Source organism: Vibrio sp. 1557, assembly GCF_033340175.1.
In the GTDB taxonomy this organism is placed as follows: domain Bacteria; phylum Pseudomonadota; class Gammaproteobacteria; order Enterobacterales; family Vibrionaceae; genus Vibrio; species Vibrio alginolyticus.
The window spans coordinates 34452-92122 of the sequence record NZ_JAWOVZ010000018.1 but is presented as its reverse complement, the minus strand read 5'-3'; the positions used below and the strand labels follow the sequence as shown (position 1 = coordinate 92122).

Genomic DNA, 57671 nt, shown 5'->3' with positions numbered 1-57671 from the left:
AACTTTCTCTACTTGGAAAATACGTAGCGCAGCAAGCGTACCGAATTCAAAGAGGCTAAGGCTAACATCACCACGCTGCTTTTCTACATAATCGAATGCTTCACAGTGCTTGGCATCTACAACGTCAACGCCATTAATGCGTACACGCTCGTTGTAACGAATCAGGTGCGGAGAACTATAAACACCGACTGAATAGCCAGCATCAAGTAAAATGGCTTCCATTAACGCACACGTTGAGCCTTTGCCATTGGTTCCGGCAACGGTGATTACGGTTGGAGCTGGTTTGGTAAGATTGGCTTTGTTTGCTACCGCTTGGACACGGTCTAAGCCTAGATCAATTGCTGAGGAATGAATATTTGCTAAATAATCAAGCCACATCTCTAATGAAGATGTGGCTTGAGGAATTGGGTTTTGGGTCATCTAACTTTAACCATTAAATTCTTTGGTTTTTATGTTAGTTGATACTTTACCCTTTTTCGTCCGCTTCTGGTACAGAATATGGCTCTTCATTTGGAGATTCGTTAACCAAAACCACCAAAGGAGACTTGTGGTTAGTCATCTTAGCGATAAGACCACCCACACGCTGACGCATTTCACGACGGTCAACGATCATATCAATAGCACCGTGATCAAGTAGGAACTCACTACGCTGGAAACCTTCAGGAAGATCTTCACGTACAGTTTGCTCGATTACACGACGACCAGCAAAGCCAATGAGGGCCTTAGGTTCACCGATGTTGATATCACCTAACATAGCCAAACTTGCTGATACACCACCCATTGTAGGGTCAGTTAGAACAGAAATAAACGGCAGACCTTTTTCTGATAAACGCTCAAGCGCAGCACTGGTTTTTGCCATTTGCATAAGAGACATTAAAGCCTCTTGCATACGAGCACCACCACTTGCTGAGAAACAAACAAGCGCACAGTTATTTTCAATGGCTGCATCCACTGCTTTCACAAAGCGAGCACCAACGACTGAACCCATTGAACCACCCATAAAGGAGAATTCAAACGCACACGCCACAAGCGGCAGACCAAGCAATTCACCCTGCATCACAACTAGCGCATCTTTCTCACCGCTATTTTTTTGTGCAGCAGAGATACGCTCTTTGTATCGCTTAGAATCTTTAAATTTCAGTTTATCCTGTGGCTCAAGTTCGGAACCTAATTCAACTCGATTACCTTCATCTAAAAATGTTTCCAAACGACGACGCGCTTTCATACGCATGTGATGGTTACACTTTGGACAAACTTCTAAGTTACGCTCTAGTTCAGCATGGTATAAAACCTGTTCACAAGAGGTACATTTAGTCCACACACCTTCTGGGATAGAAGCTTTGCGTGAACTTACTAGATTGCTTTTCTCTAAAATCTTTTCAAGCCAACTCATGGAAGACCTTTTCTCTCAACTCTTCCGCTTCATTGCGAAAGATATAAATTCGACATAATACCGACGGATTAAACCATATCTTGCAGCTACTGTAGATAAAAAACTGGTTGTACCTATTTTTGATATCGTAAATAGCGTATGTTTTCCGTTCACATTCAATATAAACACTACCGATATTTTGAAATAAGTTTGTAAAATTAGTTCAAATTATCTGGTAAAAACAGTGGACCGATCGGCACTTCAGGTAACCCAAACTCTTCTGGGTAGTCTACATCTACCAGGTACAGACCTTCCGCTTTCGCTGTCGCACCCGCTACTTTGCGATCTTTGGCGTCTAATAACCACTTGATCCATTCAGGACTCTCTTCGCCACGTCCAACTTTTATCAAGCTACCCGTGATATTACGAACCATATGATGCACGAACGCATTGGCTTTAATATCAATAACCACATAGTTTCCATGGCGCGTAACGTTCAGATGCATCAAGTTTCGAAATGGACTGCGAGACTGACAATGCGCCGCGCGAAACGACGTAAAATCATTTTCGCCGAGTAGGAACTGCCCTGCTTCATGCATTTTTTTCTCGTCGAGCTCACCATGATAGTGACTAACCCCCGAGTTTAAGATGCCTGGACGTAAAGCATGATTGAAAATAATGTAACGATAACGGCGCGCTGTCGCTGAGAATCTTGCATGGAAATCATCTGAAACTTCTTGAGCCCAACGAACCGCTATATCGCTCGGCATGTTCGCGTTTGCGCCCATGGTCCAAGCTACCATTTTTCGAGTAACGTTGGTATCAAAGTGCACAACTTGTCCCGTGCCATGCACGCCTGCGTCTGTCCGACCAGCACACTGAACTTCAACTGGGTGATTAGCGACGACGGACAATGCTTTCTCTAGCTCTTCTTGGACACTTTTCACTTCTCTTTGGCGCTGCCAACCAAAGTAGTTTGTACCGTTGTACTCGATACCTAATGCGATTCTCATCTTAACCTTCGAACTCTAAAATGGGGCGGGAAGTATATACTCAAGTCACCTCAAGTTGCCAGTTTCACCAAGGGTGACATAAAGGTAGCATCCTACTAACGGGACACAAAAAGGGTAGCAAACGCTACCCTTTTGTTTCGGTTTATCGGCCATTAATGGCGTCAATCAGGCTTTTTGCTTCGCGGCGAATATCATCCTCACCGTAAACAATCGCCTCTTCTAGTAGTTTAATCGCCCCTTGAGAATCGTTCATCTCGAGATAGATTTTAGCCAAATCCAGTTTCCCAGCCGCTTCAGCATTGCTATCTACGTCAATATCGCCGATCTCACCGATAACATCTGGAAACTCGTTCAATCCGACATCGAGCTTAAGGTCTTCTTCTTCGAACTCACCACCTTCTCTGTCGACCTGAGCCATCAATTCATCAATCGTCATAAATTGATTTTTCTTCGGGTCGAAGTCATCCAAGTCGCTTTGCTCTGCCCAGTTTTCTTGCGCGATCTCTGGCTGACTTAGTGCATCACTCGAATTCCAAACATCACGCTGGTCCTCAGGCACTTCTTCAGTAGAACTTACGTTATCAGCAGCGGGTTTAAAGCCATCCCAATCATCTCCAACATCAAGCATGGTTTCAAAATCCATACCTGCACTTGCGATGGTGTCACTGTCTAGTTTACCTTCAAATACTTCTGAGTTTGCGTCTTCCGCAAGAAGGTTAGCCATTGATGATTCATCATCCAAATTACTGAGCGGCTCACCCTCTGTCGCTGTTGGCTGCACTTCTGGGTCAGTATCAAAGCCGTTTTGCTGCGCAAATACTTCAAACAAAGCATCATGATCGTTATCGGCTTGAATAGCTGGTCTCGATGTCTCTGCTTCAACCTTAGGGCTCCCTGAAGCACCCTCGTTCATTGACGCGAGAACATCTTCCTCATTGAACTCTGGAAGATCTTGGTCGTCAAAACTTAACTCTTCATCCTCACCGGAGATTGGTTCTATATCTGCAGTCTCAGAGCTCGGTAATTCTGGCTCTTCTTCCATCGACGCCAAGGCATCTTCTTCGCTGAACTCTGGCAAATCGAGCTCATCAAAATTGAACTCTTCTTCGGACTCAGTTGGCAAGTCGGCTTCAACTTGTTCTAGTTCAATGGACTCGGACGTTTCTAACTCCGGCTCATCCACCATAGACGCCAATGCGTCTTCTTCACTAAACTCAGGAAGATCCAGCTCATCAAAATTGAATTCATCTTCTGATTCAGCTGGTAAGTCTGCTTCAACCTGTTCTGGCTCAACGGACTCGGACGTTTCTAACTCCGGCTCATCCGCCATAGACGCCAATGCGTCTTCTTCACTAAACTCAGGAAGATCTAGCTCATCAAAATTGAATTCATCTTCTGATTCAGTTGGCAAGTCGGCTTCAACTTGTTCTGGTTCAACGGACTCGGACGTTTCTAACGCAGGTTCGCCAGCCATAGACGCCAGTGCATCTTCTTCACTGAACTCTGGCAAATCGAGCTCATCAAAATTGAACTCTTCTTCGGACTCAGTTGGCAAGTCGGCTTCAACTTGTTCTGGCTCAACGGACTCGGACGTTTCTAACGTAGGTTCGCCAGCCATAGACGCCAGTGCATCTTCTTCACTGAACTCTGGCAAATCGAGCTCATCAAAATTGAATTCATCTTCTGATTCAGCTGGCAAGTCTGCTTCAACCTGTTCTGGCTCAACGGACTCGGGCGTTTCTAACGCAGGTTCGCCAGCCATGGACGCCAATGCGTCTTCTTCACTAAACTCAGGAAGATCCAGCTCGTCAAAATTGAACTCTTCTTCGGACTCAGCTGGCAAGTCGGCTTCAATTTGTTCTGGTTCAACGGACTCGGACGTTTCTAACGCAGGTTCGCCAGCCATAGATGCTAGAGCATCTTCTTCGCTGAATTCTGGAAGATCTAGCTCATCAAAATTGAATTCTTCTTCTGAATCGTTGGTCGACTCAGTTTCCGGCTCCAATTCAGGCTCATCCAGTAGCCAATCTTCTTCTTGTGGAACACCGAATTCATTTTCTATTGTATTTGGTGTCGGCGTGAAGGCTGGAATGTCTTCCTCTTGCTCAACGTGAGGCTGTACCTCAGCATCGGACTCCACGGATGGTTCTTGTGTTGAATCAGTATCGGTAGCCTCTTGTTGTAGTGATGAAGCTTCCTCTATCTCCGTTTGTGTTTTTTCAACTTGCTGCGGTAAATCGTCTTCACTATCAAATAGAGCGTCAAGTTCAGCAGAAAAATCCGCTTTTTCTTGTTCTGTTGGCAGAAGTTCTTCACTGTCTGACTCAAATAGGTCGTCTAGCTCGCTCATTAAAGGATCATTCTCTGGTGAGAGGTCCTCTAAATCACCAAGAAATTCATCGCTGCTAAATGGCTCTGAGGCAGCCTCTGGCTCGGTTAATGGTTGATCTTCTACAGCTTGTTGCGTGTCTGGCTGGCTTTCACTTAATAAAGCGTCGATGTCCAACCCAGACTCAATGTCCTGATCTTCATGAGTTTGTTCTGACCCAACTACGGGAGATGGCTTTTCGTCGGCGTCTGGCTCACCAAAACCAAGTGATTTCAGTAACTCTTCCTCTTCCGATTTATTCTGCTCTGGGCTCTCGTCCTCTCGAATCAGATCATCAAACGGATCTAAATCAGCTTCAGTCTCTTCATCAAGTTCAGAGGTAACATCATCAATGAGTTCGTCCAGTAAGTCTGTGCTATCTGCGTCTAACTCTTCGATCGAGTCATCACCTTCAAAACCAGAGATTGCTTCTAGCTCGTTTAGTGGATCAAACTCGTCTGTGTCATCTTCATCAAAATCAATGAGTTCATCGAGTAGCTCTGTACTGTTTTCATCTAGAACAGGACCTTCATTGGCGTCAGCTTCTCGAACTTCCGATTCACTAGCCGGTTGTTCATACTGGGCCAATAGCTTATCGATATCGTCGTCAGATGCCTCTCCTACACTAAAGTCATCATCCGAAACGGGCTGTTTTAACTCAGGCTCATCAGTATCTAAATCGAAGTCATCGTTGCCAAGTTCAGCAAACAAGTCATCAAGCATATCCTGGTCGACAGTGTCACTTGGTAACTCTTCTGACGGCTCATCGGCTGCAAGTAACTCGGCAAATGCGTCGTCTGAAAGCGAGTCTGATTTCTCATTCGCATCATCCGAAAGATCGAAGCCAGACTCATCGTCATCGAGCACTTCTAGTTCTGGAGCAACCTCATCTAAGGCTCGCTCCATTTCTTCTAAACCAAGCGCCTTTTCTTCGCCGTTGACTTGGATACCATTGTTCGATGACTCAAACTCATCCAGACCAACATCTAGGTCACCGTCATCGCCAATATCTGCAAATGGGTCATCGTCCCCTTCCAGATTGAAATCAAGTTCTTCATCGTCGAGGTTAGCAAAGACGTCTTCTTCTAAATCTGACTTCTCTTCTTGTAAAGACTGTGCGTTGATATCTTCATCTGCAAACAATTCATCATCAAGCGTGAGCTCTTCATCCAGCTCATCCGCCGCCGCTAAACCGATTGGCGCCGCAAGAGGATCAACGTTTTGCTGTTCCTGCGCAGCCGCTTCTTCCTCTTTCGCTTTAGAGCGTCGGCCAAGAAGCATAACAACTAGCAACGCAATCAAAGCACCAGGAATTAATGCCGCAAGACCAACGAGCCAACCATTAGACAAAATTTTGTCCATGGTGCTTGGTTGCATGCGCTGTTGTTCAGCAAGGCGTTGGCGCTCTTCAGCAAGCAGCTTCTCGACTTCTGAGCGAATGCGTTCTTCGTCATTCAACTCGCTTTTCAAAGTTTCGACTTCGCTTTGCACTTCTGACAGCATCAATCGAAGACGATGGTTCTTCTCTTCTAATGACTCTAATTCACTTTGTGAGCCTTGAAGTTTGTCCTTCAGCGCACTGACCTGCTTTTCACCCTGCGGAGAGGTGGTTACTGGTGGCGCAGGGATGACGGGTATTGTTTTCGGAGTTGGTTTTGGCTCCTTTGCTGCCACTGTCTCTGGCTTAGTCGCAGGCTTGGGTTCTACTTTAATTTGTGGCTTTGGTTGCTCGGTGACTCGTTGTGCTGGCGTCGCTCTATTTGTCGGCTTCGGCTGTTTTAACTTAGCTTCATGCGCCTTCATAATCGCAACAGCTTGCGCTGTGGTCGCGCTTTGCACTTGCTCTAGAGAAGGTACTCGTAGCCGACTCCCTGGGATCAATTCATGAATGTTTTGGTTCTCAAACGCTTGAGGGTTAATTCGGTAAATGGCAAGAAGCGTTTGTTGAACGGTAACACCGCGTGAAGGTCGTAATTCTGAAGCGATCGACCATAGTGTTTGATTTTCACCAGTCGGACCAAAGAAACGTGACGGTTGAGTATTCGCAGGAGGAGCAGGTAATGCTCGCTCAATATCTTCAGCATAGCTCGGAGATGATTGCACTTCACCAGACGGTCCAACAAGACGAATTCCTTCGGCTTGAACCACTGATGATGTCTGAGTCGCGCTCATCAACACAAGGGCTGCTAACAAACGCTTATAATTTTGACGCATAGAAGGCTCAGTTTTGTGCTAAATACAATTTGAAATAGTGATCGGTTAAATATATCGGATATCGCATGCAAAACTATAGCGTTGAGAATAAAAAATGTGTGGCTCTCGCCATATTCGTACTAATCTCACACTATTTTGTTTCGTTCGTACAAAAAAGCCTCGCACTGTGCGAGGCTTTGAAATGAACTGTAAGCGACTTAGTAGTAATCGCGGATCAGAACTTCTGCGATTTGCACCGCGTTAGTTGCCGCGCCTTTACGCACGTTATCAGCAACAACCCACAGGTTTACGCCGCTATGATGGCTGATATCGTTACGGATACGGCCAACCATTACATGGTCTTTACCGCCCGCATCGCGGACTTGTGTAGGGAAGTCTTCACCGTGGAACACTTCGATACCGTCAGTTTGCTCAAGCAAGTTAACGACTTCTTGTGCATCGATAGGTGAACGAGTCTCAATGTGAAGTGCTTCTGCGTGACCGTAGAATACAGGAACACGTACACACGTTGGATTGACTGTGATTGATGGATCGTTAAAGATCTTCTGTGTTTCCCACACCATTTTCATTTCTTCTTTGGTGTAGCCGTTTTCCATCATTTGATCGATTTGTGGAATACAGTTAAACGCGATCTGTTGAGAGAATTGCTTCTTGTCTGCAGGCAGACCGTTTAGCAGCTTCGCCGTTTGACCTGCTAGCTCATCGATACCCGCTTTGCCTGCACCAGACACCGATTGGTAAGTTGATACGTTAATACGCTCAATGCCCACCGCATCGTGAATTGGTTTTAGTGCCACCAGCATTTGGATGGTTGAACAGTTCGGGTTCGCGATGATGTTACGGTTACGAAACTCTGCAATCGCTTCTGGGTTTACTTCTGGCACAACAAGAGGAATGTCGTACTCGTAACGGAAGTGTGATGTATTGTCGATAACAATCACGCCTTCATCAGCGGCAATTGGAGCCCACTTGGCTGATAGCTCACCACCAGCAGAAAACAGTGCGATATGCGCTTGAGACCAATCGAACTCTTCTACGTTTTGAACGCGTACCGTTTTACCATTGAAGCGATAAGTCTTGCCTTCGCTGCGCTCACTCGCGAGTAGGAAGATTTCGCCTACTGGGAATTTGCGCTCTTGAAGCACATCCAAAATTGTTTCACCGACCGCACCGGTCGCACCTAAAATGGCAACATTATATTGCTGGCTCATTGACTTACCTCAATCTGAAAACCTAGTTCTGCTAATGGAGCAAGGTTACATGTTTTGTTACCCACTAGCGTGACAGCGCTGTATTCACGGCGATCCCAGTAGTTTTTACGCATCAGGTCAAAAGCGCCTGGCTTACTGATTTCACGGCGGAAAAGAGCGTCATCTCTACGCACATCATAGATTAACTGCGTGATGTTATGCAGTGTTGCTTCGTCCCAAGCTCTGTCCAATACCATAGTAGGAACAGGCGCGGTTGGCAGTAAATCGCTGGCATGCGCACGTAATTCGTTATTTAAGAACTCACAGTAGCTGTTGAAAATCATCGTTGTACCGCGAGCTTTCCCTTCCAAGCCGTAGCCTGCAACGTGAGGGGTTGCGAATGCTAGCAGAGGCAGAAGCTCCATATCAACCTCTGGTTCAAATTCAAATACGTCGAGTGCCGCTGTAAAGCCATCATTTTTCAAAAGACGTTGCTTCAAAGCAGCGTTGTCAACGATGGGACCTCGAGCCGCGTTAATCAAAATTTGATCGCTGCGGAGACCATTTAATACCTTCTCATCAATCAAATGATGCGTTGGGTATGGGCCATCTTTGGTGATTGGCGTATGTAGTGTAATGATGTCTGAGCTTTCAATCAGTTCTGTCAACGGAGTAAAGCTACGAGGATCACCAGACTCTTGTTTGAATGGGTCATTGATGAGAACTTTCATACCCATGCCTTTCAAACATTTCTCTAGGTAGCTACCTACTTGGCCTGCACCAATAATACCTACCGTCTTGTCAAATACCGAGAAACCTTGTTGCTGAGCGAGCACCATCATCACGCTGAACGCGTATTCCGCCACACCCACTTTGTTACACCCTGGCGCCGCAGTGAAGAAAATGCCTTTCTCTTTTAAGAGTGCTTGGTCAACATGATCCATGCCTGCCGTGGCCGTACCAACAAACTTCAGCTTGTTTGCTTTGCTGATCAGGTCAGCATTAACTTTGGTGACTGAGCGAATCATTAGGGCATCAACATCCACTAAATCATCGGCGGTCAGTGTACGACCTGGTTTTAGAATTACGTTACCGAGTTGGCTGAATAGCTCTTCAGCATACGGCATATTTTCATCAACAATAATTTTCATAGCGCCAGCGTTCTAACATCCATTTGTAAGAGTTCGTTTATTCGCAAGATGCGAAACTAAAGCGATTGTGCCCTTTTCCCGAAAAATCTCAAGATATAACACCAATAAACCTCAAGGAGGTAACTCCTATAGAATCGATTGACGGGAAGCCTAGAGAAAAGCAGAAACAGAGAAAAGAAAAAGCCCGGCTAAATAGCCGGGCAAAGTTCCAGAACAAAAGGATCCTATCCCGCTCTCCATGGGATAGAGTCTGCGTCTGTTCGATCAGTGTGACTGATCAAGCTCTGGAAACTGGATTGTTGGCGTTTACAGTACTCTCGCAAGGCGCCAACAAATTCAGTTAACCTTGGTACTTTTTAATAACCAAAGTTGCGTTTGTGCCGCCAAAGCCAAAGCTGTTTGACATTACGGTCGTTAGCTCTGCATCACGTGCTTCTGTCACGATGTCCAGACCTTGTGCTGCTTCGTCCAAGTTTGAAATATTGATGCTTGGAGCAATGAAGTTTTTGTCTAGCATAAGTGTTGAGTAAATCGCTTCGTGCACGCCCGCTGCGCCGAGTGCGTGGCCAGTCATTGCTTTTGTTGCAGAGATTGCAGGGCTGTTCTCACCAAACAATTGTTGGATAGCACCAAGCTCTTTCACGTCACCAACTGGTGTCGATGTGCCGTGCGTGTTGATGTAATCCACACCATCAACGTCTTGCATCGCCATCTTCATACAACGAATTGCGCCTTCACCTGATGGCGCTACCATGTCGTAGCCATCTGATGTCGCACCGTAACCTACGATTTCACCGTAGATTTTCGCACCACGTGCCAGTGCGTGCTCTAGTTCTTCAATAACCAGCATGCCGCCGCCGCCCGAGATAACAAAACCGTCACGGTCTGCATCGTATGTACGAGATGCTTTGTCTGGCGTGTCATTGTATTTGGTTGACAGTGCGCCCATCGCATCAAACATCATAGTTTGAGACCAATCTAGCTCTTCGCCGCCACCAGCAAAAACAATATCTTGTTTGCCTAGTTGAATAAGCTCCATAGCATGGCCGATACAGTGTGCAGATGTTGCACATGCAGAGCTCATTGAGTAGTTCACGCCACGAATCTTAAATGGCGTAGCAAGACAAGCAGAAACAGTAGAAGACATAGTACGAGGAACCATGTAAGGACCAACTCGCTTTACGCCTTTGGCGCGCATCGTGTCTGTCGCTACCGTTTGATTGTATGCAGAAGCACCGCCAGAACCTGCAACGATACCGGTACGATCGTTTGAAACCTGCTCTTCTGTAAGACCAGCGTCTGCGATTGCCTGCTCCATTGATAGGTATGCATAAGCAGCCGCATCACCCATAAAGCGCATCTGCTTACGGTCGATGTGTTCCGCCGGGTTGATTTTTAGATCACCCCATACTTGCGAACGAAGACCGTGTTCTTTGAACTGCTCAGATGCAGTGATGCCAGATTTGCCCGCTTTAAGAGACGCTAGAACTTCTTCGACGTTGTTACCGATACTTGAAACAATACCCATACCGGTGATTACGACTCGTTTCATTATGACATTCCTATAATTCAAAAATCCGCTAGATGATAACTAAGATAGTCAACAAAAGTGGTCAGCTTTCCCATAAATTCGTACAATCGCCCCATTCTTACCGCGCCAAATCACAAATTTGCACCATTATGACTTCAATAAAAAACGCAGAACTTGGTTGGAACGAAGCTGGTACTCCGGTTTCAGACCAATTTGATGATGTTTACTTCTCTAACGTAAACGGTCTTGAAGAGACACGCTACGTTTTCTTAAAACAAAATCATCTCCCAGAAAGATGGCAGGAATTTGACCAAAGACGTTTTGTCATTGGTGAAACAGGATTTGGCACGGGATTAAACTTCTTAGCAGTATGCCAGTGGTTTAGTGAGTTTCGTCGTCAGCATCCGGACGCAACATTGAAAGAGCTGCATTTTATTAGCTTTGAAAAATACCCATTAAGCAAAGCCGATTTAAAGAAGGCGCATGAAGCTTGGCCTGAGCTAGCTGAATACGCGGAAAAGTTACAAAAGCACTACCCTGCCGCTGTGCCGGAGTGTCATCGCATCGTTTTAGAAGACGGCGCAATCACACTCGACCTTTGGTTTGGTGACATTAAAGACTGCATGCCGCAAGTCCCATACAACGAACAAGGTTTGATTGATGCTTGGTTCTTAGATGGATTCGCGCCAAGCAAAAACCCAGAGATGTGGAACCAAGGCCTGTTCAACAACATGGCAAAGCTAGCCAAGCAAGATTGTACAGTTGCCACGTTTACCGCAGCAGGCTTTGTACGTCGTGGTTTGAACGAAGCTGGCTTTACAATGAAAAAGGTGAAAGGTTTCGGCACTAAGCGAGAAATGATCGCCGGCTCTATGGAGCAACGTGAAAAGCAGTCGAACCATCTCCCTTGGTTCAATCGCACAGCATCTAGCAATCTTGATTCGATTGCCATCATTGGCGGTGGTATAGCCAGCGCGGCGTTAGCGAAAACGTTAGTTCGTCGTGGCCAAAACGTCACCCTTTACTGTAAAGACAAACAACCAGCCAAAGGAGCGTCGGGTAATCGTCAAGGGGCCGTGTATCCATTGTTGAACGGTCCCCATACTGGCGTTTCGCGTGTGTTTGCTCCTGCATTTTTGTTCGCACGTCAGTTTGTTGAACAAGCAGCACAAGAGATCGATTTTGATCATGACTGGTGTGGCGTAACTCAGTTGATGTGGGATGACAAATCCACAGACAAACTGGAGAAAATACTTGCGGGTAACTTCACACCAGAGCTCATTCACAAGCTGTCCGCCGAGGAGACTGCGAACACTATCGGGTTACCTATTGATATGGCATCTGTGCACTACCCAATGGGAGGGTGGCTGTGCCCTGCCGAGTTAACTCGTGGGTTAATAAAACAATTGGAGAAGACGTCGTTACTCTCAACGAAGTTTGAACACCATGTTGAGGCATTAGATTGGGATGAAAAGCGTCAGCTCTGGCTACTAACAGCGAGTGGTCAAACATTTGAGCACTCAACGGTTGTGATTGCGAACGGCCATGAGTTCCAGACATTGAGTCAAACCGCTTCCCTCCCAATGGGGCAGGTGAAAGGACAAGTCAGTCATGCGCCAGCAACCGAAACGCTGAGTCAGCTGAAAACGGTGTTGTGTTACGACGGTTACATGACACCTGTTAACCCAAGTAATCAACACTTGTGTATCGGTGCAAGCTACGACCGCAGTCACCTTGACTACGAATTTGATGAAAACGCCCAAAAAGATAATGCAGAAAAGCTAGTGAAATGTGTACCGAATCAAACATGGGCAAAAGAGGTAGATATCACTGGTAATCAATCTCGCCAAGGTATTCGTTGTGTTAGCCGAGATCACTTACCATTTGTCGGAAATGTGGGTGACTTTGAGACGATCAAAACGCAATACACCAACTTACAAAATCAAAAAGAAGAAGAGGTAGAAACCATTCATCAGTACCCTAACCTATTCTGCTTCTTAGGTTTAGGATCTCGTGGACTGAGCTCTGCACCATTATTAGCTGAAGTGTTGGCCTCCCAGATCTGTGGGGACCCGCTGCCATTACCGGTTGATGTATTGACCGAACTTCACCCAAGTCGAATGTGGGTTCGTAAACTAAGAAAAGGCAAAGCCATTACCGAGCTGTAAGAGTATTCTCTGTTTTGATTCCCGACACAGACACGTGTCGGGAATCGCTAACTCATTAAGTCGCTCGTACTGAGATTACTTCAGCAGTGCAACTGCCTGTTTCACTTGCTCTGCCACTTCTGGGTTTACAACCTTACCCGATTCCACGTCAAAATTTTCGTAGAAGCTCGGCACAGATAACGATGCCTTTACATCCGCGCCAAAAAATTGTGCAGAACCTGTCGCCGCCGCAAGAACACTTTGCGCACCACCGGGACCTGGGGAAGTTGCTAAATAAACGACAGGTTTGTTTTGAAATACATTACGCTCAATGCGCGTCGCCCAATCGAACAAGTTTTTATAGGCCGCTGGGTACGAACCGTTGTGCTCTGCGAAGGAAACAACGAGAGCGTCAGCCTCCGCCAAGTCACGTAAAAACGCGACAGCCCCTTCAGCTTGACCTATTTCTTTCTCTTTGTCCTCGCTAAACATTGGCGCTTGATAATCGTTTAAGTCTAGAACATTCACTTGAGCGCCTTCGACTTGATTTGCTGCGTATGTAGCAAGTAGTTTGTTGATTGAGGTAGAGCTGGTAGATGCACCAAATGCGACAATTTTCATGGTTGTAATCCTTTGTTCACGTTTTATGCTGATCAGAATAAAAGTTGAACAGTTTCGCTACAACCACAAAAATTTTATGGAGAGGTTCGAATTTTTCGAAGTAGTAAATGACTAGGATTAAATAAAGGGAGAACGCTGCTTAGGGACTAAGCCTGAGCCTGGAGCTCCTGCCACAAATCACTGACAATCACGCGATCGGCCGGGCTTAACTCGGTACGCGCATTTTCTAAGCTGCTCTCAATGCGTGACTTCAGCTCAGTAATATCGCTAATCCCTTCTTCTTCACAAGACGCCGCGGATAAAGAGATGTGACCACGTAAATAACCACCAGCAAACAATTCATCGTCAGATGCTGTTTCAATTCGAGCATCAATCAGTTCCAGTAGTTTTTCTTCAAATTCAATAATCATGGTGTATCTCTGAGGTTATTAGTGGTTATTTAACGCAAAAGTCCGACGCTTCCAGTGGCTTAGTTTGATAAAATGCGCGCAGGGCATCAGAAAGCATTTTCACTCGCAAAGGCAAGCCAACGTCCAAAATACCTAGCACTTCTTTATGCACTTTTTTCATAAAGCCGAGCCTATCTGGTTCAAAATCGCCGTGTAGATTGTCACAACTCACCGTAAAAGGGAAGCCAGCGCTTTGTGCCAGAATCCATTCATAAGCTTGAGGTCGCACTTCAACTTTCTCAAACTCCGCTTGAACTTCTGCTGTTCGCCCATCAGGTTCATACCAATAACCAAAATCTTCCAGCAAACGACGCTCTGGACCAGCCACACACCAATGCGAGAGCTCTAATAACATCATAAGCATTAATGTACATATATAAATATATGATATATAGAGAAATAATAAAAACAACCTAAGAACAGTAAATGTGCTTAAAAGTGTACAAAAAAGACTGTGAGAAACTGATTTGTACATCAAAATCAATGTGTGGCGGATGTGATTTACTTAAACCGGTACGTTTATGCCCCGAAGTGAGTTTGTACCGATGTAAGATCAAGGCAATAGATAAGCATTTTGTGGTACCTGAACGAATGAATAGAAAAGACCGGAAGAACTAAAGCCTTTAGTTTGTTCCACTCCAAAAATGCTTCCAAAACCTTTTGTAAGTCATTGCAATTATTAACCACTCTCTAGCTAATAGAGAACATCACCTTATAGAGATGTCTATGGTAAAAGACACCGTAACTAATCCGATATTTTCGCATTTGACTGAAGAGCAAGTCTTCGAATGCTATGAAATGTACCGTAACAACGAACTCAAGAACTCTGAAATAATAGAGCTATACGATCTAGGTGCTCTAGCGCCAAGTGCCCTTGTCAACCAGTTTCCATTGCTTCGAACTGGTGTTGCATGTCAGCTTTGCTCAAATGATGTTTTAGAAAGGCCAACATCTAAGTCGAGTAGATTAAGAGAATATGTATGTCCTAAATGTAATCATCAGGTCAACGAAATAAGAGCAGACCCAATGTGCCCTTGTGAGCACTGTGAATCTGAAAGGCAGGAAAAGAGGCGTAAAGAAAGAGAAGCGCTCGAACTCCGATACAAAGAAAATTTAGACAAACTGAAAGAGGTTTATCCAATACCATCGGTGAAGCTGTCTTATGACGCTTTATCTCTAGTTGATAAAATTTACCTAGCAAGTCTAATTCCGTTAGGGAACCGTGATTTCTTGCCATCACAAATAGTTGCTAGTGCAAATTCAATACTTTCACCTGCTGGGGTACTTGATAAAGCCATCTATTCGCGTTTGCTTGATAAGGGTGTAATTTTTCCTGTCTTAGAAAACTTGCCAACTGACGTTGTTTTGAACCCTTCTGAAAGGATGCTTACTAGCAGGCAAGTTTACAAAGCTAATATATATGTAGGCGCCTCCGACTCTTTAACTAATGAAGTTCTTTATCGCCATATCATTTCTGACTTTGAGCAGATTATGAATGGGAACACCGAAGTACAAAAAAAGGATATTGAACAGCTATGTAATCTAGTGGAGCATATTGAAGTAGCGGAAGCTATGGCCTTTTTAAGCTATTTCTGTCAAGAAGCTGATTTGGCTGAACCTCCCCAAAAAACATACGACGTAGTACGTAAAATGCTAACGCAGATGAGTGTCGCTCAGTTGGCACCTCATATTAGAAAAAGTGTAAAAGATGCGGCGTATTTCTATATGACAGGAAAGTCTCAAGGGAAGCCACATGCTACGAATACGATCCCTTCTAAAATTGAATCATCAGTTGCTTACTACAAAAAGCAGGGATGGACAGCAAATAAATGGGATCGACCATACAATACGGAAAAATCAAACTTGTCAAACGTTGTATACGATAAACTTTTGGTACACTTAAACTTAGACTTTTACCAATCAGTTGGCGATATAGTTCTGACTATAGAGCAGTTTTTTGACCAGATACTTCAGCTCGACAAGCAGAATGTCAGTGCTACCTCAGATAAAATAGGAGCAAATGTAAAGCGTTGTGCAAAGTGCGGCAGTCCCAACTTAGAGTTACTTGAATCCCGTAAAGGGATATTAGCTCTCTGCCTTGACTGCAATGACTCTTTACTTCTTCAACCAGCTATTGAGAGCTAGTTCAATTTGTACCTAACGAAATTAGGGCTATATATGCCCTAATTTTCATTAAGCTTCTAGTATTCTCTATAAAGTTGAGCTCGAGAAAACTACGCACTACGCAATGTTTAGTAGGCTAATTCCCTCACTGGACCTAACTCTTAGCTTCTAAACATTATCTCATTTATCACTCACCTAAAATCATAATTGTTAAAAACCTACAATTCCTGAATGTATTCCCTACAAGTTACACAACTGTGATATCATGAAACAGTATTGGTATACCTGTAAGTGTCTGGCATATATGAAAATAATAATCATTAGTGATTTACATGTTGGTGATGCGGCTGTTTCAAATGAGTTTGCAGTAGGAAGCTCTAACAACGCTGTAAAAAATCAGTTTCTAAATGAACTAAGGCAGCTTGTTAAACAAGAAAACATTCGAGCCGACTATCTTGTTGTCGCAGGTGACATCACCAATAGAGCAACTAGAGAAGAATTTGAACTCGCATCTACGCGCTTGAAAGAAATAGCGATAATTCTAGGAGTAGAACAAGAAAAAATCTTTTTCGTTCCAGGGAACCACGATGGCAACTGGATTGAAGAAGAACTCTCAATGACCTCACAAGAAAACATCAACGTGACTATTGAGCGTAAATATAACAACTTGCGTTTCAATGACTTTTTTAAACAATGCTTAGATCGTGCTCATTTCGGCTGTTATTACAATGAGCCATATTTTGCTATTTGGAGTGATGAGAACCTAAATATCATTGGTGTAAATAGTTCGGTTTTTGACCATTATGATAAAAAACCTCATCACGGTGTTATTCGCAGACAGGACTTAACAGAGCTGGACACAAAGCTGCAAGAACTACAGATTGCATATAGTGATAAAATTAATCTGCTAGTCGTCCATCACCATCCAATCCAGCAGCCTGACTTACCTTTTGACACTGCTGACCATAGCATCTTACAAAACGCAGCTACCCTGATGGAAATTGCTTCTAAGCATAACGTTAATTTTATCGTACATGGACATAAACATATACCTAGGCTCGCACAGTACTCCGATGACTACCAACATCCCATTAATATACTTTGCGCTGGTAGTTTCTCTGCACGTTTGGATGACAGGTGGTTCCAAGGGGTACCGAACACAATCCATCAAATTGAAATCGATAAAATTTGCGACATTAACAAAACACCTTTAGGAAAGGTAGTGAGTTGGTCACACAATACAGGACATGGGTGGACAAAAGATGAGTCCATTAACGGTATACCTCATAAGGAGTTTTTTGGTAATCGCATGTCACCTATTGAGCTAAAAAAGCAACTAAAAGAGTCTATTGAATGTTTTTTCGAGACTCAGACACATGTAAGGTGGAGTGAACTATCTAACCATTGCGCTGACATTATATATACTTCGAGAAAACTACTTGAAAAGACTATTGTAGAGTTATCGGCTGAAGTTGGGTTTACAATATTTAAAACTCCGGGACAAGATGAGTTATTCATTTTGCTGAAGGGAAACTAATATGCATAATTTATTTGGGTTTAATAATATATTTGAACACTCTAATGCTAGATACTTCACTTCTAACCAACTAGCTGAAGAATTTGTTTGGACTCCAGCATTTGAATCGCTAATATCCAACAAAAACCATATCATACTAGGCTCTAGAGGCTCGGGTAAGACTGCACTAATTAAAATGCTTTCTCATGAGTGCCTTACTAAGTTGAACGATGATAAAGCAAAGCAAGTCATAGATGAACGTTCATTTATTGCGACTTATATCCCCTTGAAAGTTGAGTGGGTAAACTCAATTGGTGACATTGACGATAATAATCAGCTTTTTAAGTGGAGCTTGAACTTATCTTCATGCGCACGGTTTCTAGATACCATAAGAAGTTGCCTTCATTCATATATTGAGGATGAAGTAGATAGAGTTATCAAAGAGAAAGCTATTTGCAATAAAATATCTGAGCTATGGTTGTCTAAAAAATTAAATACAATTACTGACATTTATGATGAACTAGAGATCGTTGAATATAAGAAAAATATTATATTTAATAAAATAAAATTAGGTCTAGAATTAAGTAATGATGATCTTATGGTAGGGCTTAACTTCAATACTGATTTATTTAAGCCTTTAATAATGGCCCTATCGACAGTAAGAAAAGAAATCGGACTTTCTAATGCTTCCACATTCTGTGTTTGCATTGATGAGGCTGAATTCTTAACAAAAGAACATCATAGAATATTGAACACGCATATGAGGTCATATAACGAAATCGTGTTCAAAATAACAACAATGCCATACCGACACTATACTCTGGAAACTGATACGGGTACTCCATTAAACATGGGTCACGACTTTGATTATTTAAATATTGATAAGCAAGGTCTTCATGGTAGTTCAAAGAGTAACTCTAATAATTTCTTTGAAAATTTCGCAGAGAAGTTATTTAAAAAAAGAATAGAAAGTTCATCTATTATAAACAAAGATATCACCCTAAAGTCTCTTTTAGGAAATTCGATCTTAATTGACTCCCCTAAAGATGCTCTTCCTGATGAAAAATTGATGGAGAAGGTGAGAGAATATTGTGACTCCAGTACGATAAAAAGAGCGGAAAGGTTACTGGAAGAAGACTATTCTCTTTTCGAAAGTTCAGTATCAAGAAAATTGAGAGGGACGTTGATATTAAAGGACTCCTTTCAGCGTTACAAAGGTAATGCTTCACCATTTATATTCTCTGGGTACTCACTGGTAGTAAGATGTGCAGATGGAAACCCGCGTCGACTATTAAGGCTATTTAATTATCTTTTTTCAAAGAATATTGAGTCTTGCACTGAGCTTAAGCCTCTATCAGACAAGGAACAAGGGGCGAAACTAAAAGAGTTTTCATACTCAGAGCTAGACGGTCTAAACCTAGAGGTTGATGGCAAGAAAGCCTTCGATCTGTTTACAACAATTGGTAGATTCTTAAAAGACAAACTACATACAGACAAGATAAATACAGATACATACAGCTCATTCTCATTCGATGTTGAAGACGATAGAGTATGGAAATATATAGAAACAGCTGTAGATCTAGGATTGATTTATCCTGATTTTAGGGGATTGGACAATGACAACAAAATGCCAAATAGAAAAGGTAGATTCGCCTTGGCTTTTTGTTTATCACCTCATTTTTACTTAATGCCAAGAAAAGGAAACTCCATCAAACTGTCTGTGATAATGAACAATCATTCTTACAGCCGATTTAAAGCAATAAATAAGAAAAATGATGATGGGCAATATAGTTTAGATTTGGAGGGAAATGATGAATAAATTACATGTAGATGACTTGTCAATAGGTGAGCTAAGTCAGTCAGAGTATGATATCGCATTATTTTCTTGTGGATACGAAGAGCGCTGTATTGATGTAGCTACACGGTTACATAAAGATAATATCGATCATGTCATTGTGTTAGCTTTTGACCAACATAAAGAAGATCCGGTTCGAGCAGATAGCTTGAATTACTTTTCGGAAAACTGGACTGGTTTCAAATTACTAGAAATTTCACAGCGAGAAATCTCTGAAATACAAAAAACACTAAGTGAAACAATTAATAAAATTAACCGTACTGAAATAAAAATATTAATTGATTATACTTCGATGTCTCGAGCTTGGTATGCAGCAGTCTTGAACTATCTAGTAAATTTCTGTGAAGTAAGAGTAATCGTTGATTTAACATACGCAACTGCAGTATATAAAAATTTAGATCTTAACGTTGAACTAGGTGAGTTGCGCATAATTCCGGGGTGTGAAGGTATTTCATTAACCAAAAGACATAATGCAGCAATATTTATGCTTGGCTTTGATAGATATGGGCCACAAAGATTGTATAACTTATTAAACCCAAACAAATGCTTTGGTATTATGGCTGCACCAGCAGCAACCTATGATTATGAAAATACTTGTTTAGAAAAAAATAAAGACTTTATTTCACACTACCTTGGAGGTGAAGATAAACTTATAAAGCTGCCAATTAATAGTATTGCTACGTGTTACGATAACATGTCACAAATGCTCTCCCCTCTTCGTTCTGAGTATAACGTCTCAATCATTCCATTTGGGCCAAAGCCACACATTTTAGCCGCAATACTTTGTAGTTTTAACTACCCCAATGTTACCTGTCTTTACTCTGAATATATTCGAAATGAAACTGCGAAAGTTGAATCATCCGGTGATTTTGTAATATCTCGCTTGTATATCAAAAGAGGTGAATAATTTATTTAAGGTACTACATTACTCGATAATTCAGTTATGATGTAGGATGCACTATAGCTAGAACATCTGACTCTGATTTACCCTCAGAGTCAGTATTGCAGATGAGTTTCCTACTGACTAACTGTATTTACTAGAGAGTTCAATATCTCAAATCATTACCAGTCAATCGTTGGCATCTCACCTTGAGGTTTTAAAGACATTTTTTAATTTAAATATCAAGCATTTAGAGCAAAGCGAAATCGTTATGTCTATCTTCGAGTAAACCGGGGCTGAGCTGGCTCCATCTGTTCCCCACTGTTGGCTAGGGTTAGTAATAAAGTCTCATGCTAAACAGCCAATTAACACTGTTCGTACCGTTTTAAATTAAACGTGCTCAAAGAAAAAGATAAAGAGTCATACTAATTGCTGCTACCAAGTCTGAATCGTGCTACAACGGAGTATTAAAGTAGCATACTAGTTGTAACTCATTTCTAGACACCCTTGTTAGTTAGTAATCACCTGACTATGCCTTCTCTCCACCAAGACTCAAAGCATTAAGGGTGGTTATTTTTTGTGCATCCAGAAGGTGGTAAGCGGTAATGGTTACTTGATTATCATGCTCAATTACCTTGAGAATTGTAGTGGCATAATGACTATGTCCACCATTCAAACTATTGGCATTGACCTCGCCAAGAATGTCTTCAGTATTCATGGCGTTGATGCATATGGCAAGTGTGTACTACGCAAAACTGTTAAAAGAAACAAACTGTTAGATATATTCGCCAACTTACCGCCCTGCTTAGTCGGTATGGAAGCTTGCTCTGGCGCTCATCATTGGGCTAGAGAACTAAGCAAGCTTGGCCATACCCCTCGCATTATGGCTTCTAAATTTGTTATCCCTTATCGACAAAGTGAAAAGAACGATGCCAACGACGCTGAAGCCATATGTGAAGCAGTCAGCCGACCTAAAACACGATTTGTCTCCATTAAAAGGGCAGAGCAACAAGCTGTTCTTACCCTTCACCGTATTCGACAGGGTCTGAATAAAAACCGCACCGCCACCATTAATCAGTTACGTGGATTACTTTCTGAATTCGGTATTATTATTCCTCAAGGTCGATACCCGCTCCAAAATACCATTCCCAGTATTCTTGAAGATGCGGAAAATGGATTACCTACGCTGGCTCGCGAATAGCTTTATGACTTAGTCAATCGCATCCACGATATCAACGACGAAGTACTGCGATACGACCGCAAAATTTATACACTCGTAAGTCAGATGAAAGAGGCTAAAAAACTCATGACTATTCCTGGCGTAGGTGAACATAGTACAACAGCCATCGTTGCTACCGTTTCTGATGGAAAACAATTTCGTTCCAGTCGCCAATTTGCCGCATGGATAGGATTAGTACCAAGACAATATACCACTGGCGGTCACATCCAACTTGGACGCATAAGCAAACGAGGCGACAAACACATCCGAACATTACTCATTCATGGTGCACGCGCTGTTATAGCAAGATGCAAAGATAAAACGGATAGAAACAGTCTCTGGTTACAACAATTAGTTGAACGTCGTGGCTATAAGCGAGCAACCGTCGCTTTAGCTGCTAAAAATGCCCGAATTATCTGGGCTTTACTGACTTCGGGAAACGAGTACAAAGTTAACTATATCAACGGTTAACCTCAACGAGTCAACACAATAGCAATTGATGACAATACGGTCAGACCGAGGTACCAAAGCCTGTTTAATTGGGAAGTCGAAAATACTGTCTAACGAATGAGGCTGGTACCAAGCGAATATCATCAAGGTAATGGCAATAAAGCCTGTCAAATACCGAATGTAGAGCTGCTGTCCGATCCACTGTTGTCAGAGAGAGCTATTGTTGACAAAAGAGGGAGTCCATGTAGCCCAATTAAGGTGTGAGCCACGTGACCACGACACTCAATTTGAATACCGTAAACCCTGAACTTGACTCAAACCAGAAATACCAAGTGTGGGGAATCACTCTTAAATTTCTTGTTATATTTCTTTCTATTTACATTTAATTTTTGAATACCTTTTTAGTTTATCATATACATTGCTATTATAAGCATTGTTCATTTGGTTAATTTCTAGATTAACTTTGTATATCGCTTTCTTTTTTATCTCAATATCCAAATCTTTTATTTCATTATCTTTTTTATGAATGTTTTTATACCACCCAAAGAAACCAAAAACCAAAAGACAAGACATTATAACAATATAACCAAAGGCCATAAAAACAACATCATTTCGAGATAGAAGAGCTAGTTTACTTCCTGTGTCAGTATTCACAAACTTCTTATTTTCTTCAATAATCTCGTTATGCCTTAAAATTTCATTACTGATAAAATCCAACTCTTTCTCACCCTTAAACTGTTTAGGAATCCAATTTATTTCATTGGATTCTAACTCTCCCTTTTTTATTGAAATCAATCTCAACTCAAGATCATTTTTAGCATCCAATGACCTCCAATATACAGACGATTTCTGGAGTTCTTCATCTAATTTAATTTCAATACTTACAAGCCAAATGTAACTAGCAACTAAACCAGCAAAAAACCATAACCCTGCAACAGCTGAGAATTTGTACAAATTATCGGTTGGAGTACTTGGTATTCCTTTCATTTTTCTTTCCATCAATAACATATTGAAGCATATTATACACTTTACGCCCAAAAATATAACGAATGACATGGATTCCCCCCTCCCGAGGATCGACCACTCTTATGTGGTACTTATTTGCACTGGAGGCACCATGTCTGATTATTCTTATTTTGGCGGTATCGACTTAGCTAAAAATCACTTCAGTATTCATGTCGTAAACTCGCAAGGTAAAGTCGTCCTGCATAAATCCGTTACCCGCTCTAATCTACTGCCTACATTAGCAAATATGCCAACTATGCGTATAGGCTTAGAAGCGTGCGGTGGAGCGCATTGCTGGGCAAGGACACTCCATGGGCTTGGCCATGATGCTCGCATCATGGCGGTTAAGTATGTCGTCCCACACCGTACAAAAGGTAAAAATGACCTCAATGATGCTGTTGCTATTTGCCAAGCTGTACAACATTCATCTACCCGCTTCGTACCCGTAAAATCCCCTGAGTAACAAGCCATTTTGTCGGCGCACCGTATGAGAGAACATTGGGTTCGTGAACGAACTGCTTTAATGAATCGTATCCGAGCGCTGCTTTCCGAATTCGGACTAATCAATGCCTGTACTTTGACATATCGATAAACCAAGCCATTTTCTCAAACCGAACGGCAACAAGATCGAGCCCATCAACGGCTATTTTTAATACTTCCTATGATGAAATATCTACTTTCGGTATATACATCAAGTTATAGGAAATCAACACCCTTCGGTATCAAGTAAATAGAAACCGCACGAATTAATTAATCCATTGATTTTCATGTACTTTTTTAAGCCATAGAGTGCTTTTTTGGCGGTAGGCGGCGGACTTAACAGCATTTCTTGATAGGCTAGTTCCAAATGTTGCAGAAAGCTTTCCGACGGAGGCCGTCCTGAAAAATCGTCGAGGCTTGGTGAAAACTTAACCCCGACTATCTCGCACATTACTTTTTCCAACCCTTGTGGCCTAGCTTCAACCACTTCAAAACGTTGCTGTTCCTCGGCAGTTCTTCCGCTCGGGGTATACCAGTAACCAAAATCGTCCAAACTTCTGCGCCGATCGCCAGCTAAACAATAGTGGGAAATTTCATGTAAAAGGCTGCGTGGATAGTTGCTTCTAAAATAAAGAACTGCATTGGTATTTGCCCGTGGAGCTTCGTAAAATGGCTCCTCAGCGTCACCTTTTATTGTTAGATTAGGAAAAATATCCGAAAACGCATTTATCAAATTTCGACAGTATTCATCATCGGTACAGCACACACTCATTTATTCCCTTCCTGATACAACTCGACTGTTCGAGAAAATTTCAAAAACACAAAGAGCAAATGATACAACATTTTTATACCAGCACTTAGCGTACACTAGGCATTCTGATGATTTTCACATTCTTAACCTCAGCCAACCCGGTTTCAAGCTCAAAGTTTCGCCTTACTACATTTAAATACTCCGTCATTAACATGTCATATGCTTGCTTGAGCTGGTTATAGTCACTGATTGCTTTTTGTTTTAGCGCTTTCTGCTGCTCAATTTTGGCGTTGGTCGATGGCGTTGCTGGACCATTTTTCTTTCTAACCACCTCTGCATCAGCTATCGCTTCACACAGTAATGGGTATCTTTCATAACGCACATAACCTTTCCCGCGGCCAGCTTCACGCCCCACAGCATCTTTAGTGATTCTAAATCTCGTCGACTTGGTATCGACAATTTTGGTTTTGCCGCTTTTTAAGCGTTCAAGGGCTCCCCAATACTCATTTTCAATTTTACTTCGTGTCTTCAAGTAACCTCCTCGGATTCAATGAGCCTCTGCAGAAAACGATCAATTTGCTTAATATTAGCCTCGTACTCTTGTCGCGCACGCTTGGGAGCGCCTTCGGCTAGCTGAGCCTCATAGAACTCTTTTGTTTGCTCTAGTGCGGCTCTGGAACCAGGCAGAAATACGGCATTTTCGCAACTAATACAGGCGGATGCGAGTACACCAGCGCCTTTATTACAAGCCGCCACAGATACGCATCCTCCAACCAGTGTGGGACGATAACGAAATTTTCCCTTTTTTACCGCTTGTTTTGTATCCTCACGTTTTTTTAAGAATTGAGGCAACTCACCTTTGTCCTTTTGGGCTTTCAGTCTTTTGCCTGCGATACCTTCTAATGGCTGTTCGCTTTCTAGCAGTGTGAGGAAGCTATCCGCTTCAGCACGTGCTTTGGCATCTGACCACTCAGCACGTAAGGCTTTGATCTCGGTTTCATCACCCAGAATATTTATGGCTCTTGAATTTGAGTCTGAGTAATATACTGTCATCACCATGCTGATATGTTTAAGCTGCGCCTTGAGAACAGGATATGACACCATTCCGCTAGCTGCCGCATAGACTGTCATTGACCGTCTCAACTGATGGAACGTAAGAGGCCAAACCTTACCCAGCTTGATTGCATTTGGTACACTCGCCCCATACAAAAACCAACTTGTTTCCGCTATATCTTGTGCCGTGATTTCTAGCTCTTTCTTGTAGATATCTTTATTAATACGTCTTAAGTTGAAAGTGGCTGTTGTAAAACGAAATTGTCGGTGAGGAATACCGCTTATTCCGTGTTCAACCGACAAGAAAAGTGGTATTTCTTGCTCTTGGATATCCTTTATTCGCCTGTCGCCAGACCACTCAAGTACACCTTCAGAGATTATCTTTGCAACCTTAAAAGCGACTTCAACGGCTGAACATGTCACCCACTTAGTAAACCTAGGAACGCCATTGGGTTCAAGCTTTGTTGTTGTCGACCAAACGACAGGAATAGGACCACTCTCAGTATTGATTGTCTTTAATCCATTAAGGGGAATAGCCAACAACTCACTTTTTCGCATACCAGTAAATGCAGAAATTAAAATGGCACACCTAAGCTGCCATCCCCTCAGCTTTTCAACGAGCCCAGCCCAACTTTCGCTTTTTGAAATACCAGCTTGATAGAGCTCTTTAAAGGCTTTAGAAGCATCTACATTTTCACGTAATAATTTTCTCCAGTAGTATTGGATTCGTTGACTTTGATGCTTTGTTATTGCAGTCGCTACCAAACCTCTATCAAGCTCAACGCCTTTATCTCTCGCTATACTTCGCAGAGAAAAGACAAGCTTTATGGCTTTCTCGTGTTGTAAGAAACAATCTAGATCTTCGATAGTTTTCTTGAGCACACTTTGATAGATTTCCGATGGAATGAGGAGTGTCTGTACTGATTCCGTGGTTTCTGGGAATTTTTTTCTGGTTCTCTTTAATCTGTCTATAAATTCAATCGACGGCCTTACTTCTTGCCAGAACATATTACTGCTGAGTGACGTTGCGGTATCAGCGATGCGTTGTATTTTCCCGAGCAATAGCCCTGTCTGTTTTGTTGTTGAAGCTCGACTCGTTAGGAAATCTATTGCGTCGGGAGTAGAGAGTATATTCTTAGGGGGAATACCACAATCTAGACAATAACGTATCAAAAACGAAACTGCCGTCACATCACCGTTAAGCTTAGACATTGAGCAGCCACCAACTGCACTTATCCAATGTAACGTTAGAGTTTTAAGAAATTCATTGGCTACATCAAATTTATGCTTACTCTCTACTCTTCCCCCATCAGCAGGGGTAATGTTCTCGAGTTTTGCTCTGAAATTAAGTAATCGAATTGTTGAACTTGTAGCACTATAATCCCAAATATCATCACAAAATATGGATTTAGGGCTTCCATCTTTGTTAATCGTAACCACCATGTTATCAGCAGGCTTTACGGATGAAAGGTCACTTGGTGGGTAAACCTCCATAACAATTGGCTTACGCGACATTAATTTCGACAAACTATATCTCTCTTCCGGAACTGTTTGCTCGACGTAGCAAGATTTCAATCTGCCGACCCCAATGTTGATTAAAGTTACCCATTTCTATCTTGTCCTCGACCTGCCTTATGACTTCTCTAAGCTCATGATTATTATTGCTAACAAAATCCAAAATTTCGTCAATTCGAAATATTGCAGGCTTAACAACGGCTTCATGGTGCTCTGAATCATTTCTGATCATTGAAGTGGTATTTAACGCTTCTTTGAGACTTAATAGTTTATGGATATCTTCAAAATCCTCATGGATTGTGAAGTATTCACAGAAAAGACAACTTTCAAACGTGCCGCAGGCTGGCTCAGGTGCTTTAGCATTAAACCCCTTGGCTCTCGAAGGCACCTCCCCATCTATGTTAGAGCATGATCCGGTAGCTATTCTTTCCGATTCATTTTCATTTGCAAAAATCACGGGAATGGGGCTATTAGTTGTGCGATTAAAATACCGAATTTTAGAACTCAGCTCTTCGTGATAACGGTTCATTTCTTGAGCCTGCGTTTCTATATCAATTGACGTATACGATGTTGCTGTCGTTGCAATCGAGTTGTTTAGTTTCTTTGCGACCAAAGAAACTTTCCCTTGTGATTTTCGAATAAAATATTCACCCGCAAGCTGCCTTATATCCCGAGATGAAACTTTGGTGATTCCTTTAAATAGAAGAGATTTTCTTATTAGGGTACTACCGTTACTTCTGTCTAATCGTTGTAATTTATTATTTTCACCAATTTTGACGAATAGGTAGTCATTCGCATCTCCAGGTAGTTCAAGACTTTCAGCCCACGTTCGCAAACTTACATATTTTACTATCTCTCGCTTTAAATGACTGGGCGCATCAAATCTAACCGACCTTCCCGCTCGAAATTTATGTTTCTTTGCGAAAGCACTAAAGCCTACTTTACTGAGGTTTATATCCGATATTTTAAGATCAAGTGTGGGCTGAACATTTGCCGCAGTAAACGCAAGATAGATCTGAAAAAAGCAAAATACGCTTAAATTATAGGCGTAGATCTTTTGAGGTGTTAACTTCCCGCTTACCCATTCGTTTCTATTGCGGACAAGCGCTCTATCATAAAATTCTGACTTAGTTGGGATCTTACTTTTAAAATTTTTTGCCAGAATATCTTTGATTTCTTGGTAAGGGAGCGGATCACCATTTTTAGTAAAGCAGTTTGGCAAACTCACCAAAGAGGTTCCTAAAGTTGAATGCCAATATAGATGTTCACGTTCATCATGCGGATGGCTCACTGGAATGGGATATTGATTATCTAAGATAGCGTCAGCAAATTGATTGAAATAAGCAGCACACGCGCGTAAGTAGTCTTGCCCATCTTGAAGGCTTACAGATCGACTTTCGTTTACTGAATTGGACTGCCGGCTACGTTGTTTGGGTATAAGAGCAAGAATTTCATTGTTAGATAACTGAAATGCCCATTGAATAAAGCTTCGTGCAGTATTTAAGCGTTTCAAAACTGACGATGATTTTAGAGATGAATTACTACCCACACAGCCCCTTTGGCCAAGTATGTTTTGATAACGCTGATATTCACTCACCAACCCGTCTAGTGTGGTTGGCTTTGAACCTCCCTCAAAATCACAAAAATGAAAAAAGTGCCGCAAGCAGTGCAGGTTCTGCCGAAGCGTTTCATCGCGCCACCCTTTGTGAAATGCTGTATACAAATAGTTTCGGAGCCACTCTACTCTTACTGACGATAAAGATTTAGTATTAACTGAACTGGGGATATAGTGTTTACCACTCAGGGAGCGTACTGAATCCATTGCGCGTTCCAGGTAACACACTCTGCCAATATCTACTTTAAAGTGCATACCATCTGCTCTGACTCCTTTAACCACTGCAGCTTGAGGAGCATACACTTTGGGCAAGTTCTTAGGGTTCACTTCAATTAAGGGACGGCTATCGATAGAGTCATTCATCATCATCTCTACATATCATATCGCCAAATGCTTCTTGTATATCGTTAAACTCGGAAAGATCAGAGTCGAAGTTGAGATACCCTTCAGTCGTTTTAAAATTACTGTGATTTAAATGCTGCCTAACATGGTCGAATATTTTTGAGTCAGGATAACCGTTAGATCTCATAGACCTTACGATATTCATACCCATAGTCGCCCTGAGATCATGGAAAGTGAAGGCTTTAAAGGTTAGTTCGGATTTTTGGATTCGAAAAATAAACCGTCCTAATTCATTGCGAAGAGATTGACCATTCTTGGGCACCATCATAGGGGCTTTAATATTCCAGGAAGCTTTAGGGTCTTGACGGTCTACGATTTCTCGTTGAGCGGTATAATATGGATTGCCACTTCGAGTTAAAAACACATAGTTGTCATCAGTATCACCATAAAAACTATTATCATGGCGTCTGCGGTCTTCCGCACGCTTACACTCGATGTAAGTCATCAAATCATCAATGAGCTCACGTCTAAAAATCAGCCTATTTAATCTGCTGCCTTTCGTATCAGCTTTGTAGCGTTGACCACCATATATAACAACATTAGTCATTGACGGAGTAGTTTCTAATTCACTGTAAGCTTTCTTTATACAGCCTATGCTTAATGTGCATACGGTTTGCTGCCTTGCTCCTGTTTCGAGTGCGATTCGAATCATTAACTCAAGCTCTACCGAGGCGTAGTTTCTTCTAAAAGCATCAAAAATAATCTGTTGCTCTTCTCCGGTTAGAGGACGCAATCTCCCCCCATCGCTTAGTTTTCCTATGGGAGAATTATGATTTCGACTACTCCTAATTCTGAGGTCATTCGTAATGACCTGAGTGCTTCGAACTAAACCTACTCGGTTAGTGGTCATGATCGACTTTCTTATCTCGGTGAATGGCTGGTTTTCTAAACTAGCTTCTGTCACTAACGATTCATAACGGATGTTTTTATAGAAATGGGCAACAGTAGAAAGTACGTTATTAATACTTTCAGCACTAAAATCGTGGTTGTCCAAAGCTTGACTCATGAACAACCTGAACTTTTGAGGAGCACGCTCATAGTAAAGCTTGGGAAGATCGAGAAAATGCTGACCTGTGTCCTCTAAGTACTGTAAGTAGTACTTCAAGTGAGTTGCTCGAGCAGTGAGTGTTCTCATATTTGAGAGATTTGGCTTTTCTAGTTGGCCTAATAAATAGGCGTTGCCTATATCCCAAGGTATACCGTTTGATTGAAGGATGACAGGCATCTTTGGAAAATAACCACTGCTTTCTATGTGGGAAAAGCGATATTCATATTCGTCAATCTCTTCCCCAGCTTCCCACATCAGCCGCCCCTTATAAAAGTGACCTAAATGGATAACTCTCGCTGTTGATTTAAACAGATCATTGAGGGTGTTTTTCACCTATAGAATCTCCTTAGGATGTACATTATTCCTAGTATGAGTTTCTTAGTATGTCAACCTTTAAAGAGATGCATGGATCTCGTGTAAAGCAGAGGCGTAAAAACCCCGAGCAAAAATAATCCGATGATGAGGGTGTTCATCATCAGCAGGAAGATAAATAGGCTCATCACCACCTAACTCTAATTTCGTATTAAATTGTTCTAAAAAGGTGTCATTAAAAATGGTGATTAAGTCTTGGTATTCGTGGGTCATCGTCGAGTTTGTACTTCAGTTTGACATGCGCTGCATATTGTCGCTGTTTTTAGCTATGAGGTAAAGGCAACCCCACATTTTTGGTTATTAGTTGAATTTATCTGAACATCGCTTTCTCCATACAATTTCTCATTCGTCAGCGTACTTATTTACCACTACACTCTCGCCTTATTTTGATGCCGTTCAAACCGCTATTTTTAAGCCGTTTGATTACAAGCATGTTGCTGGTTTTAATCACTTTTTAAGAGAGATAGAACCGTTTGTAAGTGTTGTTACTTCGCCTACGCTGATTCTCGTAGAACGTAGTGACTTTTTACGTTGAGTGTTTCCCTATGTTGCTAAGTGTGTTGTATATCATTGGTATCACGGCTGAAGCCATGACAGGTGCGTTAAGTGCTGGTAGAAGAAAGATGGACTGGTTTGGTGTTATGTTGGTGGCCAGCGCAACGGCCATTGGTGGTGGCACCGTACGTGACATTCTATTAGGCCACTACCCTCTTGGTTGGGTAAAAAACCCAGAGTTCCTTGCAATTACGTGTGTTGCAGGTGTGCTAACAACAGGTTTAGCGAAATGGGTGATTAAGCTGAAAGGTCTGTTCATTCGCCTCGATGCACTAGGTTTAATCGTGTTTAGTATCATCGGAACAAAAATTGCGATGGGCATGGGCTTGCACCCTGGTATTTGTATGGTTTCAGCGTTAGTAACTGGTGTATTCGGTGGGCTACTTCGTGACTTAATCTGTCGCCAAACACCATTGGTACTGCATGAAGAGCTTTACGCTTCTGTCGCTCTTATCGCATCAGGAATGTACTTAGCGCTATTAGAATTTAATGTTCCCGATGTCACTGCCACGATCATTACACTGGTTACTGGTTACATGCTGCGTATGGCTGCAGTGCGCTTTAAGTGGCGTCTGCCTTCTTTCCATTTGGAAACCGAAGGCTCGATTCATTAAGCAAAAACTACTTAAACAAAAAAGGTTGCCTGATAAAATTGTGCCACCCGCGATTCAGTGAGTGGCATAATTTTATATTCAGTCATCCTGAACAGCGACGAAGGAGCATGATTCAGGATCTATTATCCGAGCACTCTGTTGTCAGAGATGTTTCTTTCTCTTTTCATCGTGCTGAAATTAGATTCCTAGTCTCGCTATAGCTCGCTGGAATGACACAAAGCTCTTAAATCTTCGGTGTTTCAGTTGTTACGCCATGGTTTTGACCACGGTGGCGTAGTAAATGATCCATCACCACAATTGCCAGCATCGCTTCTGCGATAGGCACAGCACGAATACCCACACATGGGTCATGACGACCTTTGGTGATCAACTGAGTTGGTTCACCTTCTTTTGTGATGGTCTCACCCGGCACAGTGATACTTGATGTTGGCTTAAGCGCAATGTTAGCGACAATGTCTTGACCAGTCGAGATACCGCCAAGAATGCCACCCGCATGATTACTACCAAAACCTTCAGGAGCAAGCGTATCACGGTGCTGACTGCCTTTTTGGTTTACCACGTCGAAACCGTCTCCGATTTCCACGCCTTTCACCGCGTTTATGCTCATTAGTGCGTGCGCGATGTCTGCATCCAAACGGTCAAATACGGGTTCCCCAAGACCAACAGGCACGTTAGTTGCCACAACCTGGATTTTTGCGCCAATAGAGTCGCCTTCTTTTTTCAGGTCACGGATAAGTTGGTCAAATGCTTCTACTTTGTCAGCATCAGGGCAGAAGAATGCATTGTTCTCGATTTCGTTCCAATCTACCTTGTCGATAGATACATCACCCATTTGTGACAAGTAAGCACGAATCTCAACACCAAACTCATCTTTTAAGTATTTCTTCGCGATTGCACCAGCAGCCACACGCATTGCGGTTTCACGAGCTGAAGAACGGCCGCCACCGCGATAGTCGCGGATGCCATATTTTTGGTGGTAAGTGTAATCAGCATGACCCGGTCTGAACTTATCTTTGATGTCAGAGTAGTCTTTTGAGCGCTGATCGGTGTTTTCAATTAGCAAACCGATCGATGTGCCCGTGGTTTTGCCTTCAAAAACGCCAGAAAGAATTTTAACTTCATCCGGTTCACGACGTTGTGTGGTGTAACGTGATGTGCCTGGACGACGGCGGTCGAGATCAATTTGTAGATCTGCTTCTGTAATTTCCAACCCCGGAGGACATCCGTCTACGATACATCCCAGTGCGATACCGTGACTTTCCCCGAATGTCGTCACTCGGAAATGTTGTCCGATACTGTTTCCTGCCATTACTTCCTCAAGTTTTTATCGCCACGCTCTCTCAAAACAGAGCATAGCTGCTTTCCAATTCTTCGTGGATTCATAGTGGCTTTATTACGTTTTGATGTAAAGAGTTAATATCGGCGAGGTATGCATAAAAAAACACCGAGCATAAAGCTCGGTGTTTTGATGTTTAGTGCAAGACTCTATTAGTCTTTGTACAGTTTAAACTCTTCTGCACACTCAACCAGCTGGTCACGCGTTAGCATAAACACGCCATGACCGCCGTTCTCGAACTCAATCCAAGTAAATGGAATCTCTGGGTACTGTTCCATCATATGAATCATTGAGTTTCCGACTTCACAAATAAGAATGCCGTTATCTGTTAGATAATCTGGCGCGTTAGCAAGAATACGACGCACTAGTTTTAGACCATCCGTACCCGCAGCTAGCCCAAGCTCAGGCTCATGCGTGAACTCATCTGGCAGGCTGTTCATGTCTTCTTCATCCACATATGGTGGGTTGGACACGATTAGATTGTATTTCTCTTTTGGAAGATCACGGAACAAATCAGAGCGAATTGGGAACACTTGCTGCTCCATGCCGTGATCTTGTACGTTTTGCTCAGCCACTTGTAGAGCATCTGTAGAGATGTCGATAGCATCCACTTCTACTTCAGGGAAAGCGTGCGCACAAGCAATCGCGATACAACCAGAACCCGTACATAGGTCCATGATGCGCGTAGGCTCTTCCACCAACCAAGGTTGGAATTCCGCTTGAATCAATTCGCCGATAGGAGAACGTGGCACAAGTACACGCTCATCAACGAAGAACTCAAGACCGCAGAACCATGCTTTGTTTGTTAGGTATGCTGTTGGCGTACGCTCGTTGATGCGTTTTACTACGCGCTCAACAATACGCAGACGCTCGCTTGTCGTTAGGCGAGAGTTCAATACGTGCGGAGGCACATCAATCGGCAAGTATAAGGTTGGCAGGATAAGCTGAACTGCTTCATCCCACGCATTATCAGTACCATGACCGTAAAACAGGTTCGCTGCATTAAAGCGGCTTACCGTCCAACGAATCATATCTTGAAGGGTATGCAGTTCCGATACCGCTTCTTCTACAAAAATCTTATCCAAAATTGCCTCCGAAAAGCGCTACAATACTGCCAATAAAGTTTATTAATGAAATTGTTTACCTAATGAGCAAAAAAGACACCGAGAACGATGACGATTTCGCCTTGTTTCAGGAAGCAGTACAGGGCGTAAAAAAGTTGCGACAGGATACCATAATCCAGCAACCAAAAAAAAATACTAAGCAAAAAGAAATCAAGCGCTCCAACCGTGAAGCGAGTGACTCTGAATTTTACTTTTCAGACGAGTTTGTCCCTCTATTAAACGATGAAGGTCCAACTCGTTATGCACGTGACGACGTCTCCACTTATGAAGTCAAACGTCTACGTCGTGGCGTGTATGTACCGGACGTGTTCCTCGATATGCACGGCATGACACAGCAAGAAGCAAAACGCGAGCTTGGTGCGATGATAGCCTATTGCATCAAAAACGAGATTCATTGTGCGTGTGTGCAACATGGTATTGGGAAACACATCCTGAAACAGAAAGCCCCACTTTGGTTAGCACAGCATCCTGACGTTATGGCTTTTCACCAAGCGCCACTAGAATTTGGTGGTGATGGTGCGTTGTTAGTGTTGCTTTCAATTCCTGAAAAGTAACAAGCTTGCTGTAGACACGACGAAACGAAAAGGCAGGGATCTCCTGCCTTTCTTATTCTGTCTCTAATTTGCAAACGCTTATTTTGGTTTAGACACTTATGGCGTAATATGCCATAGCACTTCACCATTTTGTGTTTGTAAATCATATTCAATGCACACTAGCCCTGATGTAGGAAACATCGGTGGTGTCATGTCTTTTACAAACTCTGAAGTCAGATAACCGACCAAAGGCAAATGCGATACGAACAAAAGCGAGTCCAATTGTTCGACTTCTATTAACGCACTTGCGAAATCGAAGACATGCTCGGACTGGCCATAAGGTGTAATATCTTCACAAGTTTCAATGCTTTTTGCAGAGAAATACGCACTGATCTCTTGCCAAGTTTGTTGAGCTCTAATGTACGGACTCACCAACACTTTATCGAATTGCGCAAAACCCTGTTCTTTACAGGCTCTCGCAACCGCTTCTGATTCGACTCTGCCTCTTGGGGTCAATTGTCGTGCTGCGTCTGAATCTGCAAAATGCTCGGCTTCACCGTGACGCATGATGAATATTTTCATGTTATTTCCTAGGGATAGCTAACGCTACCAAAAGGTTGACTGCTATCTTTATTAGATAGACGGGGCTAACTTTAACAATGACGAAACAAAAATACTGATATAATTATCTGTTCATTATACCAATTCGCTTGTTAAAGATAGCGACTTTCTTAACAATCTATTAAAAGAATGTACTCAGTTCATCACACTATTTAACTGTGCAATGAGTTCAGAGCATTCACTCAAACAGTTCTTCCCCATACGCAAACGCGATGGGCCTGTGCAGAAGTCTACGAATAACAAAAATACGGCAAGCAGTATTTGTCGAAACGCAAACTTTGCGCCCCCCGCGAGGGGAGCCTAAATTACTGTAATGCGAAATCTGGAGACGCATCGTGCATCTAAGTCCTAACGATTCAAATCAATACCGCTACATTACCTTGAGCAATGAACTGCGTGTACTGCTGATTCATTCCGATACAGCTCAACAGTCGGCAGCTGCTCTGGCAGTGAACGTTGGACACTTCGACGACCCAAACGATCGCCAAGGTCTGGCACACTATTTAGAACACATGCTTTTTTTGGGTACGGAAAAATACCCTAAAGTGGGCGAGTTTCAAAGCTATATTAGCCAACACGGTGGAACAAACAACGCTTGGACTGGTACAGAGCACACTTGTTTCTTTTTCAACATTGCTCCAAATGCCTTTGAAAGTGCCTTAGATCGATTTAGCCAATTCTTTACCGCACCTTTGTTTAACGAAGAAGCATTAGACAAAGAACGCCAGGCTGTCGACTCCGAATACAAGCTCAAACTCAATGATGATTCTCGTCGCCTGTATCAAGTTAACAAAGAAGTCATCAATCCAGAGCACCCGTTTTCAAAATTCTCTGTCGGAAACTTAGATACTCTTGGCGACCGAGATGGTAAATCCATCCGCGACGAAATTGTGGAGTTTCACCACTCTCAGTATTCCGCCGATTTGATGACACTGACTCTATTTGGGCCACAGTCGCTCGATGAACAGCAAGCTTGGGTAGAAACCATGTTTGCCGACATCCCAAATCACCACCTTCGTGGAAAATCGATTGATGTACCGATAGGCACTGAGGAAAGCACGGGCATTTTGGTTCAAGTCGAGCCGCTCAAAGAGTTCCGTAAACTGATTCTCACATTCCCCATGCCGGGAATGGATGCGCATTATAGCGTGAAGCCACTCTCCTACTTTGCTCACCTGTTGGGTTATGAAGGAGAAGGCAGTTTGATGCTTCAACTCAAAGAAAAAGGCTGGATTACTTCTCTCTCAGCGGGCGGCGGCGCGAGTGGCAGTAACTACCGAGACTTTACCGTAAGCTGCACCCTGACGCCAAACGGCTTAGATCATGTTGATGATATCGTTCAAGTAGTTTTTCAATACCTCTCGATGATCAAACAAGACGGGTTAGATGAATGGCGCTATCTCGAAAAACAAGCGGTATTAGAATCGGCTTTTCGCTTCCAAGAGCCATCGCGCCCAATGGATCTCGTCAGCCATCTGGTGATCAACATGCAGCACTATCAACCGGAAGACACGGTTTATGGTGACTACAAAATGGCGGGCTACGATGAGGAGTTACAGCGTTCATTGCTGCGATACTTAACCATCGATAATGTACGCGTCACTTTGATTGCTAAAGGCCTGGAATACAACCGTACTGCCGAATGGTACTTTACCCCGTACTCCGTCACACCTTTTAGTGAAGACCAACGTCGTTTCTATCAACAAATCGACCCAAGCTGGCAATTCGTCTTACCGGAAAAGAACCCTTATATTTGCTACGACCTCGACCCCATGCCACTCGAAAATGGTGATTCACTGCCAGAGTTGATTGAGGATCTCGAAGGGTTTCGGCTGTGGCATTTGCAAGATGACGAATTTCGCGTGCCAAAAGGTGTCGTTTATGTCGCTATCGACAGCTCTCATGCCGTTGCATCACCAAAGAACATCGTCAAAACGCGCTTATGTGTAGAGATGTTCCTCGATTCGCTAGCAAAAGAAACCTATCAAGCAGAAATCGCAGGGATGGGTTACAACATGTACGCTCACCAAGGTGGCGTGACCTTAACCCTCTCAGGGTTCAGTCAAAAGCTGCCTCAGTTGCTAGAAATGATTCTACACCGTTTTGCTTCTCGAGATTTCAGCCCTGCTCGCTTTGAAACCATCAAACAACAACTGTTACGAAACTGGAGAAATGCTTCACAAGATCGCCCTATTTCGCAGCTGTTTAACGCACTTACTGGGTTACTTCAACCCAATAACCCGCCTTTCGCAACCTTAGTCGAAGCGCTAGAAGAAATCGAAGTCGATGAACTCTCGGTATTCGTAGAATCCATTCTTGCAGAACTGCACGTTGAAATGTTTGTTTACGGAGACTGGCAACGCCAGCAAGCCCATGACATGGCTACGACCTTGAAGGATGCTCTAAGAGTTAACGAGCAACGTTATGAAGAGGCACTTCGTCCGCTCATTATGCTAGGTAAAAATGGCAGTTTTCAACGTGAGGTGCATTGTAACCAGCAAGATTCCGCGGTCGTTATTTACCACCAGTGCGAGGATATTGAGCCTCGTAGTATCGCGCTATACTCATTGGCCAATCACCTTATGTCGGCAACGTTTTTCCACGAAATCCGTACCAAGCAGCAATTAGGTTACATGGTAGGCACTGGCAATATGCCGCTAAATCGTCACCCTGGTATTGTACTGTATGTGCAGTCACCTAATGCAGCACCTGCCGAGCTGGTTACCTCAATCGATGAGTTTTTAAATGCCTTTTATATGGTGCTGTTAGAGTTAAACGATTACCAATGGCACAGCAGTAAGCGCGGCTTGTGGAACCAAATAGCAACGCCGGACACCACACTTCGAGGACGGGCTCAACGTCTTTGGGTTGCGATAGGAAACAAAGACACTGAGTTTAACCAACGTGACAAGGTACTTGCGGAGTTGAAGAAGCTGACGCGCGCAGACATGATTCGCTTCGTTGTGAACGAATTGAAACCTCGTACTGCAAATCGTTTGATCATGCACTCTCAAGGTCAAGCGCATTCGGAGGCTCCGCGCATCCATCTAGGACAAGAAATAGGATCGATTGAAGAGTTCCAACTTCGGCCAAAAGATTGCGGCTTGGGGTGATCTAGTTGCGCAGAAATAAAATTGTCGATTACTAGAATGAACCTACAAACCCATGAGGTTGTCGGTCTCATAGATTGAATCGGCACCATAATTGGCAGAAAATTGAAATTGCGCCATTGCGGCTTATGCTCTAATTACCGCACTAAAAATAACTTAATGAGGTAATCATGAAAAAAGCACTTTTACTTGTGGCTCTTATACTGCCATTGGCATCTGCTCACGCTGAAATCTCAGTCAAAGGCGATGGTTTCGAACTAAGTGACGACTGTGTGCGCCTTAGCGGAGACAATGTATCCATCAAATCAGATGATTGCTCTTCAAAACAGTGGAATGATAAAGACAAAAAAGGTAATAGCAGCGTTCACGGGGACGACAACCCTGGTAAAGGCCACAATAAAGATAAGAAAGACAAGAAGAAGTAACCATTTCTTCTTTATGAAAAAGGCTTGCCACTGGCAAGCCTTTTTCTCTACCGAAGCAACCTTTAATAGAACGTTGTCCCTTCACCAGCTCGAGTAAGCAAACCATCACATGGCGCGTAACGATCGCCATATTTCGATGCAAGCTCATTCATTTTCTCTACGAGCTCCTTAATACCAAATTGGTCCATGTAACGGAACGGGCCACCCAAGAACGGTGGGAAACCAATACCAAATATCGCGCCAATATCACCGTCACGTGGCGAGCGAATGATGCCATCATCCAAACAACGTACCGCTTCATTCAGCATTGGCAGCACACAGCGCAACGCAATATCGTTATCGCTTAGCTTAGATTCAGGGTCGAGCTTAAGCAGTTTGTAAACCGATTTGTCGACATCTTTCTTCTTGCCCTTATAAGTGTAAAACCCCTTACCACTCTTGCGTCCTTTACGTCCATCATTTAACAAGATATCAAACACATCCGGCCCTTTGAATCGGTCACCTAACTCATTAACCAGGATCGGCATAATTTTCGCGCCAATGTCGACACCAACTTCATCCAACAAGGTAATCGGGCCAACAGGGAAACCAAAATCAAGCAACGCCGTATCAATCTTTTCGATCGGTTCGTTAGCCAACAAAATATGCGCCGCTTCGTTCATGTATGGAGCAAGAATGCGGTTCACGTAAAAGCCCGCTTTGTCTTTCACTACGATCGGGGTTTTACCTTGCTTCTTAGCAAGTGCAACAACTGTTGAAACGGTTTCATCTGACGTCGTTTCATGCGGAATCACTTCCACCAACGGCATTTTTTCTACCGGGCTGAAGTAATGCAAACCCACTACGTTTTCTGGACGCTCCGCTTTTTCTGCAATTTTGTGGATAGGCAACGAAGAAGTATTGGTCGCAAAGATAGTTTCTGTCTTAGCGTTCGCTTCAATGTCCGCCACCATTTTTTGCTTAAGATCTAGGTCTTCAAAAACGGCTTCAATTACGACATCAATATGATTAAAACTGGTAAAGTCGACACCACCAGACAGTTGCAGCATTTTCGCTTGCAGGTCGGCCTTGGATAGAATGCGACGTTTGCGCTGTTTCTCAAATAACTTGTAGTTGTAGTTGAGCGCGTTTAAAACGCCATCGTTGCTAACGTCTTTGATGCGAACAGGTACTTTTGCTTTTGCAACAGACACATGGCTGATTCCGGCGCCCATCAGACCACCACCAAGCACACCAACTTTATGAACTGGTGCTGGTTTCGCATCCGTGCCATTTTCTTTCTTCATTTCTGTTGTGGCAAAGAAGATCGAACGGAGCGCTTTTGACTCTGAGCTCATTACAAGCTCACCGAAGCGCTTCGCTTCAAGTTCTTGGCCTTTAGCGAAGCCTTTCTCTAAGCCATGTTGAATAACTTCTAGAATTGCAACCGTTGCTGGATAGTTACCACGGGTTTTTTGATTCGTTTTCTTCGCAGCTTGCTCAAATACAAACTTGCGCCCTAGCCCGCTACCAGACATCACCTTTTCTTTCGTCGATAGCTTTTTCGTACCCTTGTTTTTACCTTTGTCGATAAACTGTTTTGCTACGTCGAGCAAAATGGTGTCCGGCACACAGGCGTCCACAACGCCCAGTTTTTTAGCTTTCTTCGCACGAAGTTGTTTACCCGTCAGGATCAAGTCCAACGACGGTAACAGGCCAATCAAACGTGGCAGACGCTGAGTACCACCAGAACCTGGCAATAAACCAAGTTGTACTTCTGGCAGACCTAAACGCGTTTTGTCAGAATCCGTACAAACACGATAATCACATGCAAGAGCCAGTTCTAAACCACCGCCCAAACATGGGCCATGAATAGCCGCAACGACAGGATAAGGTAAGTCCGATAGCTGCTGGAACAACTCCTGACCCTGCCTTGCTAAGGCTTCCGCTTCACTTGCTGTGGTGCATGCTTCTAGCATTCTAACATCTGCGCCCGCAACAAAATTGTCCGGTTTTAGGGAGTGGATGATCATCCCTTTAATACCACTGGAGTCTTTTAGCTGAGCAAAAATTTCTTTCATTTCGTCAGCAAAAGCCGCCTGCAGCGTATTCATTTTTTCATTAGGAACATCGATGGCTAACCAAGCAATATTTTGCTCATCAACCTTTAGACTAAATGCTTTTTGCTCGCTCATTACTCAACCTCCAGAATCATTGCCGCACCAAGACCACCAGCAGCACATGCAGTATTCAATGCAATACCACCGCCACGGCGTTTTAGCTCTCGTAGGGTTTGCGTCATCATACGCGCACCAGTCGCAGCAAATGGGTGACCATAAGCAATTGATCCGCCAAGCACGTTGAACTTATCCATATCAATTTCACCAATCGCTTTTGAGCGACCAAGGTTTTCTTGAGCAAACTTATCGGAAGCAAACATCTTCACATTCGCCAATGCTTGAGCAGCAAAAGCCTCGTGCATGTCGATCAACGTCAGGTCTGACAGTTCCAAGCCTGTATTTTCAAGCACTTTCGCTGTGGCATAAGTCGGCCCCATCAGCATGTCCTTTTCCACGCCGATAGCAGAGAATGCATAACCTCGGATGTAACCAAGGATCTCCATTCCGAGCTCTTTCGCTTTACCTTCTCGCATCAACATCACTGCCGCACCACCATCAGTCAATGGCGTACTGTTCGCAGCCGTAACACTGCCATACTGACGATCAAACGCAGGTCGCAATTTCGCGTATCCCTCAACCGTTGAGTCATGACGAATATTGTTATCTTCCGAAATCCACTTTTTGTATGGTTCAGGGAAAGCCGTCATCACTTCATCTTGGATTTTTCCTTCTTTCCAAGCTTGAGAAGCCAGCGTATGAGAACGATGTGCAAGCGCATCCTGTTCTGCGCGAGAAATACCATGTGTTTTAGCCATTTGCTCTGCAGTTTGTCCCATGGATAAACCCGTAGAGTACTCTGCTACTGCTGGTGGCACTGGCATCAGGTCTTTAAAGCTCAAGTTTTTGAGGATACTAAGCTTCTGACCCATTGTTTTTGTCTTACTAAGAGCAAGCAGATTAGCGGCCAGTTTCTTTGATACGCCAATAGGCAGGACGGAAGAAGAGTCTGCACCGCCAGCAATACCAATATCAATGGTTCCCGCCATGATGCTTTCTGCGACATTAACCGCCGCTTGAAAACTCGTCGCACACGCTCGAGTCACACTGTATGCATCAGTATGGATGTTCATACCAGTGCCTAACACGATTTCTCGTGCGATGTTTGGCGCTTCAGGCATTTGTACTACTTGTCCAAATACCACTTGTTCGATTAGCTTCGGATCAATATCTGTTCGAGCAAGCATTTCGCTTACTACCATTTTCCCTAAATCGACCGCTGGCACTTGGCTAAATTCCGTGCTTTGACGAGCAAAGGGAGTTCGAAGCCCCGCGACAATAGCGACACGCTCACCATTGCGTGTTTTTACTTCCTGCTTGCCCATTGTTTCTCCTTAAATACAAGAGGTCTGACCTGATGCATTGTAATGAATTTGTTAAATTTATCAAACGTGCGTTTAAATAAACGTGAAGCAAGTAGTTCAATTACCCTACTTCTTTGATTCTTATGCGATTACTAATGGTTAACTATAGAGAGTTAAAACGGTAAGAGGTATACGGAAAGTAAAATCGAAGCAAAAAAAAACCACACATAGCTGTGTGGTCGGAATATCTATAAAACAATTAACTTACGCCAATTGAAAAGTAATCAGTTTCCTGATTAGGAGAAAGTAAAGTCAGCCTTCAAAAGGAAGTGTCATCTTGCTCAACATGTTAGTCGCAATGACTAACGAGATGACAAGGTGTACTATAACCCCTTCACTGCTTGATATTTTGAAATAGATCAATTTTATAGTGATTTTACGAGTTTTAAGCTCATCTAGAACGATTATTGATTCAAAACAATTCAAGAATCCACCATCAGAAGTCCCTTTTAATGCTCCATCGAGTGAACTTATCCAAGCCATTGATTACTAATGATGATATTGTTAACAATATATATCAATTCGTGTTCGATGATATCTGACATTTGCGTATACACTTTTAGGTAACCACATGGCTTATTGTGTCAAAGGGGTTGCATGACAAATCCTGCAACCAAAACCGCTAAGCGATGAAACAAGTAAAGTCATGCTCAGAACAAGTAAGAAACTCACAGAGCGAGGATGGAGGCTCCTGTGGCCATATTAAAAATGTTTGGAAAGAAAAATTCCAACAGTCCGGTCAACTCTGATATGGACAAGCAAAGAAAATACGAAGCGCTCGTCCGAGGGTATCATCGTGACTTGTACCGCTACGCATATTGGTTGTGCAAAGATAAAGCGGTCGCGGAAGATCTAGTTCAGGAAACCTGTCTTAGAGCTTGGAAGTCACTCGATAGCCTCCAAGACGAAAAAGCTGCCAAGTCTTGGCTCATCACAATATTGAGACGAGAAAATGCGCGCCGCTTCGAACGTAAACAATTTGATTTAGTTGATATCGATGATTACGGCAATGATGCTAAAGTCAGCGATGACTCACATCATCAGCAAGAATGGCTGCAGGCACAGATCATGAAGCTCGATGTTGAATACCGTGAGCCTTTATTTCTCCAAGTTGTCGGTGGTTTCAGTGGAGAAGAGATTGGCGACATTCTTGATTTAAATAAAAACACAGTGATGACTCGACTATTTCGCGCTCGTAATCAACTTAAAGAGATGTTGGATTCTCAAGATACCAAGAGAGGACAAAAGAATGGATGATTTAGAATTTCGTCGTCGTATTTTGTCGGATCCAAAACAAAAGGATGAAGAGATTCTGCAAGCTTTAGCTGGTAGCGACGCCAACAATAAGTTTGTTGATGACGTTTTGGATCTCGATGTAAAAATTAAACAAGCCATGAATGTGGATGTACCCGAAGATCTCGCAGATAAGATTTTATTTAGCCAGACGTCGAGTGCACTTGATGAAGAGAAGGTCGTAAGACCAAACTTTGTCCGCAAAGCAATGGCACTTGCCGCTTCTATTGCGTTCACCGCAGGGTTATTAGTTGGCCAAGTAAACTGGGGAAATGTTTTGGTGTCTCCAGCACAAGCCAGTTTAGCGGATACCGCGATGAAACACGTTATTCATGAAGAACCGTTTGTTCGTCATCTTGATGAGGATGTACCGAGCTCGCAAATTAATGCGAAAATGTCGCCATTTCATTACCAGTTTAGTGAAAACTTTCCATATCACGTTTACTACCTAAACCACTGCGGTTTTGGCGAATCCAATGCGGTGCATATGGTGTTCCAAGGTCCAAAAGGTAAAGTAACGTTATTTATTACTGGTATTCCAAGCGAACAAAGTACCGACTTTAGTAAGGATGGCATGACCGGAATCGTTCAGCCCGTCGGGAGTTCAAGCCTGATTTTAGTCGGGGAAGAAGGTGAAAATATTGATGCGCTCGCTACGACTCTTGCATCAATGATTAAGCCGATGTAACAACTTCGACGATTTCCAGCCTTCAAAAGGTTAAATGCCGCTAAATGATCTTATTTAGCGGCATTTTTGTATAAATAGAACACAAAACATTCACCACCCCTATCGCATTTAGAGCTTAAACTCTAAATTATGCATTTTAAGTGCAATTTCCCGTCTTTTAGACATCATTTCTGCAATTTTTATTCAATTTTATCCAATGGTCGGATTTGTCCAAGCAACTATTGATACTACTATCTGCGCCACTGAGCAAAAGCTCAATTTATCGTCCAAAGAGACGAATCTAATAAGGAAAAACAAATGACTCAGAACACGCGTCTGTTTAAAAAGACTCTCCTAGCAGTAACGGTAGCTTTTGCCTCAGGTCAATCGATGGCAGCGGGTTTCCAAATCAACGCTCAATCAGCAACTGGCATCGGCCGTGCATTTGCTGGTGATGCGGTAATCGCAGATAATGCAGCAGTAATGGCTCGTAACCCAGCAGCAATGGCTCTGTTTGATAAAATGGAACTGTCGCTAGGTTTCGAAAGCATTACTTCAATGATTGAAGTGAAAGATGCGAAATATAACGTTAATACTCCTTTGGGCTCCAATACTGTAAGTGTTGCTGATACTGATGATGTGGGTGATACGTCAATAGCTCCAAACATTCACCTAATCGTTCCAGTAAATGACAAGTTTGCATGGGGCGTAAACGCATACTCTAATTTCGGCACTAAAACTGAATTTTCAGATAACTACACCGCAAAAGAGTACGGTGGTCTTACGGATGTAAAAAGCTTCAACTTTGGATTGGCGGGTTCTTACCGTTTAAACGAACAATGGAGCTTTGGTGCTGGTTTAGATTTAATCTACGGCCAAGGCACAATGAAGCGTACAACTAGCTCTTCAGTCCCAAGGGTTGGCGGTCAAAAAATTCTGGACGTAGATAAAGCTGATGGTTGGGCTGTTGGTTTTAACGTAGGTACTGTGTACGAACTAGATGAAAACAACCGTTTTGGTCTAGCGTATCGTTACAGCCCTGAATTTACGGCGAAAGACGACAAAGGTCAGGAAATCACGCTACCTCTACCAGATATGGCCGAGTTTTCCGGTTTCCACAAAATCCAAGACACTAAATTTGCTGTACACTACAGCATCCAATACATCGGCTGGAAAGATTTCGACCAAATTGATTTTGAGAACCTAAATCAGGGTTTACTTAAAGGTGGTTACTCGAAAGACTATCAATGGCAAGATGGCTGGCACTACGCAATTGGTGGTACTTACTACCTAAACAACAACTGGACACTTCGTGCTGGTTACATGTACGACACAAGCGCTCAAGATAAAGTAACGTCTATCTCGGTACCAGACTCAGATCGCCAGTGGTTCTCCACAGGTTTCTCTTACCATATTGATAATAGCTCAAACATCGATTTTGGCTTCACGTACTTGTTAGGTGAAGATGTAAAAGTTAATGAGAATACTCAATTAGCTCCTGGTCTTTCTACCGGTGTAACAGCAACAACTCATGCTGATGCAATTCTATTCGGCTTACAATACAGCCGTAGCTTCTAAACGCTTCGCTGTTAGTTAGTAGAAAAATACTTTATATAAAAGGCTGGATTTCCAGCCTTTTTTCATATCTGCGATTTATTGCCCACTCAATTTGAGTGAACACGTGTATCTAAATCTCACAATTAGGACGCACAGCTGTTCGCTGAATTCCGTTTACAAGCCTTTCACAGTTAGATTATTAAACCACATAAATAATATTTGAAAGGATAATATTCCAAATGACCACTTGCGCTGGATTTTCATTTCTAAAGTAAAAACTCTACCTTTAAACTTTCGTCCCACGTTATAAACAAATCAGCGAACATTCGAATGAAAACCAACAAGACTCTTCTATCAACAGCAGTGGCATTAAGCCTACTTGGCACAACGGGCATGGCTAACGCAGCAGGTTTCCAACTTGCTGAATATTCTGCAACAGGCCTAGGTCGAGCATATGCTGGTGAAGCTGCAATGGCTGACAACGCAAGTGCACAATGGCGTAACCCAGCAATGCTAACTTATTTGGAAGGCACTCAAGTGTCCGTTGGTGCAATCTATGTGAACCCAAATATTGATATTGAAGGTGATGTAAACTTCCACGGTAGCACTTCTTCTGCATCTTCAGATGACTTCGCACATGATGCAATCATTCCAAACTTCTACCTATCACACCAATATAATGAGAAATTCGCGATTGGTTTGGCATTTGGCACCAACTACGGCATGGAAACCGATTTAGGTAAAGGCTTTGGTGCATCGCACTTTGGTAACGAAGCAAGCGTAACGACAATGGAAGCGAACTTAAACGCAGCTTACAAAGTCAATGAATCGATCAGCGTTGGTGGTGGTATCCGTTACATCATCGGCGAAGGCAGCTTTGGCGCAGCAGCTCCTAAGAATAACGTTGTAGGGTTAAATCCTGAAACTAATCAACCAATCAGTGTTCCTCAAGGTACCGCTCTAAAATACATGGAAGGTGACGATACCGCTTGGGGCTGGCAAGTTGGTACAGCATGGCAGATCAATGAAAATAACCGTATCGGCTTCGCGTACAAATCTGAAGTTGAACTGAAGCTTGAAGGCCATGCTGAAGGTCTTGGTTTTGGCTTCGGTACTTCTGAGCGCGACAACGGCTACATGTATCTAAACCTGCCTGCAACGGCTGAGTTGGCAAGCTTCCACCAAGTAACAGACCAACTTGCGTTACACGCAAGCGTTAACTGGACGGATTGGAGCTCTTTCGAGAAATTGGAAGCACGTCTAAATACTGCTGGCACGCATATGGTTAAAGTAGAAAACTGGGAAGACAACTATCGCTTTGCTGTTGGTGCTACTTACCAGCTTGATCCTAAGCTAGCGCTACGCACTGGTATTGCATACGATACTTCAGCGGTAAGCGACAAAAACCGCACGATTACTATTCCAGAAACTGACCGCACTTGGCTAAGTATTGGCGCAACGTACGATTGGACGAAAGACTTCAGCCTAGACGCTGGCTTCACCTATATTTTTGCGAAAGACGCACCAATCGTTGAGTCTCGTGGTTACAAGTCAGACGACACTGCAGAACAAGTCGGCGGCCAATTTGTAGGCGAAACTACGGGTAATGTTTGGCTAATCGGTGTTCAAGCAAACTACCGTTTCTAACCAAGCTGCAAAATACAAAAAAGGCTTAGCATCAGCTAAGCCTTTTTTCATTTCTCGATTATGAAGAACAACGCTTAAAAGTCTTCTAGATATTCATCTAAATACTCTTCTTCTTCGATGTTAACTTCTTCTACCGTTTCAACTTCTGCTTTAAAGTTTTGACGCTGGATATAAACATCGCGAGTTAGAATATATGGATCCGGCGACGAGTCTAGCTGCGCTTCTTGCGGTACTAATAAAGCACGCTTCTCCATTCCTTCAAACGCCCACTTACCCAAACTCGCCCAGAAGTTGAGATAAGAGAGGGGTAAATACGTACTATCTACGGTATCTGTCACTTCACGTAAGGTATACGGACCATAACCTGGAACCATGAAGTAAGGACCATTTCCAACACCATAGTGGCCTACTGCATCACTGAACGCTTTCTCGTCGTACTTCGTAATACCCGCGGCACTTGCAATATCGAATAAACCGAAAATACCGAACGTCGAGTTAATCCAAAAACGGTTAAAGTGGTCCACGGCTTTCGTACCATTACCCATGATTAAGTTATTAACCATGCTTGCTGGCTCATCTAAGTTCGATAAGAAGTTAGCAATACCAGAACGAATAGGAACTGGCGTGTATTCTACATACGCAAGTGATACAGGACGAACCAAATACGGATCTAAATATTCGTAGTTGAGTTCCCACATGGTTCGGTTAAAGCCTTCCAACGGGTCATACACATCAGAAGTCGTTTGATTTGTTTCTTGTCCTGTTACTGCTTCATCAGGCGCACTTGAACAGCCAACCAGTCCAACGGCTAACAGCAACAAGAAGGTAGATTTACCCTTGTTATACATTTTATTTTCCATAACGACTATTAATGTACCTAAGTCACCCCGATTAACCATAGTACGTATGTTGAGCAGGATACATAGTAAAGATGACTCAGATATGGGAATAAATAAAGGCCAGCAATCGCTGGCCTTCGGTATTCTACTCGATCGTTTAGAGTCATACCACTAAAGGCAACTGACTCTACCTCGTTGTCATGTTTCAGAGACAGATGTTAACAATTAATACTGCTGATCAATGGTCACTTCTACTGGTGCGCCAAATTCAACGACGTCACTTTCTCCGTGCCAATCTTGATCACGCGTTGCTACGTTACCGTCAGAATCTACACGCACACGGACGATTAGCTTATCGAGTGAAGATAACTTTTGCCCTTGCATCATGGCATTGCCATCATCTAATACGACTGTGCGAGGGAAAGTACCTAGCGGATAACGAGCAGCAGCCACAGGCATTGGAGAGCCATCTGAACGATGTACTGACACAATCAGAACTGCGTTTGGATCCAACTGAGCATTTGGTGTCACATTAATTGTCACAGCTACACTCTTATCCGGTGAAACCGCTTCGCCCATTTGCTTACGGGCACTCTCAATACTGCGTGACAACATCTCGTAGCGGCTATCTTCTGGACCAATCATTTGCTGCATGATTCCCCAATACTTGATGGCTGCCGGGAAGTCTTGACGCTCAAACGCATCGAACGCTAACAAAGAAAACACACGCAGGTCGACATAGTCTTGCTGCATCAGCTTGCCGAGTAATGAGCGAGCCGTCGCTTGATCCATTTCCTCTTGAGACAGCATCAGAGCTTGTGCATAACCCAACATCACATCAGGATCTTTGGGCTCTAGGCGGTATGATTTTTCCATCGCATCGATAGCCGTGGTGACATCACGATTTGCTAACGCAATACGACCTAGCAGTAACCAACCTGTCGAGTCTTCCGGCTGGTAATGTAAGCGAGTTCGAAGCGCAAGGGTCAAATCCGCCATTTCATCGTCACTCAGCGGCTCAGAAGAAGCCGACATCAGCTTTTTCGATAACTCAGGTAGATTTGCAGACACTTCTTGCCATTGAACAATATCGTCTGACGCGCCAAATTTATAATACAAACCATAGCTCAGCACCACCGTCAGAATTACCGATGGAACTAAAACCGCGATTGGAGAAACCTTGGTTTCTTTTTGCGCTTTATCACCAGGGATATCGTCAAGCAGTGATTGCTTTAGATCAGAAATCAGTTCGTCTTCACTTTCAACAAGACCTTCGTCAGTTTCTTCTGCAAGCTCAGATAGTCGGTCTTTATAAAATGCCTTGTTGAGCTCATCGCGTAACACATCATCATTGTTCGCTTTTTGTTTAAGCAGCGGCAAAGCCACCAGCGCACAAGCAATAAGCGTGAGAGCAACGGTGGAAATCCAAAATAGTGTCATTACTTCTTATCTCCGTTGTTCTCTTCTTCAAGCAATGCTTTTAAACGAGCTTCTTTTTGCTCATCCCATTGCTCGTCACTGCTCGCTTTTGCCTTAACTTTAGATTTACGGCTACGCAGTACAATCAAACCAAAACCACCCAGTACTACAGCGAGTGGCCCTAGCCACAAAATCGCAGTCGCGACCGTAAATGGTGGGTTGTAAGTCACGAAGTTACCGTAACGGGCGATCATGTAATCAACAATCTCATCTTTGGACTTACCTTCTTTGGTCATTTCGTACACCTTATGGCGTAAGTCCTGAGCAAGTTCAGCGTTAGAATCCGAGATCGTGTTGTTCTGACATTTAGGGCAACGGAGCGTATGGCTTAACTCTTTGAACTGCTGTTCTTGTTCCAAATTATCAAACTCGTACACTTCAATGGCCGCATGAGCAGCAAGAGATAATGTCATCGCAGCAAAAACGGCAAGAATTAGCTTTCTCATTGCTTCGCCTCCTCAACCAATTTGTTGTAAAGCGGCTCCAGTGTTTCTGACCAATTACGTGGGTTTACATCCCCTACATGGCGATAGCGAATCACACCATTTGCATCAATAATGAATGTTTCTGGAGCACCATAAACGCCAAGGTCAAGGCCAAGCATACCACTGCCATCAAATAGGCTGATCAAGTACGGGTTGCCGAGATCATTCAGCCAACCTATTGCTTTATTACGATCATCTTTGTAATTCATACCGATGATCTTAACGCCCTTACCCGCCAATTCGTTTAGGTATTTATGCTCTGCATAACACGTTGGGCACCACGTTGCCCAAACGTTCAAGAGCAACGGTTCACCTTTAAAAATTGATTGGTCGTACTGTTTTCCAGGCTCAGCCAGATCTTCTAAGTGAAATTCAGGAACAGGCTTACCAACCAAAACCGACTCCAATTTAGTTGGATCATCGCCCTCTTGGTTACGCATTAATTGGGTTGCGAAAATGCCCGCTAGAATCATGAAAGCGACAAGCGGAATAAATAAGATTTTCTTATTCATGTTATGCCTCCTGCTCTTTTGACTTCGCGTTTTTCTTCGGCGATTTACGGAAGCGGTAGCGTTTATCAGAAATCGCTAGTGCGCCGCCTAATGCCATAATCAAAGAGCCAGCCCAAATCCAACGAACGAACGGTTTATAGTAAATACGAACAGCCCAAGATCGGTTGTCGTCTAAACGTTCACCCATTGCAATGTATAGGTCGCGGCTAATACCACGGTCAATGGCTGCTTCAGTCATCATAGACTTAGCCGTACGGTAGAAGCGCTTCTCTGCGTGAAGCGTATTCACGTATTTGCCATCATGTGTGATCTCAAAGTCTGCGATGTAGCCATCGTAGTTTGGACCATCTTTATCACGCAAGCCTGAGAAGTAGAAATCATAGCCTTGAATTTGGAAGTGTTCGCCAGGTGCTAAACGTACATCACGCTCGATGCTGTAGTTCTGTACCATCGCAATACCGATAACAGATACCGCCAGACCAACATGACCCAACATCATTGCCCAGTGGCTACGTTGCAGCTTGCGAACACCTTCACTAAAGCTATGACGGTGCGTTGCGCGCTCGTACAGTTCAAAGCCATGCATCGCAATAATCCAAATCGCCATCACCCAACCAATGTAAGCCATGGTTGAGAAGAAATCAGCAAACAGGTACACGCATAGCGCGGCCAAGGCGAAAGCAAGCACACCTGAAACGAGCATTGGCTTCACAAGTTTAGATAAATTGTCTCGCTTCCAACGAATAAGAGGGCCAATACCAAGCAGGAAAGCAAATGGCATCATTAACCACGCAAATAGCATATCAAAGAATGGCGCACCGATAGAGACCGACCCCAAACCAAGCTGCTTGTGTACGAGCGGCAACAGTGTCCCCACTAACACCACAACAAGAGCGGCGATAAGTAATACGTTGTTGGCTAAGAGCGCATTTTCACGTGAGACTAAGTCGAAGTTACCTCGTACACGCACTGCTGCCCCTTTTACGGCAAACAGCAATAAAGAGCCGCCGATAACGAAAACGAGGAAGCCTAGAATAAACATACCGCGCGACGGGTCAGACGCGAACGCGTGCACCGATACTAAAATACCGGAACGGACTAAGAAGGTGCCCAACAAACTCAACGAAAATGCAGAGATTGCCAATAGTACCGTCCACGCTTTAAATGTGCCGCGTTTTTCTGTCACGGCAAGAGAGTGCATTAATGCGGTACCCGCTAACCAAGGCATGAATGATGCGTTTTCTACTGGGTCCCAGAACCACCAGCCACCCCAGCCAAGTTCGTAGTAAGCCCACCAAGAACCTAGTGCGATACCAAGTGTTAAGAATACCCATGCTGCGGTTGTCCAAGGACGAGACCAACGAGCCCAAGCCGTATCAAGGCGTCCGGTCATTAGGGATGCGATCGCAAAAGAGAATGCAACCGAGAAACCAACATAGCCCATGTAAAGCATTGGCGGGTGAACAATCAAACCAGGGTCTTGAAGCAGAGGGTTCAAGTCACGCCCGTCAACCGGGAAGAACGGTAACGTACGTAGGAATGGGTTTGACGTTAGGATGATAAACAGTAGGAAACCCACTGAGATCATTCCCATAACAGCAAGTACACGTGCAACCGACTCTTGCGGCATACCACGACTAAACGTCGCTACAGCGACAGTCCAAGCAGCTTGGATTAACACCCATAGCAACAGTGAACCTTCGTGCGCACCCCATACTGCGGTTAAACGGTAGTACCAAGGAAGCTGACTATTCGAGTTGCTCGCTACATACTGTAACGTGAAGTCGTTGGTATAAAATCCCCAACATAAAATGGCGAAAGAGAACAACAGCATCAGGAACATAGACCAAGATAGCGGTCGCGCTGTGTTCATGAGCATGGTGTTATTATTCGATGCTCCCCACAATGGCAATACGCTCAACAGCACTGCCATTGCAAGCGAAAGAATGAGAGCAAAGTGACCGATTTCAGCAATCATTGGCCGCTTCCTTGTATCTGTTCGGTGCTGTATTGAAGCGGTTCATGCGTTTTCTTCATCGCTTCTGCAATTTCTGGTGGCATGTATTCTTCATCGTGCTTCGCTAGGACCTCAAATGCCTCAACTGTCGTGGCATCTTTCAGTACGCCTTGAGCAACAATACCCTGCCCTTCACGGAACAAGTCAGGAAGAATACCGTCGTAGGTAATCGTCACTTTCGGACCGACATCGTGCAGGTCAAAACTCACTTTCAAAGAATTAGGATCTCGACGAACTGAGCCCACAACCACCATTCCACCGATACGCAGACGCTGGCCTACTTCTGGCTTGGTGCCATCTGGCTTACCATTAACCAATTCCGTTGGAGTATAGAAAAGGTCCATATTTTGGTTAAGCGCATAAAGTATCAAACCAATGGTGGCACTAATACCGATAAAGATCGCTAGTACAATACCTAGCCTCTTTTTACGTCTCGGGTTCATAAGGTGTTCTCCATGTTCTTCGCTGCGTCGATACGAGCTTGACGGTCAATTTTTGCTTTCACTTCTTTCAATAATGCATCACCGCGGCGAAGGCTAGTGATCAGAAGAATCAGCATGGATAAGAAAGTAATACCAAACGCACTCCATACGTATGATGCGTAGCCACCCATGGCAAAAAAGTCGCTCAGAGATTCAAAATGCATAATCAGTTACCTCACTGAGTTTGTTCTGTTGCGAGTTTGCGCACCCAAGGGCGGTGACTTTCTTTACTGATGATTTCGTTACGAAAACGGACCATCGTCACGGCACCAAAGAAGAACGCAAAGCCAAAGATGTTCAGCAATAACGGCCAAAGCATGTCGGATGAAATAGAAGGTTGTTCAAATTTCGTGATCGTCGCACCTTGATGAAGCGTGTTCCACCATTCCACGGAAAAGTGAATGATAGGTAGGTTTACTACGCCTACGATCGCTAAAATACCAGCAGCTTTTGCGGCGGTTTTTTGATCGTCAAACGCATGGTAAAGCGCAATCACACCAAGGTAGAGAAATAGAAGAATCAATTCAGATGTAAGACGGGCATCCCATACCCACCAAGTGCCCCACATAGGCTTGCCCCAAACAGCACCTGTAAGTAGAGCAATAAAAGTAAATACTGCACCAATCGGAGCCATCGCAAGTGCCGCCATATCAGATAGGCGAACTTGCCATACTAGGCCAATAAATGCAGCGATCGCCATCGACATATAAACGCCCATAGACCAAATAGCTGATGGGACATGAATGTAGATGATTCGGAAACTGTCACCTTGTTGGTAATCTGAAGGCGCAAATGCAAGCCCCCAAACCGTACCAACCGATAAGCATACGAGGGCCAATACAGAAAACCAAGGCAGAAACTTACCACTCAAACGATAAGCTGCTTCTGGCTTGGCATAAGGATGTAGCCATTTCCACATGTTTTGTTCTCACTCTTACTTCAGGGACACTGTCTAAAGGGTTGAGACCGTAGCAGTGCTTTAATAATAATTCTTTGATCAAGCGCCACTTCATTGGCACTTTATTGAGTTAGTTAACACTAACTCGCAATGCGGCACTGATGGCAAAAGGCGTTAATGTCATCGCCCCCATTAGCATCGCACCTAAAATCGCTAGTTGACCGTTATACGCCATACCGAGTGCCGCAGCATCAATTGCCGATGTTGCGAAAATCAAAATTGGGATGTAGAGCGGAAGAATAAGCAAACTCAAAAGAACGCCACCCTTTTGCAACCCAACAGTCAACGCCACACCAATGGCGCCAATAAAACTTAGTGTTGGTGTACCGATCATCAAGGTTAATACAACCGATAGCCAAGTATTGAAGTCGAGCGAAAGTAAAACCGCCAATAATGGGCTAATTAAAATCAGAGGTAACCCTGTTAACAACCAATGTGCTATGACCTTTGAAACCACGACAAGTTGCAATGGAATCGGCATTAGCATCATTTGTTCTAGTGCACCGTCTTGAAAATCATCACGAAATAGACGCTCTAATGATAATAAGGCGGACAGCAATGCGGCAACCCAAACGATGCCCGCTGCAATACGTGCTAACAAATTAGGTTCTGGTCCAATACTCAGAGGAAAGAGAGTAATGACAATAATAAAGAACCACAGCGGGTTCAGAATGTCTGCCTGACGGCGAAATGCGATTAAGAGCTCACGACGAATGATGTTGGTCATCGAGGAAATCATATCAGTCACCCAGCTTTATTTTTCTAAGTTTCGGGCTGTCCGCAAACATATCTTGATGCGTCGTCAACACAACAATACCGCCATTATCAGCATGACTTGCGAACAAAGATTCAAGCACCTTGACACCTTGCTTATCAATGGCAGTCAACGGCTCATCTAAGATCCATAAAATTTGCTTACTGAGCCATAACCTTGCCAATGCGACTCGTCGTTGCTGACCTGCGGAAAGTTGTGCTACAGGCACATCTTCTCGGCCAGCTAATCCTACTTGAGTCAAAGCGATGAAGATTTCTTCGTCTGAAGAGCGATTATTTTGAATAGATTGATAAAAACGTAAGTTTTCTAATGCGGTAAGCTCTCGTTTCACTCCTGTTTGATGTCCTAAGAAAAGCAGATCTTGATGGAAAACATCACGAGATTTTTCAACCTCTTCGCCTTTCCATTTAATGACACCTTCTTCTCTATCACCTAACCCTGTCACAATCCGTAGCAATGTAGTTTTACCAGTACCATTACGCCCTTCGATCTGGACCAATTCACCAGGCTTAATTTCAAACTGCAGGTTTTCAAACAGAACCCTTTCATCACGGATTGCTGTCAGGTTAGACACTTCTAACATAGAGCTTCAACTAAAAAATGAACGAGCCGCTATATTAGCACAGCTTAGTTATGACAAAACAGGATAAGAGGGCTAGGTTACATGTAAGTTCATGTATTTTTGTTAATTAATCATCACACTTTAATAAAATTAACTATAAGTAGTTATAAGCGCTCATTTTGAATTTGAGAGGCCAGAGCTAAGAGCAAGATCGACTGAAGGTTATCTAGGGGTGTATTTAAGAAGAGCATTAGCGGCTAAAAACAAAAAAAGAGGCGTAATAACGCCTCTTTTTTATCGCTTGATAACCTTTAGCGTCGACGACGTCCACGCGCTGGATATTCTGCGTCATCTGATGGCTGACCACTTAATGGTGGAATCTTCTCTTTCCCTGCCAGTTTCTTCTGCAGTGAAAGCATCAACTCAGCTTCGGCTTTTGGTAGTTCGCACTCTTCAATCAGCTCGTTGATATCAGCGCCAAGCTGTACCATTTTAGAAGCGCGACTGTACAAGCGACCATCAGTATCAGCGTGTTCGAGTTCGCGAATTCTCTCGTTTAAGTGCTGAATAATGTCTTGTTGCTCCGTCACTTTTTGCCCAAGACCAACGACAACCGAGCGCACTTCGAGTAACTGCTTACTCAACTTTTGCACTTCTTTATCTGCGTGTCGAGATTGAGCTCGTTGTTGGTCTAACTGCTTTTGTAACCCCGAGCGAATCCGCAGTTGCAAAACAACCAATACTAACACGATAAAAGCGACGCCACCCGCAAGGAATGGAGCAGATAAAAGAGTCTCTTCAGCCATCATCATTCAGCCATTAAAGGTGAGCCATCTCGTCCCACTCGTCATCTGTTAGCAGCTTGTTCAAATCCACAAGGATAAGAAGCTTGCCGTCACGGTTGCTCACACCCTGGATGAACTTCGCACTCTCGTCGGTACCAACTGAAGGCGTCGTATCAATTTCAGAAGAACGCAGATAAACGACTTCTGCCACGCTATCTACTAAGATACCAATCACTTGACGCTCAGACTCGATCACAATAATACGAGTGTTGTCGGTGACTTCGCCTTCCATCAGGCCAAAACGTGAACGTGTATCGATAACAGTAACTACATTACCGCGTAGGTTGATGATACCAAGTACATAATCTGGTGCACCTGGAACAGGGGCAATTTCAGTATATCGAAGTACTTCACGAACTTGCATTACGTTGATGCCGTACGTTTCTTCTTCTAGCTGGAACGTCACCCACTGAAGAACTTCGTCATTCGATGCATCTTTCTTCACTTCTACTTCAAAAGCTTGAGACATAGTTAATCCTCGTTAATGTCGTTCCCGACTTAAATCTAATTCAGTGATTTGACATCTAAACCGGCGTTTAGCATGTCAATGAGCGCCTGGACATGAATTAAGGCACACATTTTTTCTTTTACCATGCCCGCTAGCCAAGGGCGTTTACCCGCCTGCTCACGCCAGCGAACCTTGTCGATATTAAGCGTTTCAGTCCCCATTAATTGGTTACTGGCCAACCCCCACATGCTCTCACCAAGCATGACGACATATTGGTAGTTATCTTTATAGCTATCATCACGAAGCTTATCTGCCATCACCCATTTCGCGGTATCGACGACATCAAACTGTTGCTCGCGATTTGTTTGTAGCCCCAAATACCAGGCGGGTTTTCCTATCAAATGGTTAAGCTCGCTAATGCGATGAATACCACCTAACTCATCAAGAGGTACAGCAAACGTGACACCATTCACATCAAAGTAAAGAACTTGGAAGTCCTCACTTCGCTTCGTACTCTTCCAGACCGTTGGTATATCGGAATCTGCTTGTGTTTCGAGTTCAGTATCGACGTTCGATTCTATATTGATACTTTGTTCGATCACTGCGTGAGGTTCATCCGCCTCTGGTTGAGCTTCCTCAAAAACTGGCTCATCAATCACCCAGTCCTGTATTTCCTCAACACCCTGAAGCTCAGGCACCTCACTAAAGGTTTGTACCTCAGGCTCAGCCGCTTTTATCTCTGCTGCAATATCAATCGTATTTTGTTCAAGAATACTATCAATATCCAACTCAGCCACTGGGTTGCTTGCTTCAAGCTGACTTAATAGCCTTTGAACATCTTCCAGGTTTGGAGCTTCCAACTCTGGCGGATATGTTTCTTGAAACTGGTACGTTTCTGGCTCCGAGTATTGTAGCTGCAATTCTGG

The 57671-nt window shown here is 43.5% G+C and carries 46 protein-coding genes and 4 pseudogenes (1 of these 50 only partly in view); 15 read left to right on the top strand and 35 right to left on the bottom strand.

Features of this window, described 5'->3' with window-relative positions:
* The 7 genes from folC to fabB all read right to left on the bottom strand — a co-directional run.
* A protein-coding gene (folC, locus tag R7070_RS18460) for a bifunctional tetrahydrofolate synthase/dihydrofolate synthase (RefSeq protein WP_017820798.1) crosses the window boundary here: on the bottom strand, positions 1-420 show its start. 843 nt of this gene lie to the left of the window's left edge; 420 of the gene's 1263 nt are visible here — the first part of the coding sequence; its start codon is at positions 418-420; the stop codon falls past the left edge of the window.
* A 46-nt stretch (positions 421-466) separates the two neighbouring features.
* A complete protein-coding gene (gene accD, locus R7070_RS18455) occupies positions 467-1393 on the bottom strand; it encodes an acetyl-CoA carboxylase, carboxyltransferase subunit beta (RefSeq protein WP_206954218.1) in 927 nt (308 codons plus the stop codon).
* Between the two features lie 197 nt (positions 1394-1590).
* Positions 1591-2385, bottom strand: a complete 795-nt coding sequence (gene truA, locus R7070_RS18450; RefSeq protein ID WP_017820799.1) for a tRNA pseudouridine(38-40) synthase TruA — start codon at positions 2383-2385, stop codon at positions 1591-1593.
* Positions 2386-2527: 142 nt separating this feature from the next.
* A complete protein-coding gene (locus R7070_RS18445; RefSeq protein WP_025767184.1) occupies positions 2528-6967 on the bottom strand; it encodes a FimV/HubP family polar landmark protein in 4440 nt (1479 codons plus the stop codon).
* Between the two features lie 197 nt (positions 6968-7164).
* Positions 7165-8178 carry an aspartate-semialdehyde dehydrogenase gene (locus R7070_RS18440; protein WP_005380562.1) on the bottom strand — a complete coding sequence of 338 codons (1014 nt, stop codon included), beginning with the start codon at positions 8176-8178 and terminating at the stop codon, positions 7165-7167.
* Positions 8175-9308 carry a 4-phosphoerythronate dehydrogenase gene (locus R7070_RS18435; RefSeq protein WP_017820801.1) on the bottom strand — a complete coding sequence of 378 codons (1134 nt, stop codon included), beginning with the start codon at positions 9306-9308 and terminating at the stop codon, positions 8175-8177. The genes R7070_RS18440 and R7070_RS18435 overlap by 4 nt, the downstream gene beginning before the upstream one ends.
* 340 nt (positions 9309-9648) lie before the next feature.
* Complete coding sequence (gene fabB, locus R7070_RS18430; RefSeq protein ID WP_005380557.1) at positions 9649-10860, bottom strand: beta-ketoacyl-ACP synthase I; 1212 nt, start codon at positions 10858-10860, stop codon at positions 9649-9651.
* A gap of 128 nt (positions 10861-10988) precedes the next feature.
* Between fabB and mnmC the strand changes: the two genes are divergently transcribed.
* Positions 10989-13007, top strand: coding sequence for a bifunctional tRNA (5-methylaminomethyl-2-thiouridine)(34)-methyltransferase MnmD/FAD-dependent 5-carboxymethylaminomethyl-2-thiouridine(34) oxidoreductase MnmC (mnmC, locus tag R7070_RS18425; protein ID WP_017820802.1), 2019 nt, complete (start codon positions 10989-10991; stop codon positions 13005-13007).
* Positions 13008-13082: 75 nt separating this feature from the next.
* Here mnmC and R7070_RS18420 read toward each other — a convergent pair whose 3' ends face one another.
* From R7070_RS18420 to R7070_RS18410, 3 genes and pseudogenes are all read right to left on the bottom strand, one after another.
* The gene (locus R7070_RS18420) at positions 13083-13607 is read right to left on the bottom strand and encodes an NADPH-dependent FMN reductase (RefSeq protein WP_005380552.1); all 525 of its coding nucleotides are present in this window, start codon (positions 13605-13607) and stop codon (positions 13083-13085) included.
* A 146-nt stretch (positions 13608-13753) separates the two neighbouring features.
* Positions 13754-14017, bottom strand: a complete 264-nt coding sequence (locus R7070_RS18415) for a YfcL family protein (RefSeq protein ID WP_017635933.1) — start codon at positions 14015-14017, stop codon at positions 13754-13756.
* A gap of 25 nt (positions 14018-14042) precedes the next feature.
* Positions 14043-14408: pseudogene (locus R7070_RS18410) on the bottom strand (elongation factor P hydroxylase); the annotation flags it as partial.
* A gap of 374 nt (positions 14409-14782) precedes the next feature.
* Here R7070_RS18410 and R7070_RS18405 point away from each other — a divergent pair.
* The 5 genes and pseudogenes from R7070_RS18405 to R7070_RS18385 all read left to right on the top strand — a co-directional run bounded on the left by R7070_RS18405 (position 14783) and on the right by R7070_RS18385 (position 22121).
* A complete protein-coding gene (locus R7070_RS18405; protein ID WP_318141269.1) occupies positions 14783-16201 on the top strand; it encodes a hypothetical protein in 1419 nt (472 codons plus the stop codon).
* A 283-nt stretch (positions 16202-16484) separates the two neighbouring features.
* The gene (locus R7070_RS18400) at positions 16485-17717 is read left to right on the top strand and encodes a metallophosphoesterase family protein (RefSeq protein WP_256900747.1); all 1233 of its coding nucleotides are present in this window, start codon (positions 16485-16487) and stop codon (positions 17715-17717) included.
* Between the two features lies 1 nt (position 17718).
* Complete coding sequence (locus R7070_RS18395; RefSeq protein WP_256900746.1) at positions 17719-19515, top strand: hypothetical protein; 1797 nt, start codon at positions 17719-17721, stop codon at positions 19513-19515.
* Entirely contained in the window at positions 19505-20458 is a 954-nt protein-coding gene (locus R7070_RS18390; RefSeq protein WP_262592369.1) for a hypothetical protein, read from the top strand. The genes R7070_RS18395 and R7070_RS18390 overlap by 11 nt, the downstream gene beginning before the upstream one ends.
* 634 nt (positions 20459-21092) lie before the next feature.
* Positions 21093-22121: pseudogene (locus R7070_RS18385) on the top strand (IS110 family transposase).
* Positions 22122-22472: 351 nt separating this feature from the next.
* Here R7070_RS18385 and R7070_RS18380 read toward each other — a convergent pair.
* Positions 22473-23087 carry a hypothetical protein gene (locus R7070_RS18380; RefSeq protein ID WP_256900744.1) on the bottom strand — a complete coding sequence of 205 codons (615 nt, stop codon included), beginning with the start codon at positions 23085-23087 and terminating at the stop codon, positions 22473-22475.
* Positions 23088-23217: 130 nt separating this feature from the next.
* Here R7070_RS18380 and R7070_RS18375 point away from each other — a divergent pair.
* Positions 23218-23667 (top strand): annotated as a pseudogene (locus R7070_RS18375) (IS110 family transposase); the annotation flags it as partial.
* Between the two features lie 144 nt (positions 23668-23811).
* On the opposite strand, the gene R7070_RS18370 reads toward R7070_RS18375, so the two are convergent.
* The 6 genes and pseudogenes from R7070_RS18370 to R7070_RS18345 all read right to left on the bottom strand — a co-directional run.
* On the bottom strand, positions 23812-24357 hold the full coding sequence (locus R7070_RS18370) for an elongation factor P hydroxylase (protein ID WP_256900743.1): 546 nt from the start codon (positions 24355-24357) through the stop codon (positions 23812-23814).
* A gap of 85 nt (positions 24358-24442) precedes the next feature.
* On the bottom strand, positions 24443-24868 hold the full coding sequence (locus R7070_RS18365; protein ID WP_256900742.1) for a hypothetical protein: 426 nt from the start codon (positions 24866-24868) through the stop codon (positions 24443-24445).
* Positions 24865-26916 carry a hypothetical protein gene (locus R7070_RS18360; protein WP_256900741.1) on the bottom strand — a complete coding sequence of 684 codons (2052 nt, stop codon included), beginning with the start codon at positions 26914-26916 and terminating at the stop codon, positions 24865-24867. The genes R7070_RS18365 and R7070_RS18360 overlap by 4 nt, the downstream gene beginning before the upstream one ends.
* 1 nt (position 26917) lies before the next feature.
* Positions 26918-28888, bottom strand: coding sequence for a hypothetical protein (locus R7070_RS18355; RefSeq protein ID WP_262592367.1), 1971 nt, complete (start codon positions 28886-28888; stop codon positions 26918-26920).
* A complete protein-coding gene (locus R7070_RS18350; RefSeq protein ID WP_256900739.1) occupies positions 28875-30302 on the bottom strand; it encodes a tyrosine-type recombinase/integrase in 1428 nt (475 codons plus the stop codon). The genes R7070_RS18355 and R7070_RS18350 overlap by 14 nt, the downstream gene beginning before the upstream one ends.
* Before the next feature lie 75 nt (positions 30303-30377).
* Positions 30378-30554, bottom strand: a pseudogene (locus tag R7070_RS18345) (elongation factor P hydroxylase); the annotation flags it as partial.
* 332 nt (positions 30555-30886) lie between these two features.
* On the opposite strand from R7070_RS18345, the gene R7070_RS18340 reads away from it, so the two are divergent.
* Positions 30887-31510, top strand: a complete 624-nt coding sequence (locus R7070_RS18340) for a trimeric intracellular cation channel family protein (protein ID WP_005380544.1) — start codon at positions 30887-30889, stop codon at positions 31508-31510.
* A gap of 223 nt (positions 31511-31733) precedes the next feature.
* Here R7070_RS18340 and aroC read toward each other — a convergent pair whose 3' ends face one another.
* Both aroC and prmB read right to left on the bottom strand, forming a co-directional pair.
* A complete protein-coding gene (gene aroC, locus R7070_RS18335; RefSeq protein WP_017820803.1) occupies positions 31734-32819 on the bottom strand; it encodes a chorismate synthase in 1086 nt (361 codons plus the stop codon).
* Between the two features lie 179 nt (positions 32820-32998).
* Positions 32999-33931, bottom strand: coding sequence for a 50S ribosomal protein L3 N(5)-glutamine methyltransferase (prmB, locus tag R7070_RS18330; protein ID WP_213907162.1), 933 nt, complete (start codon positions 33929-33931; stop codon positions 32999-33001).
* A gap of 62 nt (positions 33932-33993) precedes the next feature.
* On the opposite strand from prmB, the gene smrB reads away from it, so the two are divergent.
* On the top strand, positions 33994-34524 hold the full coding sequence (gene smrB / locus R7070_RS18325) for an endonuclease SmrB (protein WP_005380539.1): 531 nt from the start codon (positions 33994-33996) through the stop codon (positions 34522-34524).
* A 96-nt stretch (positions 34525-34620) separates the two neighbouring features.
* Here smrB and sixA read toward each other — a convergent pair whose 3' ends face one another.
* Positions 34621-35085, bottom strand: a complete 465-nt coding sequence (sixA, locus tag R7070_RS18320; protein ID WP_005380537.1) for a phosphohistidine phosphatase SixA — start codon at positions 35083-35085, stop codon at positions 34621-34623.
* Between the two features lie 374 nt (positions 35086-35459).
* On the opposite strand from sixA, the gene R7070_RS18315 reads away from it, so the two are divergent.
* Together R7070_RS18315 and R7070_RS18310 are read left to right on the top strand one after the other, a co-directional pair.
* On the top strand, positions 35460-38237 hold the full coding sequence (locus R7070_RS18315; protein WP_256900662.1) for an insulinase family protein: 2778 nt from the start codon (positions 35460-35462) through the stop codon (positions 38235-38237).
* Positions 38238-38404: 167 nt separating this feature from the next.
* Positions 38405-38659, top strand: a complete 255-nt coding sequence (locus R7070_RS18310) for a hypothetical protein (RefSeq protein ID WP_005384444.1) — start codon at positions 38405-38407, stop codon at positions 38657-38659.
* Between the two features lie 62 nt (positions 38660-38721).
* Here R7070_RS18310 and fadJ read toward each other — a convergent pair whose 3' ends face one another.
* Together fadJ and fadI are read right to left on the bottom strand one after the other, a co-directional pair.
* Positions 38722-40833 carry a fatty acid oxidation complex subunit alpha FadJ gene (gene fadJ, locus R7070_RS18305; protein WP_085569743.1) on the bottom strand — a complete coding sequence of 704 codons (2112 nt, stop codon included), beginning with the start codon at positions 40831-40833 and terminating at the stop codon, positions 38722-38724.
* Complete coding sequence (gene fadI, locus R7070_RS18300) at positions 40833-42140, bottom strand: acetyl-CoA C-acyltransferase FadI (protein WP_005384447.1); 1308 nt, start codon at positions 42138-42140, stop codon at positions 40833-40835. Before fadI ends, fadJ begins: the two co-directional genes overlap by 1 nt.
* Positions 42141-42860: 720 nt before the next feature.
* Between fadI and R7070_RS18295 the strand changes: the two genes are divergently transcribed.
* The 4 genes from R7070_RS18295 to R7070_RS18280 all read left to right on the top strand — a co-directional run bounded on the left by R7070_RS18295 (position 42861) and on the right by R7070_RS18280 (position 47343).
* Positions 42861-43436 (top strand): sigma-70 family RNA polymerase sigma factor, encoded by a 576-nt coding sequence (locus R7070_RS18295; protein WP_005380528.1) that lies wholly within the window; start codon positions 42861-42863, stop codon positions 43434-43436.
* Positions 43429-44160 (top strand): DUF3379 domain-containing protein, encoded by a 732-nt coding sequence (locus tag R7070_RS18290; protein ID WP_033907380.1) that lies wholly within the window; start codon positions 43429-43431, stop codon positions 44158-44160. The genes R7070_RS18295 and R7070_RS18290 overlap by 8 nt, the downstream gene beginning before the upstream one ends.
* Before the next feature lie 297 nt (positions 44161-44457).
* Positions 44458-45717: an outer membrane protein transport protein gene (locus R7070_RS18285; RefSeq protein WP_005380526.1), complete on the top strand. Its 1260-nt coding sequence runs from the start codon at positions 44458-44460 to the stop codon at positions 45715-45717.
* A gap of 309 nt (positions 45718-46026) precedes the next feature.
* Positions 46027-47343, top strand: coding sequence for an outer membrane protein transport protein (locus R7070_RS18280; RefSeq protein ID WP_005380525.1), 1317 nt, complete (start codon positions 46027-46029; stop codon positions 47341-47343).
* Positions 47344-47417: 74 nt separating this feature from the next.
* Here R7070_RS18280 and R7070_RS18275 read toward each other — a convergent pair whose 3' ends face one another.
* The 13 genes from R7070_RS18275 to R7070_RS18215 all read right to left on the bottom strand — a co-directional run.
* Positions 47418-48191, bottom strand: coding sequence for a VacJ family lipoprotein (locus R7070_RS18275; RefSeq protein ID WP_005380523.1), 774 nt, complete (start codon positions 48189-48191; stop codon positions 47418-47420).
* A 216-nt stretch (positions 48192-48407) separates the two neighbouring features.
* On the bottom strand, positions 48408-49622 hold the full coding sequence (gene ccmI / locus R7070_RS18270; protein ID WP_104979591.1) for a c-type cytochrome biogenesis protein CcmI: 1215 nt from the start codon (positions 49620-49622) through the stop codon (positions 48408-48410).
* The gene (locus R7070_RS18265) at positions 49622-50107 is read right to left on the bottom strand and encodes a cytochrome c-type biogenesis protein (RefSeq protein ID WP_005380519.1); all 486 of its coding nucleotides are present in this window, start codon (positions 50105-50107) and stop codon (positions 49622-49624) included. Before R7070_RS18265 ends, ccmI begins: the two co-directional genes overlap by 1 nt.
* Positions 50104-50658 carry a DsbE family thiol:disulfide interchange protein gene (locus tag R7070_RS18260; protein ID WP_005380518.1) on the bottom strand — a complete coding sequence of 185 codons (555 nt, stop codon included), beginning with the start codon at positions 50656-50658 and terminating at the stop codon, positions 50104-50106. Before R7070_RS18260 ends, R7070_RS18265 begins: the two co-directional genes overlap by 4 nt.
* Position 50659: 1 nt before the next feature.
* On the bottom strand, positions 50660-52636 hold the full coding sequence (locus R7070_RS18255) for a heme lyase CcmF/NrfE family subunit (protein ID WP_017635943.1): 1977 nt from the start codon (positions 52634-52636) through the stop codon (positions 50660-50662).
* Positions 52633-53118, bottom strand: coding sequence for a cytochrome c maturation protein CcmE (gene ccmE / locus R7070_RS18250; RefSeq protein WP_025767177.1), 486 nt, complete (start codon positions 53116-53118; stop codon positions 52633-52635). The genes R7070_RS18255 and ccmE overlap by 4 nt, the downstream gene beginning before the upstream one ends.
* The gene (gene ccmD / locus R7070_RS18245) at positions 53115-53321 is read right to left on the bottom strand and encodes a heme exporter protein CcmD (protein ID WP_005380515.1); all 207 of its coding nucleotides are present in this window, start codon (positions 53319-53321) and stop codon (positions 53115-53117) included. Before ccmD ends, ccmE begins: the two co-directional genes overlap by 4 nt.
* Positions 53322-53332: 11 nt before the next feature.
* Entirely contained in the window at positions 53333-54076 is a 744-nt protein-coding gene (locus tag R7070_RS18240; protein WP_005380513.1) for a heme ABC transporter permease, read from the bottom strand.
* Positions 54077-54185: 109 nt separating this feature from the next.
* Entirely contained in the window at positions 54186-54854 is a 669-nt protein-coding gene (gene ccmB / locus R7070_RS18235) for a heme exporter protein CcmB (RefSeq protein ID WP_256900663.1), read from the bottom strand.
* A 1-nt stretch (position 54855) separates the two neighbouring features.
* The gene (ccmA, locus tag R7070_RS18230) at positions 54856-55473 is read right to left on the bottom strand and encodes a cytochrome c biogenesis heme-transporting ATPase CcmA (protein WP_005380511.1); all 618 of its coding nucleotides are present in this window, start codon (positions 55471-55473) and stop codon (positions 54856-54858) included.
* 290 nt (positions 55474-55763) lie between these two features.
* Positions 55764-56258: a DUF2802 domain-containing protein gene (locus R7070_RS18225; RefSeq protein WP_025998721.1), complete on the bottom strand. Its 495-nt coding sequence runs from the start codon at positions 56256-56258 to the stop codon at positions 55764-55766.
* A 13-nt stretch (positions 56259-56271) separates the two neighbouring features.
* Positions 56272-56766, bottom strand: coding sequence for a chemotaxis protein CheW (locus R7070_RS18220; RefSeq protein ID WP_005380507.1), 495 nt, complete (start codon positions 56764-56766; stop codon positions 56272-56274).
* Between the two features lie 35 nt (positions 56767-56801).
* Positions 56802-57671: chemotaxis protein CheW (locus R7070_RS18215; protein ID WP_318141268.1), on the bottom strand; the 870-nt coding region annotated here is incomplete at its 5' end.

Coding starts and splice junctions, on each gene's coding strand:
- fadJ (WP_085569743.1), bottom strand. CDS start 40,833: ATGAGCGAGCAAAAAGCATTTAGTCTAAAGGTTGATGAGCAAAATATT.
- R7070_RS18355 (WP_262592367.1), bottom strand. CDS start 28,888: ATGATGATGAATGACTCTATCGATAGCCGTCCCTTAATTGAAGTGAAC.
- R7070_RS18435 (WP_017820801.1), bottom strand. CDS start 9,308: ATGAAAATTATTGTTGATGAAAATATGCCGTATGCTGAAGAGCTATTC.
- accD (WP_206954218.1), bottom strand. CDS start 1,393: ATGAGTTGGCTTGAAAAGATTTTAGAGAAAAGCAATCTAGTAAGTTCA.
- R7070_RS18405 (WP_318141269.1), top strand. CDS start 14,783: ATGGTAAAAGACACCGTAACTAATCCGATATTTTCGCATTTGACTGAA.
- ccmE (WP_025767177.1), bottom strand. CDS start 53,118: ATGAACCCGAGACGTAAAAAGAGGCTAGGTATTGTACTAGCGATCTTT.
- fabB (WP_005380557.1), bottom strand. CDS start 10,860: ATGAAACGAGTCGTAATCACCGGTATGGGTATTGTTTCAAGTATCGGT.
- fadI (WP_005384447.1), bottom strand. CDS start 42,140: ATGGGCAAGCAGGAAGTAAAAACACGCAATGGTGAGCGTGTCGCTATT.
- smrB (WP_005380539.1), top strand. CDS start 33,994: ATGAGCAAAAAAGACACCGAGAACGATGACGATTTCGCCTTGTTTCAG.
- truA (WP_017820799.1), bottom strand. CDS start 2,385: ATGAGAATCGCATTAGGTATCGAGTACAACGGTACAAACTACTTTGGT.
- R7070_RS18255 (WP_017635943.1), bottom strand. CDS start 52,636: ATGATTGCTGAAATCGGTCACTTTGCTCTCATTCTTTCGCTTGCAATG.
- ccmI (WP_104979591.1), bottom strand. CDS start 49,622: ATGACACTATTTTGGATTTCCACCGTTGCTCTCACGCTTATTGCTTGT.
- R7070_RS18225 (WP_025998721.1), bottom strand. CDS start 56,258: ATGGCTGAAGAGACTCTTTTATCTGCTCCATTCCTTGCGGGTGGCGTC.
- aroC (WP_017820803.1), bottom strand. CDS start 32,819: ATGGCAGGAAACAGTATCGGACAACATTTCCGAGTGACGACATTCGGG.
- R7070_RS18290 (WP_033907380.1), top strand. CDS start 43,429: ATGGATGATTTAGAATTTCGTCGTCGTATTTTGTCGGATCCAAAACAA.
- R7070_RS18440 (WP_005380562.1), bottom strand. CDS start 8,178: ATGAGCCAGCAATATAATGTTGCCATTTTAGGTGCGACCGGTGCGGTC.
- R7070_RS18220 (WP_005380507.1), bottom strand. CDS start 56,766: ATGTCTCAAGCTTTTGAAGTAGAAGTGAAGAAAGATGCATCGAATGAC.
- R7070_RS18275 (WP_005380523.1), bottom strand. CDS start 48,191: ATGTATAACAAGGGTAAATCTACCTTCTTGTTGCTGTTAGCCGTTGGA.
- R7070_RS18395 (WP_256900746.1), top strand. CDS start 17,719: ATGCATAATTTATTTGGGTTTAATAATATATTTGAACACTCTAATGCT.
- R7070_RS18260 (WP_005380518.1), bottom strand. CDS start 50,658: ATGAATAAGAAAATCTTATTTATTCCGCTTGTCGCTTTCATGATTCTA.
- R7070_RS18280 (WP_005380525.1), top strand. CDS start 46,027: ATGAAAACCAACAAGACTCTTCTATCAACAGCAGTGGCATTAAGCCTA.
- ccmA (WP_005380511.1), bottom strand. CDS start 55,473: ATGTTAGAAGTGTCTAACCTGACAGCAATCCGTGATGAAAGGGTTCTG.
- R7070_RS18420 (WP_005380552.1), bottom strand. CDS start 13,607: ATGAAAATTGTCGCATTTGGTGCATCTACCAGCTCTACCTCAATCAAC.
- ccmB (WP_256900663.1), bottom strand. CDS start 54,854: ATGATTTCCTCGATGACCAACATCATTCGTCGTGAGCTCTTAATCGCA.
- R7070_RS18340 (WP_005380544.1), top strand. CDS start 30,887: ATGTTGCTAAGTGTGTTGTATATCATTGGTATCACGGCTGAAGCCATG.
- mnmC (WP_017820802.1), top strand. CDS start 10,989: ATGACTTCAATAAAAAACGCAGAACTTGGTTGGAACGAAGCTGGTACT.
- R7070_RS18400 (WP_256900747.1), top strand. CDS start 16,485: ATGAAAATAATAATCATTAGTGATTTACATGTTGGTGATGCGGCTGTT.
- R7070_RS18295 (WP_005380528.1), top strand. CDS start 42,861: ATGGAGGCTCCTGTGGCCATATTAAAAATGTTTGGAAAGAAAAATTCC.
- R7070_RS18285 (WP_005380526.1), top strand. CDS start 44,458: ATGACTCAGAACACGCGTCTGTTTAAAAAGACTCTCCTAGCAGTAACG.
- sixA (WP_005380537.1), bottom strand. CDS start 35,085: ATGAAAATATTCATCATGCGTCACGGTGAAGCCGAGCATTTTGCAGAT.
- R7070_RS18265 (WP_005380519.1), bottom strand. CDS start 50,107: ATGAGAAAGCTAATTCTTGCCGTTTTTGCTGCGATGACATTATCTCTT.
- R7070_RS18380 (WP_256900744.1), bottom strand. CDS start 23,087: ATGAAAGGAATACCAAGTACTCCAACCGATAATTTGTACAAATTCTCA.
- R7070_RS18390 (WP_262592369.1), top strand. CDS start 19,505: ATGATGAATAAATTACATGTAGATGACTTGTCAATAGGTGAGCTAAGT.
- R7070_RS18370 (WP_256900743.1), bottom strand. CDS start 24,357: ATGAGTGTGTGCTGTACCGATGATGAATACTGTCGAAATTTGATAAAT.
- ccmD (WP_005380515.1), bottom strand. CDS start 53,321: ATGCATTTTGAATCTCTGAGCGACTTTTTTGCCATGGGTGGCTACGCA.
- R7070_RS18310 (WP_005384444.1), top strand. CDS start 38,405: ATGAAAAAAGCACTTTTACTTGTGGCTCTTATACTGCCATTGGCATCT.
- R7070_RS18240 (WP_005380513.1), bottom strand. CDS start 54,076: ATGTGGAAATGGCTACATCCTTATGCCAAGCCAGAAGCAGCTTATCGT.
- R7070_RS18445 (WP_025767184.1), bottom strand. CDS start 6,967: ATGCGTCAAAATTATAAGCGTTTGTTAGCAGCCCTTGTGTTGATGAGC.
- R7070_RS18415 (WP_017635933.1), bottom strand. CDS start 14,017: ATGATTATTGAATTTGAAGAAAAACTACTGGAACTGATTGATGCTCGA.